Consider the following 54,380-nt stretch of genomic DNA (forward strand, 5'->3'; position numbering starts at 1 on the left):
GCGCCGGCGTCTCGGCGGCGCAGTCGCTCGCCAGCGCGGGCGTCCCCTTCGTCTGCGGGACGGCCTCTTCGGGCGTCAACGTCCCGGTCTCTCAGCAGGTGTTCATCCCCAACGAGATGATCGGTTGCTCGCCGTCGTCGACGGCGCTGTCGGTGTCGAACCTGGAGGACAACGACTTCATCTTCCGGACGGCGCCGTCGGACCGCCTGCAGGGCCGCGTGATGGCGCAGGTGATGTCCGAACGGCTGAACGCCTCCACGGTGTCGACGCTGTACGTCAACAACGACTACGGCCAGCAACTTTCGGAGCGCTTCACCAGCGTCTTCGAGAACAGTTTCGACGGGGAGGTGCTCACGCAGGTGGCGTTCAACATCGGCGAGTCCTCGTACTCCTCGGTCATCGAGTCGGCGCTGTCCGGTTCGAGCAACTGAGTCGACGACCCCGAATCCGCTTTCTTTCGATGCCGCGTCCCGAGCGACGGCGTCGCGTCGGCACAGCGTCTCCGTCAGAAAGAGTCCCGAGTCTGAGTCCGAATCCGCGCCGGGCTACCCGCCGAGGAAGTCCCGGCGGACCTGCTCGTCCTCTAAGAGCGCCCGCCCGGAGTCGACGTAGCGGTTCTCGCCGTTGGCGAGGACGTAGCCGCGGTCGCAGCGTCTGAGCGCCTCCTTGGCGTTCTGTTCGACCATCAGCACCGCGGTGCCNCGGTTCTCGCCGTTGGCGAGGACGTAGCCGCGGTCGCAGCGTCTGAGCGCCTCCTTGGCGTTCTGTTCGACCATCAGCACCGCGGTGCCTGCGTCGTTTATCTCGTCTATCTTGTCGAACATCTCCTCGACCAGGTCGGGCGCGAGGCCGGCGGACGGTTCGTCCAACAAGAGTAGCGACGGGTCCAACATGAGCGCGCGGCCCATCGCGAGCATCTGCTGTTGCCCGCCGGACATCGTGCCGGCCTTCTGGTCGTCTCGCTCTTCGAGGATGGGGAAGCGCTCGAACACCATCTCCAGGGCGTCCTGCGGCACCTCGTCGAGGATGTACGCGCCCATCTCCAGGTTCTCGCGGACCGTGAGCGAGGCGAACACGTTGTCGTTCTGCGGCACGTAGCCGATGCCCTCGTGGATGATGTCCTCCGGTTGCAGACCGGTGACGTCCTGGCCCTCGAACGTCACCGTGCCGCCCATGAGGTTGGTGAGACCGAAGACGGACTTCATCAGCGTCGATTTCCCCGCGCCGTTCGGGCCGACGATGGTGACGTACTCGCCGTCGTGGACGTCCATGTCCACGTCGGTGAGTATCTGTAAGTCGCCGTAGCCCGCATCGAGGTTCCGGACGCGCAGCAGTTCGGCACCCTCGCCCTCGGGCGTCGACTCGGCGGTGGCGGCGCCGGCCTCGGCCGACGAGTCGGCGGCCGCGTCGGCATCGGCGGTGTCCGCGCCCGGGGCGTCCGCGGCGTCGGAACTCATACGTTCCCCCCGAGATATGCCTCGATGACCTCCTCGTTCGATTTGATGTCGGCCGGCGTTCCCTCGGTGAGGATGCGGCCCTGGTGCAGGACGATGACGTGTTCGCAGTTCTCCATGATGAGGTCCATGTCGTGTTCGACCAGGAGGAAGGTGTAACCCTGCTCCTTGAGGCCGTGGATGTGTTTGAGCAGGCGCTTCTCCAAAGAGGGGTTGACGCCCGCGAACGGTTCGTCCAAGAGCAGCATGTCGGGATCCGTCAGGAGCGCCCGAGCCATCTCCAGCAGTTTCCGCTGCCCGCCGGAGAGGTTGCCCGCGTACTCGTCGGCGATGTGGTCGATGTCGAAGAACTCCAGGACGTCCCAGACCCGTTCGAGGAGTTCTTCCTCTTGGGCGATGACGTCGTCGCGGACGCCGGGCGTCACCGACCGCCAGAGCTTCTCGCCTCGCTGTCCCTTCGGCGCGAGCATCATGTTCTCCAGGACGGTCATGTCCTCGAGTTCGCGCGCTATCTGGAACGTCCGGACGAGCCCCTTGTTCGCGATGGCGTGCGGCTCCATCCCGGTGATGTCCTCGTCGTTGAACGCCACCGTCCCCTCGTCGGGCGAGAGCATGCCCGTGATGAGGTTGAACGTCGTCGACTTGCCCGCGCCGTTCGGGCCGATGAGCCCCGTCAGCGTGCCGCCCTCGACGTGGAACGACGCCCCGTCGACGGCGGTGATGCCGCCGAAGGACTTCCGGAGCCCCTCGACTTCGAGCGGGCGTTCGGCGGTCACGGTCGGCCCGCCCCCGCCCAAGATGGGCGCATCGGCGGGGTTCTCGGCCGCGTTCGGGTCGGTCTCGGTCGCGTCGGCGTCGTTCCCTGTTTTACTCATCGCGTTCACCTCCTTCGCCGCCCTCAGCGTCCGTCGGCCGTCCGCCCTCGTCGCCCCCGGTGCTGCCGTCCGTCGCGGCGGTCCGCGTGCGCGGCGACGTGAGCGGGATGCCCGCGGCCGTCTCCTTGCGGTGGCCGAGCATCCCCTCGGGGCGGTTGTGCATCAGCCAGATGAGCACCAGCCCCATCAAAACGAGCTGTAACTGCCGGATGCTGTCGACCGTGTAGTAGAACAGCGGCGCCGGGTTGAGATTCGAGAGCAACGGCGCCACGGCGGGACCGAAACTCGACGGCGCGTTGAACGACGGGAGCGCGGCGTCGACGAGGTTCTTGAAGTACCGCGGTCCTTGGTACAGCACCGCCGCGAAGACGGCGCCGCCGAGCACGCTCCCCGTGTTCGACCCCGCGCCGCCGATGATGAGCGCTATCCAGACGAAGAAGGTGATGCGCGGGCGGAACGTGTTCGGCGTCACCGCCCCCTGCGTCATGAACCAGAGGATGCCCGCCAGCCCCATCAGCGCGCATCCGAGCATGAACGATTTGATCTTGAACTGGTTGGTGTCCTTCCCGAGGGAGTTCGCCACGTCCTCGTCCTCGCGGATGGCCTTGAGGACGCGACCGAACGGCGACTCGCCGGTGCGCTTCAAGAGCCAGTAGTACGCCGCGACGAACAGGAGCAAGACCAGCCCGTACACCAGTCCGTCGACGACCGGTTTGGGGTTGGTTGGGACGATGGCGCCGAACGCGTCGACGAAGCCGAGGTAGGCGTTCCACAGTCCGAACGTCTCGAAGAACGCCTGCAGGGGGTCGGTGAAGTCGAGGATGAGCCCCGATCCGCCGCCGAAGCCGACGCGCCTGCCGAACAGGGTGAACCGCTGGAACTCCCCGGAGAGGAAGCTGAAGCGAACTATCTCCGACATCGCGATGGTGACGATGGCGAGGTAGTCGGCCCGCAACCTGAGCGCCGGCAGAGCGACGACGAGTCCGAGCAGCGCCGCGGCGACCATGCCGGCGACGATGCCGACGACGATAGGGAGGCCGAGACCACCCACCTGCGCCGCGCCGCCGGACTGATAGAGCGGCTTCGACACCAGCGCCATCACGTAGATGCCGATGGCCATGAAGCCGACGATGCCGATGTTGAACAGGCCGGTGTAGCCCCAGTGCAGGTTCAGCGCCAGCGCCAGCATGGCGAAGGCGCCGATGTAGAACGTCAACACCGCGACGGTGTTGAGTTGGCCGCGCAGCGAGTAGCCGAGGCCGACCCCGGCGAGGACGTACGCGACGTACAGCACGACCAGCACGGCGACGATGAGACCGGCGTCGCCGCCGGGCATCCGATTCCCGAGGTCCTCGCGGACGCTCATGCGGTCGACCTCCCGCTGAACAGCCCGGACGGTTTCACGAGCAGGATGATGATCATCACGAAGAACGCCGCCGCGCGGGCGAACGCCGAGGGGATCCAGATCACCGACAGCGACGCCGTCAGTCCGATGACGAGGCCGCCCGCGATGGCGCCGTACACGGAGCCGATACCGCCGAGGATGACGGCCGCGAAGATGAGCAGCAAGAGGAGCCACCCGTCGTTGAAGCCGAGCGTCCCCTTCCAGAGCACGAACATGTAGCCGGCGACGCCGGTGAGGCCGCCGCCGATTATCCACACCGACCGGACGACGCGTTCGGTCGGGATGCCCGTGATGCGCGCGAGGTCCTCGTTGTCCGCCATCGCGCGCATCGCCTTCCCCAGTTTCGTCCGCTGGAGCAGGAGATGCACGCCGAGCATCAGGCCGCCGGCGACGACGACGAGCGTCAGGTCGTGCATGTTGATGCGGACCGCCCCGTCGACGAAGTACAGCGAGACGGCCGGCGGCTGCGCCGTCGTCCCCCGCACGTCCGACCCGAAGACGAACTGCATCATGTAGCGGAGCGCGAACGCCACGCCGATGCTCGTGATGAGGAGCGTGATGCCGTCCTCGTCGCGGATCGGTCGGAAGATGAACCGGTCGACCGCCAGCGAGAGGACGATGGTGAACACGCCGGCGACGAGGAGACCGGCGACGACGGCTACCGGCGTCCCCGTGATGCCGATGCCGAGTGCTCCGCCGAACACCGACCCGCCCGCGCCGACGAGCAGCAGCGACCCGACGTCGGCGCGTCCGAGTCCCGCCAGCAGGTAGGTCGTCCCCCACCCGGAGAACGCCCCCGCGGTGATGTAATCACCGTGCGCGAAGTTCGCGAAGTTCAGGATGCTATACGTCATCGAGAGTCCGATACCCGCTAACCCGATTACCAGCCCACGCATAAGGCCGTCCCAGACCAGTGACCCCACGTCACTGAATGCAGTCCGCCCGGAGGCGAGACCGGTGAGGAGGTCTCCGACGAGGAGAACCCCGACGACGGCTAGGAGAAGCGCTCCCGGTCGGTCGACTGCGAACCGGCGACCGCGTGAGTAGGTCTCAGCAATACCCATTGATAACTATCCTCACGGTATTTGCGGACGTGAAACGATGATAAGTCTTTCTTCATTCACCGAACACTGCAGGCGATATTCACGGGCGGGCGACCAATCGTGCGCGAATCCGTCCACGGGCGTTCGCTCCCGCCGGCCGCGGGTCCGAGCGGGGAGTACTTCTTTCGCTTCGGGGAACGTACCGCAGTCGATGGACCACACCGACGAATGCGCGGTGCGCATTGGCCGGGCCGAGACGGACAGCGTCGACGTCCTCGCGGACCTCTGGGTCGAACTCGCCGCCGACCAGCGGTCCCACCGCTCGCACCTGCGGGCCGACGAGAACCGCGAGCAGATACGCGAGGCGATGGCCCGCCACGCCGTTACCGGCGGCCTCCGCGTCGCCCGCGACGGCGAGGAAATCGTCGGGTTCGTCATGTTCGGCCTCGAACGCGGTGACTTCGAGCAGGACGACGTCCGGGGGATCATCCGCAACCTGTACGTGACGCCGGCCCACCGAGGCCGCGGCGTCGGGTCTCGACTCCTCGAAACCGCCGAGACGACGCTCGCCGACGCCGGTGCGGCGCGCATCAGCCTCGAAGCGATGGCGCAAAACGAGCGCGCGCGGCGGTTCTACGAGCGACACGGCTACGCCGTCCACCGAGTCGAGTTGGAGAAAGCGGTCGAAAGCGATACACACTCAAAGGAGGACTGACTACTCGGAGTCGCGCCAGGAGAGCATGGGCGGTTCATGCACTCGACTTGTAATCGAGACTTCGTGGGTTCGAATCCCACTCCTGGCTTTCGATCGAAACCGTTCTCGCGACGAGAGGCGACGACTACCTCGAATGCTCCCACACGTGTCGCATCTCGGCTATCACTCCGTCCCGCTCGTCCCGTACCTCCGCGATGAGGCTGCGACCTGAATCGGAGAGCGTAATATCGACCGTGTGAGGGTTCGCGCCCGGCAGATGCGTCCGCTCGAGCACCGTCGCGGCGTCTCCGCCTTCGTGAACCAGTCGAAACCAGCCGTCGCGGAGTTCGGCGCGGTAGTTCAGGTACTCGTCGCTCGGCGGGGTTCGACCGATCTCTCCGGACCCCGTTTCCAGAACCCGCCCGATTCTCGTCCGCAGACCGTCGAAAGAGAACCGCCTTACGATCCCCATTATGTGATAGATTGAGTCACACCAGATGGAAAAATGGTTGTGACTGTATATTCAACCATTCCTATTACTCGGTACGGCGTTCCGTCTCCGCCGCGAACAGAGCGATTCGACGGCGCTCCACGTCCGAGGAGTCCGTCGCTCGGAATCGGGCGTGCGTTTACGATACCTTCGGCTCGACGGCGCCGCCGGCGGGTCTCCGGTTCAGCCGAACCGTGAACGCTCTCACGGGGAATGAGACCGTAAGGCGCGGCGGTGACGAATTACAACTGAACCGAAATTCACAACCGGGAGGTTCTTCTGCCTCGGCGTCGCCACTTTCGGACGAGCGATGGCACCCCAGGACCCACTCAGTATTCGGCTCGTGACCGAAATCTCACGACTGGAAGGTGTCGAACCGTTCGAACTTCCGCCGCTGGAAGACTGCATCGACACGGAGTCACTCGACGGTCTGTTCGGAGGGTCGGACACGCCGTTCTACGAGGGCGAGATCAGTTTCCGCTACGCGGGGTACGATGTGACGGTTACGCACACCGGCGAGTTCGAGGTTTCGTAGAAGCCGCCGTACGTCATAGGGTGACCCGGGCCTACTCTTCGGCCGCTTCCGCGGTGTTCCCGGCGCTCTCGGTGTTCTGTGTGGTCGTCAACTCGTCGTCCAGCAGGGACGCGAAGTCCACCGAGTCGTCGTCGTACATCTCCCGGTAGGTGACCGCGAGCCCCCCTCTCTCGGTGAGTTCGTACAGGCCGCCGTTCTCGCTCGGTCCGACGCGTCGGACGAGTTCGAGCGACGCGAGTTTCGAGAGTTGGTTGTTGACGTACCCTCGATTGCGGTCGAGTTCGAGCGCGAGGTTCGCACCAACGTTCCGGCCCTCGCGTAGCCGGTCGAGAATCATGAAATCAGTCGGGCGAAGTTCCACTTTGAATCACTCACTAGTCCAATTATCTTCCGAGTGGGAAATATCTTTCGTAGATTTGGACGTATGAAATTAATAGCGAGACGACGAGCGGACGTTGTTCAGATTCGGTGGTATCGGGGGAGGAACAGACCGTGCGCCGACATCGGCGCGGATGTGCGGCGGAACCGCCGGATGACGGCGGCCCCGGGAGGGCCGAACGACAGTGGGGTGCTCGACGGACCGCGGATTGAGGGGAGTCCGCGGTATCCGTCTCGCGCCGCGGACGGCGCGTTTTCCCCTACGGCGTCGATTCATATAACCACAGCGTATACTCAAAGAATCGTTTGACCGAACGCGGTGCGTCGGTTCGACGCGGCGACGTCAGCGCGAGGAGTCGTTCTCGCGCGGCGCGAGGAGGATGAGCGCGCCGGGAATAGAGAGCGCGACGAGTTTCAGCGGGTTCTGTCTGATGTTGACGTCGGGGTCCAGCGGTTCGCTCTGCACGTCGGTGATGCGGAGACACGAGTAGTAGACGGTGATGTGCGTGACGACGTAGCCGAACAGGAACGGGACGACGAGCGGGTAGGTCAACCCCACCTGCGTCGCCAGCAGATCGAACAGGATGGCCGTCGCGGAGGCGACGGCGACGAAGTCGCCGACCTGCAGAGTGACGCCGGTGAAGGCGGTGACGAGCGAATCGATCCGAGAGGACGTGTACGGCGTGTAGACGAAGGCGGTGAACACGCTCGCGGCGACGAGACCGACGCCGAGGAACAGTCCACCCACCGGGTACACGTACTCCATCTCGTTCTCGCGAACGACGGGGGAGAGTATAGCTCTATCTTTCCGACTATCAGAACTGAAGATAGGTAGAGCGGTGACGGACCGTTCGACGCGCTCGCGTGGCCGCTCAGATGACGTCCAACTCGGAGAGCAGCGCCAGCGTCCCGGTTGAACCGCCCGTGGTTTCGGCCGGGCTACTCGCATCGTTCTCCGAGTCGGCGGGGGCGTCCGATGGAGTCTCGGTTTGGGTTTCGGACTCGGAGTCGGAGTCCGGTCCGGCCTCGACGGACTCCTCGGGGGGGTCGTCGATGCCGTTCGAACCCTCGGAGGCGTTCCGCCCGTCGTCACCGGCCTCCGACGCCGATGCGGTCTCGGCGGGCGTTTCGGTCGGCGTGTCCGTCGATGTCGCCGTTTCCGTCTCCGTTCGTTCGGGTGAGACCGAGTCGTCGCCCGCGGCGGTGGGAACCGAACCGGTCGTCGACTGCGAGTCGGTCGGAGTCTCCGAATCGGTCGGGGTCCCGATGTCGGTCAGCGCTGTCGGATCCGTCGCATCCGGAGCCCCCGTCTCCGCGTCGGTGGTCGTTCCGGCGTTGGCGTCCGCGGTGACAGAGCGGTTCGCCCCGACCGCGTCGCCCCGACCGGAGGCGTTCTCGGAGTTACCCGGTGCCGAACTATCCGTATCGTCGGCGTCGGCGCTCCGGTCCGAGGCGTCGTCTTGACGGGAGTTCCCGGCGTTGTCGCGCGAATCAGCGTCTGCGGCGGGCGTCCGAGAGGCGTTCCCAGCGGTGGCGTTTCCGACAGTCGCGTTTCCGGCGGTCGAGTTCCCGACCGTCGTGTTATTCCGACCTGCGAGTCCCGGCGCCCCCGTCGCGTTTCCGGTCGCGTTCCCGCAGGTTCCGTTGCCGGTGGCGGCGTTCCGAGCGCCCGCCGAACCGTTTAATGAGTCGTTTCCGGCCGTCGCGGAGCCGTTTATGCTGCGGTTTCTACCGTCCGCGGCGACCGAGCAGACGTCGCCGCCGGTTATCTTCGTCTCGTTGACGGCGTCCCCGCCGGCCAGGCCGTTACCGGCGTCCGGTCCCGAGAGGTCGCGCGCCGCGGCGGCGCTCGACTCCGAGAGGTTCTCGACGTCGTTCTGAAGCCTTGACAGTCGCTTCTCGCCGATGTCGTTCGACCGCCGCGTCTCCGCGGGGAGGTCGGTGGCAGTCTCCTCGGTCTCGTTCAGCATCCTCCGAGCGGAACGTATCTCCGCGGAGAGACGCGCCGCCGTCGCCCGGTATCGCCCCTCCGAGATGTTCCCTTCGCGGCGCGCCTTCTCCAGTTCGTTCAACCGTTCGCGGAGGTCGGCCAACTGTCCGTCGACCAGGTTCAGTTGCCGCGAGACGACGTCCGCCTTCGACTCCTCGCTCTTCGACGTCGTGATCTGCACCTCGTAGGAGCGCTGTTCGAGTTCGCCGTCTATCTCGGCCTGCTGAACGGCGATGACGCCTGCGAGTTGCGCTCCCGGCGCGAGGCCGTCAGAGGCACCGGCCGCGGCGTCTCCGTTCGCGCTCCCGTCGCTCTCGTTCTCCGCCGACTCCCCGGTCGCGTTGTCCGGCGAGAAGGTCCCGGGGGCGTCCCGAGAGGCAACCGCGCCGGGACCCGTCGCCCCGTCGGTGGGTCCGGTCGCCGCCGCGGTCGCGACCCCGAGGGGAGTCGCGGCCACGACGAACAGTAGCACGGCGAGTACGGCGACACGTCTCATTCTATCTACTCCTTTCGAAGCCATCCACGTATAATCCGCCGACGCTCGCACCGGATTGGGCCGAATCAACGACGTTTTACGGTCGCCGCCGTCGGTCGATTCCGCGTCCCGTCGCCGGTCGGGTCGGGTGAACGGTCGAAACATATTTATTCGTCCTCCCGGCCGGCGTCCGCGTCGGGGAGCACGAGAACGTTCTCGCGGCCGAGGCGGAACGCGTCGAGTTCGTTCGCCTCGCGCATCCGGCGGACGACTTGACTCGTCTTCGCGTCGGTCCAATCGAGCGTCTGGGCGACCTCCTGTTGCTTCAGGCGGCCGCCCTCGTGTTCCATCAGCGCGAGAACGCGCTCCTCGTTGCTCAGGAGTTCGTCCTCCCACGGCGACGTCCCGTCGTCCGCTTCCGACGCGGCCGTCGACGCGCCCGTGTCGGGGTCCGACGCCGCACCCTCCGAACGTCCCGTCTCGGAGGCGTCGTGGGGATCGGCGGCCACCGCCGTCGATTCGGCGTCGCCCGTGCCGCCCGACCCGTCGTCCGGCGGCGCGGTGCCGGTCCCGTCAGTGGCGTCGGCGCCGGGAGGAACGCTCTTCTCACGCTTGCGGTAGAGCACCCATCCGCCGCCGACGACGGCCGCGGCGACCAATAACCCCGCGCCGCCGAGCCACAGGTTCGGCCCGTTCCCACCGTCGGACGACGACCCGCCGCCCTCTCCGCCAGCCGTCGCCGGTCCGCTCGTCGTCACTCCCGCGTCAGTCCCCGCGGACCCCCGCGCGGTGACGACCAGCGAGGGTTCGCCGGAGCCGAAGTCCAGCGGGCCGTTCCAGACGACGGTCCGCGTCCGCTTGTCGTCGGGCGCGGGCGCGGCGTCCTCGACGACGTACCCCTCCGGCCACGTCATCAGAAGCGACGTCTCCTCGTCGAGGAACAACCCGCGGAGGGCGTCGCCGGCGCGGATGCTGTCGCCCTCGACGACGGCGAAGTTCGTCCAGACGAACCGGTAGGTGAGAACGCCGTACTCCTGCGGGAGCTGCTGTCTGGAGGCGCTGACGCTCACGTTTTTGATGGCCATCTCGCGTCCGGTGGCGTTCTCGGCCGTCGCGGCCGTCGACTCCATCCGACCGCGGAACTCCGAGGAGTACTCCGACCCGTTGGCTTCCACGTCGCGTTTGACCGACTCGAACGCCGCCGTCGAGTTCTCGTCGTCGAGGAGGACGCGGTACTCCACCGCCCACTCGGCGGTGCCGTCTTCGCGGATGTCGATGCGGAGGGAGACGTCGTCGGGGGCGAGTTGCGTCCCGGCGATGGTGCGCGTCTGCTGGCCGGTGGCCGGCGCCGCCGCGCCGATGACGACGGCAAACAGGACCAACCAGAGGACGCAGATAGTACGGGGAACGAGACGACTCATTCGGCGATACCCACGACACCCTCGGACAAACAACTTCCGAGTGAGACCGGGAACTATCCGATTCGGCACAGCTTCGACCGGCCTCTCTCTCGCTCCGTCGCGTCGCCGCTTACCGCCGCTCCGAACCGTCTCGCGCGCTCGATTGGCGTTTCGGCCCTCGTCGGTCCGACGACAGACGGGGGAATCGGGAGTCGCCGCCGGAATCCCGTCACAACGTTTATCAGAGACAGCTCTCGTCACTTAGATGTCATGCCCGAATGTCAGAACTGCGGTTCCTTCGTCACGACGGCGTACGCCCGGGTTTTCGCCCCGGACGGCATGGACAACCCGCGCGTCTGTCCGAGCTGTGAGGATATGGTCCGCGACGGCGCAGAGGTGAGAAAAGCGCGCTCACCGCGGAACACGTGATGCGCCGCGGTCAGGCGACTCGGTAGCGTTCGGCGTCTTGGTGGACGAAGCCCCGGTCGCACAGCGTTCCCAGGATGCTGTACAGGGAGATCTTCTTCATCTCCAATCCGCTCTGGAGTTCGGTCACCGACGACTCTCCTCGGACCGACAGGAAGAGGTACACGAGCTTCGCGCGCGGCGATTTGAGCTCCGCGGGGACGGTGACGGAATCAGAGTCGGAGTCGGCTCCGGCGGCGGGTCGCGGTTGAACAGTGCCTTGCATTGTTGTTGTCGACTCGTTGGGTTCGACGATAATAAAACTCCTCCACGTCGATTGTCGAATGCCTCAGAATCCTATTCGGGCGGGAGCGGCGTCGAGGCGGTCGCACGGCGAAACTGTACGGATCGTTGATAGACGAGCGGGCTCGTTCGGCGGCCTCGATTTTCGACTTCTGACGAGAACCGGGGACGACCGACGCCGGCCGGCGGGACGGACTCGAGGACGGTCGGTCGGTTCTCGGTCGGGGAGTGGAAGGGGCGGGATTCGAACCACGCGAAGCCGTAAACCCGGGCGACCCGAGGGTCGCTGCCGGAAATTTATCGCTCTACCACTGAGCCACCCTTCCGGGCCGACGTACGCCGCGCCTCGGTAAATAGGCGACGGCGTGGAAAGAGGGAAAACGAACCGCGCGGCCGACGGACCGAATCAGTAACTGCGGACTTTCGGCTCGTACGTCTTGTTCTCGCCTTCGAGGACGACCGGTCGGTACCACAGGTCGGGGCGGCCATCCTCCCACGACAGCATCGTGTGCTTGAGCCACACCTCGTCGCGGCGTTCCTGGTTCTCCTTGCGCCAGTGGGCGCCGCGGAACTCGTCGCGGGCCAACGCGCCGAGCGTGATGGCCTCCGCGAGGTCGAGGACGTTCCGCGTCTCGATGGTCTGGATGAGGTCGGTGTTGAACGTGCTCGACTTGTCGGCGACGTACACGTCCTGATACTTCTCGCGCGCGTCGCGGATGTCTCGGAGCGCCTGCTTCAGTCCGGCCTCCTCGCGGAACACGTTCACGTTCCGCGTCATCGACTTCTGCACGTCGGCGCGAATCTCGGCGTGCTGTCGCCCCTCATCTTTCTCCAGCAGGGACTCGACGCGTTCGCGTTCGGTGTCGAGTGCTCGCTGGACGTACTTCTCAGGGGAGAGCGACCCGCCCGAGGAGGTGGTCGTACCGCCGCTACCGTCCGCGACGACGTCCTCGCCGGGGGCGGAGACGTCGCCGGGTTCGACGGGCGTGTCGACTTCGCCGGTCTCCCAGTCGCCGCGCTTGCCGGTCTCTATCTTCGCCGTCCCGAGGTCGCCGCCGGCGGCGTGCTGGCCGGCGCGCTTGCCGAAGACGGTGAGTTCCGGGAGGGCGTTGCCGCCGAGGCGGTTCGAGCCGTGGACGGACGCGCAGGCGCACTCGCCGGCCGCGTACAGGCCGCTGATGCACGTCTCACCGTTCTCGTCGGTCTCGATGCCGCCCATCGCGTAGTGCTGGCCGGGCTTGACCGGCATCGGCTGTTCGAGGGGGTCGACGCCCTCGAAGTCCTCCGCGAGGTGGACGATGTTCTCCAGTCGGTCAATGATGCGCTCCTCGCCGAGGTGGCGCATGTCGAGGTGGACGTACTCGTCCTCGATGCCGCGTCCCGCGTTCACCTCGGTGAGTTCGGCGCGCGAGACCACGTCGCGGGAGGCGAGTTCGCCGTCGTTGTTCGCGTAGCCGTACTCGAACATGAAGCGCTCGCCGTTCTCGTTGTAGAGGATGCCGCCCTCGCCGCGCACCCCCTCGGTGATGAGGACGCCCGTCGAGGGGAGCGTCGTCGGGTGGAACTGGATGAACTCCATGTCCTCCAACGGGACGCCCGCCCGGTAGGCCATCGCCGGTCCGTCGCCGGTGTTGGCGACGGCGTTCGTGGTGTGGTCGAACACCTGACCGGGGCCGCCGGTGGCGAGGATGACGCCGTCGCGCGCGCGGAAGGCGTCGAGACCGCCGGATTTGATGTCGTAGGCGACGACGCCGTGACACTCCCGGTCGGTCGGGTCCTCCTCGTCGGAGACGGCGAGGCGAGTGACGTACCACTCGTCGTACACCTGGATGCCCCGCTTGACCAACTGCTCGTACATCGTGTGCAGGAGCTGATGGCCCGTCTCCGCGCCTGCGTACGTCGTCCGCGGGAACGACATCCCGCCGAACGGACGCTGGCTCATCCGGCCGTCCTCGTCGCGGGAGAACGCCAGCCCCCAGTGTTCGAGTTGGATGACCTCCTCGGGACTGTCCTTACAGAGCGTCTCGATGGCCGGGGCGTCGCCGAGGTAGTCGGACCCCTTCATCGTGTCGTAGGCGTGCTTCTCCCAGGAGTCGCCCTCGCGGAGGGCGGCGTTGATGCCCCCTTCCGCCGCGCCCGTGTGACTGCGGACGGGGTGAAGCTTCGAGACGATGGCCACGTCGGCCCCCTCTTCTTGTGCCGCGATGGCCGCGCGGAGCCCCGCGCCGCCCGCGCCGACAACGATAACGTCGTGTTCGTGCATAGTGTGAGTGTTTGTCGTGGGTTAGAACTGGCTGAACTTATGCTCCCCGTTCACCAGAACTTCAGGTTGTTCTTGACCGCTTCGCGCTTTAGCTCCTGGATGTGCTCGGTGAGGGGGATATCCTTCGGGCACACCTCGGTGCAGGAGAACTGGGTCTGACAGCGCCAGACGCCGTGTTCCTGCTCCATGATCTTCATCCGGTGTTCCTTCATGTCCTCGCCCTCGCGTTCGTCCATCGTGAAGCGGTACGCCTTGTTGATGGCCGCGGGGCCGAGGTACTTGTTGTCCCCCGCCGCGATGTTACACGAGGACATGCAGGCGCCGCACCAGATACAGCGCGTGGACATCTTGATCTTCTCGCGGTTCTCGCGGGACTGGAGCTGTTCGCCCTCCGGGAGGTCGTTCGTCTGGAAGTACGGTTCGACCGCGTGCATCTGGTCGTAGAAGTGCTCCATGTCCACGACGAGGTCTTTGACGACCTCTTGGTGGGGGAGCGGTTCGATGCGGACGGGCTCTTCGAGGTCCGACAGTTGGGTCTTACAGCCGAGTCGTTGTCGACCGTTGACGAACAGCGCGTCGGACCCGCAGACCGCCTGCCGGCAGGAGTGCCGGAAGGTGAGACTGGAGTCGTACTCGTCGCGGGCGTACATCAGCGCGTCGAGAACGGTCATCCCGGTGTGGTACGGGACGTGGAACTCGTCGAACCGCGGCTCCTGTTTGCCCGCTATCTCGGGGTCGTAGCGGAACACCTTCAGGAGGTAGGTGCCGTCCTCGCTGAACTCCCTCTCGGCCTCCTCGGCTTCCCGCTGTTGGTCGCGCTGTGCGGCCCGGTCGCGCTTTTTCTCCATGCGCGCCTGCTGTGCGGCCGACTGCGACTGCGATTCGGTGTCGGCGGACGATTCTTCTTCGGTTTGCTCCGGAACTTGCGTGCTCATATTAGAAGGGGAGGAGTGTGATTCCCGCCCACGCGTTCGCCGTTCGGACGCCCTGTACGATCAGGAGGAGGCTGGCGGCGACCAGCGTCCACTTCACGGCCTTCTTCCGCGTCCCTTCGATACCTTGGTTCACCAAGGCGTTGAACACGCCGTTGACGCCGTGGAACGTCGCGGTGACCAAGAACAGTATCATCAGCGAGTAGTACGTCCACTGCTCCATTCGCGCCGACGACATGGCGAAGGTCACCTCGTCCGCGTGGTGGACGAAGTGGAGCAGGAAGAAGTGGAAGGCGAGCACTATCACGAGGAACGCCGCCGTGATGCGCTGCCAGAGCCACCGTCTCCCGCCGCGTTCGAACGAGGAGTAGTGTTCCGCCATCGTCAGAACACCCCCGCGAGGAACGTCGGTACGCTGGCGACGACGATAGCGCCCGTCAGCGCCAGCGACGCGTAGAAGCTCTTGTCCTGTGCGTGAAGCCCCACGCCGAGGTCGACGAGGAGCAGGCGGAGGCCGTTGAGGATGTGGAAGACGGCCACCGCGAGGAGGCCGACTTCGAGGATACGAACCACAAGCAGGCTCTCGAGGGTCTGGATGGTCTCCGTGTACGCCGCCGCGCCCGTCAGCGCCGTCGAGAGGACGGCGATGTGGGTGAAAAGATATCCCACCAGCACCCAGCCGGTGAACTTGTGGAAAATCCAGGCCCACATCCCCGCGGAGAACTCCTTCCATCGGCCGAAGTCCTCGATGAGGCCTCGATTGTAAGACTGACTCATGCTCTCTTGAGGGTCGGGAGCGCGGTAGTATAGAACTTACGTGTACGGCACGAGTCGCGAGAAAAGAATCGGCAGCCCGTGCCGCGAAGTCGACGGGGCGAACGGGGTTCGTTAATCGCCGAGCGAGTGCCAGATGCGACGGGGACGAGGGAGCGCCTCTCGGGGGGCGATTGCTCGTACGCCGCTCCGACTCAGGCCCTGAGAGAGTCGCCGTCGGGCGACTGCTCGCGTTCGACGACGCGGCGGACGCGCTCTTCGAGTTCGACGAGGTGGCACAGGGGGTTGCCGGGATACACCACGGGGTTCTCCAGGACGCCGACCATCAACCCGGTGAACGGCGCCTCGACGGTGATATTGTCGTCCTTGAACGGGTTGGTGATGGTGCAGATACGGTCGCCCTCGTGGACCAACGCGCCGCGGTCGTAGTGCATGTCGACGATGCCGCCCGCGTCGGCGCGAATCCACGTCTTCTCGTTCTCGTCGTCGATGACCGTCCGCCATCCGGGCCAGCGGACGGCGGTGTCGTCGTACAGGCCGTACTCCGCGAACACGCTCTCGACGCCGGCGAGCGCCTCGTCGATGAGTCCGCGCTGGAACCGGTGGGCCTCGCCCATCTCGACGGTGATGGCGGGGACGCCCGCCGCCGTCGCCTCCGTGCGGAGCATTCCGTCGCCGCCTCCGCTCGCGATGATGACGTGCGAACCGAACGCGTTGGCGAGGCGGGCGGTGCCCGCGTGCTCCATGTCGGCGCGGACGTGGAGCATGTTCGTCCGCCCGCGCGTCGACGTGTGGAAGTCGATGCCGAAGTCGCAGGGGAGGATGAAATTGTCGAAGATGCGGGCGGCCATCCGCTTGGCGCTGGTCGAGTCCTCCCGACCCGGGAACGAGCGGTTCAGGTCGCGGTCGTAGATGGGCAGATACCGCTGCTGGGCGAGGAATCCGGGGACGTTCAGCACGGGCATGCAGACGAGCGTTCCCGCGAGGTTCGAGAGGTCCCACTCGTGGGCCACCTCGCGGACCACTTCGATGCCGTTGAGTTCGTCGCCGTGCGCCGCGGCCGTCAGAAACGCCGTGGGCCCGTCGCGCTCCCCGTTGATTATCGTCACTGGGATTCGGACCGGGTCGCCGAGATAGGTTTCGCTGATGCCGTACCGGATATTCTGCGTCTCGCCGCGTGCGACCTTCCCGCCGTTGTACGTGAAGGCCCCGTCGTCGCGCATACCCGGGTCTGGGAGGGGAGCGTACATAAAGTCCCCATACCTCCTCGTCGCCGCCGAACTACCGCTCCGGCGAGGAGACACCGGCATACCTTTGAAACCCGCCTCTGTTAGGTTGCTGTATGTCTGGCGATGGCGATTCGGTTCGTGTCGGGGTGTTGTCACTGCATAACAGCAAGGAGACGAAGGCCATCTTGAACGCGGTCGACGATCTCGGACACGAGGGCGTCTGGCTCCGCCGAGAGAACACGGCAATCAGCATCGAGGACGGCGACGTCTCGGTCGAACCCGAGGTCGACATCATCGCCAACCGCCTGCTGCTTTCGAACACCGAAGAGCCCGCGGAACTGCTCGGTCTCGCCACCACGTTCGAGCGCATCCGACCGATGCTCAACGAACCGGCGTCGGTGCTCACCGCCGTCCACAAGTTCGCCACGGCGGCGACGCTCGCCAACTGGAACATCAAGGTTCCGGACGCGCTCCTCGCCCTCTCGAACGAGCGGCTGAACCAGGGTCGCGACCGCTTCGGCGACGTGGGCGTCTACAAATCCGCCATCGGGACGCACGGCGGCGGGACGTGGAAGGTCGACCTCACGAGTCCCGTCAACCCGAAGGTCGGCAACCGACAGGCGTTCCTGCAGGACCTCATCGAACGCGACGAGAACGAGCACCGCGACCTGCGCGTCTACATCGTCGACGGCGAAATCATCGGCGCGATGTACCGCTACGCCCCGGAGGGCGACTGGCGGACGAACGTCGCCCTCGGCGGCGACGTGGCCGACGCGACGGGCGAGATGCCAAAGGAGGCCAAGGAGACGGCGCTGTACGCCGCCGAGGTCATCGGCCTCGACTACGTCGGCGTCGACCTCATCGAGGGCGACGACGGCTGGTTCGTCCTCGAAGTGAACCCGACGGCCGGGTTCAAGGGGCTGTACAAGGCGACGAACCGGTCGCCCGCACCCTACATCGCCAAACTCGCGATCGAACAGGCCGGCGGGGACGTCGAGGAGGACCGCGTGGCCGAACTGGCGGCGACGCTCGACGACTCCGAACCGGCGAGCATGCCGCGCGTCGACCCCGGCCCCGAGGGGGAACTGCCGCTCATCGGTTACATCGAGGAAGTCGTCGTCTCGGGGACCAGCGGTTCGACGCAGGCCTTCGCCAAGTCCGACACGGGGGCGACGCGGACGAGCATCGACACGTCCCTGGCCGCGAAAATCGGCGCCGGGCCCATCAAGAGCATGACGCGCGTGAAGTCGGGGTCCGTGAAGTCCGGGAAGGCGCGCCCCGTCGTCGACCTCGTCATCGGTATCGGCGGTACCCAACACACCGTCACCGCCAGCGTCGAGGACCGCTCGCACATGGACTACCCGCTCCTCCTCGGCCGCGACATCCTCGAACACTACCGCGTCGACGTGCGCCGCCGCGTCGACGAGGGCGGCAAGGACGGCGACAGCGAGGAACGCCTCGAAGAGTAGCGCGACCGGGCGAGGGTTCGTCCGTCGGGAGCGACGCCCCTGTTCTCGGGCGTCTCGAACGACGCCCCTATCTTTCCGGCGACGCAGACGACGGACATGGACCCGATACGGAACGACGACCGACTCGCCGAACTCGTCGAGGAACACGGCGAACTCGCCGTCGAACCCGCCCAGGACGAGTTCGAGCGATTCGTCGTCTCCATCGTCAATCAGCAGTTGTCGACGCAGTCGGCGGCCGCCATCCGCGACCGCCTGTTCGAGCGGTTCGAGGTGACCCCGGAGGCGATGCTGGCCGCCGAGGAGGACGCGCTCCGCGACGTGGGACTCTCCTCGCAGAAGATATCGTACGTGCGGAGCGTGGCGACGGCGTTCCGAAAGGAGGACCTGACTCGGGAGGGCCTCGCGCACCTGACCGACGAGGAGGTGGTCGAGCGACTCACCGAGATTCGCGGCGTCGGGGACTGGACGGCGAAGATGTACCTGATGTTCGTCCTCGGCCGGGAGGACGTCTTCCCCGTCGAGGACCTCGGGATTCGGAAGGCGATGGCGGAACTGTACGGCATTGACGAGGACGACCGGGCGGCGATGGTCGAACGCGCGGAGACGTGGCGACCCCACCGGACGCTCGCCTCCCGGTACCTCTGGCGGTCGGTGGACTGACTCTTCTTACTCCTCGTCGGCCATGTAGTCGGCCCAGACGTACCGCGTCGCCAGCGACCGGTACGGTCGCCACCGTTCTGCGACCTCCCGCATCTCCGCCCGCGTCAGTTCGCCGTCCTCCCCGCTTCCCCGCCCGTCGCCGTACAGGTCCTCGATACCGCGCCGGACCGCTAGGTCGCCGAGAGGGAGGACGTCCTCCCGTTCCAGGACGAACAGGAGGAACATCTCGGCGGTCCACTCGCCGACGCCGCGAACCTCGGTGAGTCGCTCGACCACCTCCCCGTCCGAGTAGTCGGCCAGCGCCTCCCGCGAGAAGTCCGACTCCCGGAAGGCCCGCGCCGCGTTCCGGACGTACTCCACCTTTCGCTCGGAGAGACCCGCCTCTCGGAGCGCCGATTCGTCGGCGTCGAGCACGCGTTCGGGCGTCACCTCCCCGTCGAGCACCTCGAACACGCGCTCCGTGACCGCCGCCGCGCTGGCCGTCGAGATGCTCTGATAGGCGACGGCGACGACGATGCGTTCGAACTCGGACCACTCGCGTTCGGTGTAAGGGTCGCGCCGTTCCATCAGTCGCCGCATCACGGGGTCCGCTCGAAGGGCGGATTCTGCGTCGTCGGTCACGGTGGGTTCGTTCCGAACGCAGGGGGCCGGAGGGAATAGTCTCTCGGCCGACGGTCCGAGCGTACGTCACGAAGAACCGTTAATAAACTAGATAAAAGTTTCAACTGACTCCGAGGGAAACGTTGAAACGCCGCGCAACCGAGAATCGGGTATGGAGTTAGACGATATCAACACTATCACGGTTCTCGGTGCCGGTAACATGGGGCACGGTATCGCCGAAGTCGCGGCGCTGGCCGGGTACGAGGTGCACCTGCGCGACATCAACGAGGAGTTCGTGGAGAACGGCTACGACCAGATAGAGTGGTCGCTCGACAAACTCGCCGAGAAAGAGCAGATAACCGAGGCCGACGCCGAGGACGCCCTCGGACGGGTGGAGACGTACGTCGACCTCGCGGAGTCCGCCGCGGACGCCGACGTGGTGATAGAGGCCGTCCCCGAGAAGATGGACATCAAGAAGGACGTCTACACCGAGTTGGAGGCGGCCGCCCCCGACCGCGCCGTCTTCGCGACGAACACCTCCAGCCTCTCGGTCACCGAACTCGCCGAGGTGACGGAACGACCGGAGCGGTTCTGCGGGATGCACTTTTTCAACCCGCCCGTCCGGATGCAACTCGTCGAGGTCATCTCCGGGGCGGACACCTCCGCGGAGACGATGGACCTGATAACCGACCTCGCCGAGTCGATGGACAAGACGCCCGTGCGCGTCATGAAGGATAGCCCCGGGTTCGTCGCCAACCGCATTCTGGTTCCGCTGATGAACGAGGCGGCCTGGATCGTCGAGTCGGGCGACGCCACCATCGCGGAGGTGGACTCCACGACGAAGTACGAGATGGGCCTCCCGATGGGGAGTTTCGAACTCGCCGACCAGGTCGGCATCGACGTGGGCTACCACGTCCTCGAGTATATGCACGAGGTGCTGGGCGACGCCTACGAACCCTGTCCGCTCCTCGAACGGAAGGTCGAAGCGGAGAACCTCGGAAAGAAGACCGGCGAGGGCTTCTACGACTACGAGAACGGCGAGGGCGCGCAGATTCCCACCGACGAAGTCCGTGACGACATCGCCCGTCGCCTGACGGCCGTGATGGCCAACGAGGTGGCCGGCCTTCTCGGGAACGAGGTGGCCACCGTCTCCGACGTCGACCGCGCGTTGATGCTCGGCGGCGGGTTCCCCGACGGCCCGGCGAAGATGGCCGACGACGCGGGTCTGGAGACGCTGGTCGAGACGCTCGACGACCTGCACGAGGAGACGGGCGAGGAGCGCTACGAGGCGGTCGACTACCTCCGCGAACTGGCGGAGTCGGGCGAGAACTTCCACGGGAGCGCCGACGACGGCGACGATTCGGACCCCTACGACTTCGAGAACGTCGCCGTCGAGGTGCGCGAGGGCGTCGGCCACCTCGAACTGGACCGCCCCCACCGGCTGAACACCATCAGCGACGACCTCATCGCCGACCTCTCGGCGGCCGTCGACGCCCTCGCCGCAGACGAGGCGGTCCGCGCCATCCTCCTCACGGGGGCGGGCGACCGCGCGTTCTCCGCCGGCGCCGACATCCAGAGCGCCGCCGGAAGCGCCGGCGACCCGCATCTTGGAACCGAGCTCTCGCGGCGGGGACAGCGCGCGTTCGGTAAACTCGAAGACTGCGACAAGCCCGTCGTCGCCGCCATCGACGGCTACTGCCTCGGCGGCGGGATGGAACTGACCATGTGCGCGGACCTCCGCGTCGCCTCGAAGCGCTCGGAGTTCGGCCAACCCGAACACGACCTCGGTCTCCTGCCCGGGTGGGGCGGCAGCGTCCGCCTCCAGCGCATCGTCGGCACCGGCCGCGCGAAGGAGATCATCTTCACCGCCGACCGCTACGACCCGGAGACGATGGCCGACTACGGCTTCGTCAACGAGGTATACGAGAACGACGAGTTTGACGAGAAAGCCTTCGAGTACGCCAAGCGCTTCGCGCAAGGGCCGCCCATCGCGCAGAAGTACACCAAGCGCGCGATGCACAACGGATGGGAAGACACCGACGCCGGTCTCGAGGTCGAAGCGCAGTCGTTCGGCTTGCTCTTCGCGACTGACGACCTGATGGAGGGGATGACGGCGTTCATGGGCGACCGCGACCCCGAGTTCGAGGGCGAGTAAGAGACTCCCTCCCGCGGCTACTCCGTAACGGAATCTTTAAACAAATTAGCCTACCACGATAGAGTGCAGGCTCGGTTGGTGTAGTCCGGCCAATCATCTTGGCCTTTCGAGCCGAGGACCAGGGTTCAAATCCCTGACCGAGCATGCTTCTGAAGAACGTAGTGATGAAGAAACACGCGTAGCGTCGGGAATTTGAACCAGCGAACAACCCGTTGCGAGAGAAGTTCAAACCCCGCCAAGCACTCTCACGTGTTCTACGCGCCGATATCGACCGAGCGGTGACGGATCTCCGTCCACCGAAACGTCTTAGCCGACCGAGCGGCGTTCACCGGCGTGTTCCTCAACGAACTCGCACGCGCTAGAGCACCGTTCGCCGACCGAACTCGGGCGTTCTCGAACGCGCTCGCAGAGTTGACCGGGCGAGCGGGAATCGAGGCGCGCTCCTGAGATGGGGACGCTCGTTCTCGACATCGAAACCGCGAGTCCCTTCGGAGAACCGCCCGCGAACTCCAACGAGACGGAACACTACGAGTGGGTCGCCGTCAGCCTCGCCTACGTCGACGAACTCGACGAAACGCCGGAGGTCGAGGTGCTGTTCCGCCGCGGTGACTGGGCGGACGCTCACACGACCGACCTCTTCGAGCGACTGTTCGAATGGTGCGACGACCGGGCCGTCGACCGGGTGCTCACCTACAACGGCACGTGGTTCGACGGCAAGCATCTCCTCAACTGGGCCGAAGAGATCGACGCGTCTACCGACCACGAGTTCCAGCAACACCTCCAGACGCTCTTCGAGAACCACGTCGACGTCGCCCTCGCCGCGGCCGACGAGTACGCCGAGGAACTCTGGGAGGACCAGTACATCCTCCCCGACTGGAAGGCGTACGACCTCGCGGGTATCGACAACGCCAGCGTCTGGTACGACGATTACGATTTCCCGGACGTCTACCTCTCGGAGATAGACGGCCCCGCCGTGCAGGGTAAACACGTCGGGAAGGTGCTCGGAGCGCGGTACGTCGAAAACGTCAGTGTCGGTATCGAGACGACCAGCGTCCACCGAGAACTCACGCGACTCCTCGAAGACTACTGCAGGAGCGACGTCGCGGACCTGATCGAACTCTACGACACGCTCGGTGGTCCCGCCCTCGACGAGACGTATCGTCGCTCGGCCCGCGAGATCAGATAGGAGTTAGTTCTCGCACCTCGGTCGGTCGACGCGACCGAGATTCGACTCCCCCAAATGACATTTTTGTGTTATTTCACTATCAGCAGTATTTTATACACAAGAGGCGAGTCTGAGATATGAGCCGTCCACGAACGTTGCCTCGACGCGTCGCGCGTCGCGGGAGACTGTTTATACCCTCGCGCGGAGTACGTGGACGTGACCGGTGGGGGAGGTCAGCGAGGTGAGCGTACAACGCGTGTTCACAGACGACAAAGCCGAACGGTTGACGAAAGATGCCATCTACTCGATGCTGAGCAACCGCCGTCGGCGGTTGGTGCTCAACCACCTCCGCCGAACCGAGGCTGATATTTCGGTTCGCGACCTGTCCGAGGCGGTGGCGGCGTTAGAGAATGATATCGACGCGAGCGAGGTGACGTACAAGCAGCGAAAGCGCGTCTACACGTCGCTGCACCAGACGCACCTGCCGAAACTCGACGACGTGGGCGTTTTGGTGTACGACCGCGACCGCGGCATCATATCGCTGACGCCCCTCGCGACCGAACTCGACTCGTTTCTCGTGGACGCCGACGAACCGCCCCGCCCGACGTCGTGGTCGGTGTACTATCTGGGGCTGTCGGCGCTGTCGATAGTTCTCGTGAGCCTCGCGTGGACGCGGGTCTTCCCCTTCTCGTTGGTTCCGGACCTCGGGTACGGGCTCCTCATCGGAGTCGGGTTCGCCGTCTCTGCGGCCCTGCACGTCTACGCCGAACGACGAACCGAAGCGGGGGAGGTACCGCGCGTCGTCGCCCTGTTGACCGACTCTCGTCGGCGAAACGACGACTGACCGACTCCGACACGTTCAAGCCGTCCGCTCTCGGGGTCCGAACATGGCGCCCTCGACACGCGCTGTCCTCGCCCTCTCGACGCTCGTCGCCGCCGTCGCCACCGTGGGAAGCCTGTTTTTCAGCCTCGGTCTCGGCCTCGTCCCGTGCGAACTCTGCTGGTACCAGCGCATCCTGATGTACCCCTTGGTCGTCGTCCTCGGCGTGGCCGCCGCGGAGGAACGAGCCGACGTCTACCGGACGGTACTTCCGCTGTCGACGCTCGGAATCCTCGTCTCCTCGTACCACGTCTACATCCAACTGTTTCCGGTGTCGACGGGGTGTACGCTCGGCGGCGGATGTTCCTCGATACAGTACCCGATGCTGGGCGGTCTGTTGACCATCCCGCGACTCGCGCTGATCGCGTTCGTCCTGATCACGGTCCTCGTCGGCGTCGTCGCCCGCGGACGGAACGGCGCGTGGGCCGGTCGGTGAGGAGACGGCGCGTCGACCGGTCGAGAGACCCGACGCGTCAGAGCGACTCGCGCGGGCATACGATGAATTCGCGCGGGTCCGCGACGGACTCGCGGCGGAAACGGGAGCGGTGGCTCGCCGTCTCGCGGAATCGAAAAACCGCTCGCAATCGTACGCTCGCAGACCGTACTCGCGGCGGTCGAAACAGTACCGAACGAGGCGGTCTGCAGCCGCTGACGCCGCTCTCCCCCATTCAGTCCTCGTCGGCGGGCGTCGCCGTCTCGAACTCGGGGTCGTCGTCGGCGCCGAGTCGGTGGAGCACCGAACTCCGCTGATCCACCAGTTGGTACGTCGCCGAGACGACCAAGAGGAGGAAGAACACTCCGCTCAGGAGCGCCGGCCCCACCGACGAGAGCGTCGGCACGCCGATGCCGGACCCCAGTAGCGAGAGCAGACCGAGAAAGCCGAGGCCGAGGTAGTACTCCGCCCAGGAGATGCCGTACTTGGGGACGACCTCCATGTACACCGTCACCTCGTCGGCCGCCTCGGCCAACGCGACGGTCTTGGCGTCGCTGTCGTACGTCACGATACCTAGCTCGTCCAGTTTCGGCAGGTGCGTCTGATGAAGCGAGACGTAGACGCTCTGCCGGACGTTGCGCGGCGGGGGCGACTCCCCCGACTCGACCGCGCCGATGTACTCGGCGAGGTCCGCGACGGTCTCCGCCTCGTCGGACGACTGCAGTCGTTCGATGACGTGGCGTCGCCGCTCGTTGCGCAGGACGTCGTGGATGTCCGATTGGTCGAGGCTATCTTCGTCTCCGCGCCGAGATGTTCCCACCGTCCCGGCCCCTCCCGTGTGCATTACACTCCTCCTTTCGGCCGGAGGGATATCAACCTATCTGAGTATTATAATTTCTGATAAAGGGGACTGTGTGTCCAAAGGGACAGTTACGAGAGCCACTCTTCGGGTTTCGTGTCGTAATCGACGTCGGTGGCCTGAATGCGTTCTTCGATGTCGGCCTCCAGGTCGAACAGTTCGAACTCCTCGCCGTCGTAGCGGAGTCGCTTGCCCGTCTCGATGGGCGTCGGTTCGCGGTTGCGGCGGCGGGCCACCTCCACGTCGTGGTCGTCGTACTCCTTGACGATGGTCGCGATGTTCACCGGGCGGCCCCAGAGGTCGTAGATGCGTTCGAGAACCCCGCGCGCCTGCCCCATATTGAGCATGATGCCGTTGTACTGGTGGGCCAACAGCAGTTCGCCGCGGTTCTCGAAGTTGCCGTCGAAGACGACGATGGTCGGCTTGCCGAAGTTCGTGAACTGCAAGAGCAGTTTCTTCTTCACGTCCTCGTAGTCCACGGAGGCGACGCGGAACTCGCCCGTCGACTGCGTGAACTCGTAGGTGAAGTAGTGGTTGTCCTTGACGAACTCCTGGGTGAGGAACGCGTCGATGAACGTCACGTCGTTGTGGCTCTCGCGTATCTCGCGCATCCGGTCCCACCCCGCCGAGTAGTCGACGTCCGCGACGGCTTCCTCGACGGTGTCGTACATCTCGTCGTCGAACATGTATCGCGAGAGGCGTTCGAGTTCCGACCGACGGACGCGCCCGAGGAACCCGCGGTTCTGCGGTTTCACGAGCGAGAAGTGCCGTTCGACGAGTCCCTCGTAGGTGAGCACCTTCCAGGGGTAGGCGTCGACGTCCACCTCCTCGCCCGAGAGCGCCCGGTCCAGCGTCTCCCAGTCGACGCGCGGGTCGTCCTCGTCCAGTTCTGCGAGGAGGTCCAGCGTATCCGAGCGGACGCCGTCGATGGCCGGGTCCGGCGCGAGCAGTTCCTGCACCTCCTCAAAGTCGATGGCGTCGTGGAAGTTGCGCCACGAGACGCCCTTCACGCGCAGGAGTTTGTCGGCCACCTCCCGCCGGTTCGTCGTGTTCTCGATGTACTCCCAGAGTTCCTTGCCGAGTTTGTACGGGTTGAGGCCGGGAGAACCGAGGACGCGCGCCTGGTGGTCGGCGTAGGTGAGGAACTCGTCGGTGCCCGCGAAGCGCTCTTCGCCCATCATGAGCGACTCCCAGTAGGCCGCCCAGCCCTCGTTCATCACCTTCGTCATCTTCTGGGCGGCGAAGTAGTACGACTCCGTTCGGAGCATATCGAGGACGTCCTTCTGCCACTCCTCCATCTCGACGGCCTTGCCCTCCTCCTCGTCGTAGTAGGTGCCGTGGTCTCGGAGGTACGCGAGCACGTCCCGCCGCGGCGCGTCGAGTCTCGCCGCCTCGGCTTCCGTCTCGGCGAGTCGGTCCAACCACTCCTCGTCGAACACCTGCTGGCGCACGTCCTGGGAGATGTCCATGTCGTCCAACCGCTTGCGCAGGTCCTCCGGTTGAACCCGCTCGCGTCCGCTGGCCGCGTCCGTGATGGTGCGGTGTTGGTCGATGTTGTCTTCGAGACAGAGCACCGCGTCGATGAACCGTTCGACGTCCTCTCTGTCTATCTCCGGGTCGTCCGTGTACCCCTGGATGGTCTCGGCGTGCCGTTCGAGCATCGCCGCCGCGTCCAGGTCCGTCTCGCCCGCGAACATGCCGAACCACTCGTTGTTGGCGAAGAAGTCCGCGTGCGCTTCGACGTGCGTGATGACCGCCTTCTGGTCCGCCAGCGAGTTCGACTCCTGCAAGAACGCGTGCGAGGGATTGTCGTTGTTGACTATCTCGAACGCCTTGCCCATGCCGAACTGGTCTTGCTTCTGCTGGCGGTCGTACGACATTCCCCACCGCCAGTGCGGGTACCGACGCTGGAACCCGCCGTAGGCGATGAGTTGGTTCATATCCTCGTAGTCGACCACCCAGTAGTTCACCGGGTACGGGTCGAGGCCGAGTTTGCGGGCGAGGTTGCCCGCCTCGCGGACGGGTTCCTCCAGTTGCTCGGCCGCCTTCTGTGCGATCTGTCTGAATCGTCTCATGGTCATGTCACTCGGCCTCCGTGCTGAGGATGGTGTAGATCGCGTCTATCACGTCCTCGGGCGAGGAGACGTGCGCGACGACGACGTTGTCCTGGTCGTCGAGCGCCTTCTCCACCTCCTCGGCGTGCGTGGCGTTGATGGCGGTGCCGCCGGGTTGGGTCTCCACGTAGGCGTGGAGGTTCGCGTCTATCTCTCTCATCAGGGGGACGACGTTCTCCGTCGTGTCGTTCGAGGAGTTCTCCGAGTCGCCGGCGGCGAACACGTAGCGGTTCCACTCCGCCCACGGATACTGCTCGTCGAGAATCTCCTTGGCGAGGGCGTACGCGCTCGAGATGCGGGTGCCGCCGCCCGAGCGGATTCCGAAGAACTCGTCGCGGTCGACCTGCCACGCCTCGGCGTCGTGGGCGATGTAGACGAACTCGGCGTTGTCGTACTTGCCCGTGAGGTACCAATCCAGCGGCGTGAACGTCCGCTCGACCAGTTCGCGCTTCTTCTCGCGCATCGACCCCGAGACGTCGCGGATGTTCACCACGACGACGTTCTTCTCTTTCTCCTCGATTATCTCGGGGTGGCGGTAGCGCTCGTCCTCGCGGCGGAACGGCACGTCGCGCAGGCCGTCCCGGCGGATGCGCTGGAGCGTCGTCGACCGCTCGACGTTCTCCTCCATCTCCTCGAAGGAGGCCCATTTACCCCGCTCGTCGTCGGGAATTTTCGTCCACGCATCTTCGATCCACGGCAGCGACACGAGGATGTTCCGCTCGCGGCACCACCGGTAGACCGACTGGGCGTCCTGTCCCTCGACTTTCATCGCCTCGCGGACGAAGTCGTCGTCGAAGTCCATCGCGAGTTTCCGCTTCAGCCCCTCTTTGAACAGGCGCTCGAAGTCGAGGGTGCTGTGCGGACCCGACCGCGTCACGTCGGTGAAGTCGCCCTCTATCTCCTCGATGACCTCCTTTCCTTTGGGTTCGAGGTCGAGACCGAGTTCCTCGTCGAGTTCCTGGGCGAACTCCTCGGGGTCCATCTGGTAGTACTCGTGCTCGCCGCCCTCCTCGCCGGGGTCGCCGTCCTCGTCCCCGTCGCCGGGTTGCGGTTGGCCCACGGGTTGGCCCACGTCGGGCGTGCCGCCTTTGCCCTGTCCGACGCCGCCCTGGTCGAGGCGGTCGTACTCGAACTTTGGGAGGTCGACGACCTTGATGGGTATCTTGATGCTGTTCGGGCCGGACCCCCCGAGGTCGCCGTAACTGATGAACTCCGATAAGTCCTCGCGGCGGTCCTCGCCGACCTCGCGGAACCGCTCGATGTCCTCTCTCAGTCCCATCGGTGGCGCACCTCGTTCATGACCGCCCGCGAGGTGAGTTCCGCGGACGCCGGGGAGTAACCGTTCTCTACCATCTCCGCTATCGTTCGTTCTTTCACGCGTGCTGTCTCGGTGTTCGTCGGCGGGTCGTCCCACTGGGCGGGGTCGAAGTCCTCGAACAGGCGGCGGACGTCGTCCCACTCGTGGGTCTCGAGCACCGTTCGGATGACGGGTATCTCCGAGAGGTCCACGTCCGCGACGGTGAATCCCTCGTCTCTGTTCTCCCACGCGAAGCGGTTCAGCGCGGTGATGACCTTCTCGCGGCGGAAGCGTTCGACCGCCTCGGAGGGGTCGTTCCCGGCGTAGTCGCTCTCGGCGAACCGTCCGAGGTGTTCCACCTCGAACAGTTTCATCAACAGCGCGTCGGGGTCGACCGGGCCGCGGTCGGTCTCTATCTGGTCGCCCGCGTCCCACGCGTACACGTGCTCGACGTACTCCTCGACGGTCTCCTGTTCGACGTGCTTGTCTGCGAGGATGGCCGAGAGCACGTCCTCCTCCTGCTGGTCGAACACGCGGTCTTTCACGACGGCGACGCGGCCCTCGTACTCGGTGCGTTCGGCCCGCGAGAACACCGGCGCCTCGTGGAGGGTCTCGGCCATCGACTCCAGCAGGTCGCCCGGCATGATGACCGTGCCGACGTCCAACTCGGGGTGGTGTCTGTCGCGGTCCTCGTGCAGGAGGTCCGCGATGACGTCGCGGGTGAACGTGACCGGGATGCCGTGGATACCCTCGTTTTCGGCGTCGAAGTCGAACTCGTCGATGCCCTCGCGGGTGTCGCCGTCCTGCAGGTACCCCCGGTCGAACAGCGTCGCCTTGTCGACGAGGCTGTAGCCGTCGGGTACGTCGTCGCCGTCGAGTCGGGAGACGACCGAGTACAGCGCCGCCGCCTCGACGGCGTGCGGCGCGAGTTCGCGGCGCGTTATCTCGCCGGGACCGCTGCGCACGTCCACGAACAGCCCCTCGCGGATGCGCGTCTCGAGTTCTTTTCTGTCCTCGATGTCCCACACGTCCGTCTCGTTCGTCAGTTCGCGGCGGATGAGTTCGGTCTCAAGCGAGACGTTCGTCAGGTACCGGAACTCGTGTTTGTCGAGGCGGCGCTTCAGCGCCTTCAGCGGGTCGCGCCCGTTGCGGTCGGAGTACTTGTCGAGTTCCGCGTCCAGGTCGGGGTTCGAGATGATGAGCAGTTGCGTGTCGATGTCCATCCCGATGCCCTTGTCCAGTTTCACGTGGCTCTCGTCCGGCACGTTCAGGAGCTTCTGCAGCAGGTCCGCGTGCTGCGTCGCGTCCTCGACGATGGTGAGCAGGCCGTTACCCTGCGAGAGGACGCCGTCGTAGCTGAACGCCTGCGGATTCTTCCGCCCGCGCGAGTCGAGTTCGCGGAGCATGCTCGGCATCCACGATCCGACGAGTCGCTCCTTGGGCGTGCCGTCGTCCTCGGAGTGGAGGACGCCGATGCCGCGCCCCACGTCGACGACGTAGTTTTTCACCCGGAGGTGTTTCGGGTCGCTGACGGCGCTGAACAGGTCGCGCTTGCCGCTCCGGCGGTACTTCTCTTCGAGGTAGTCGTACGCCTCGCGGCAGAACGGGTCGAGTTCCTCGTCGAGGGAGGCGGGGATGTGGTCGGACGCGGCGGCGTTCAGGTCCTCTAAGAGGTCCCGGCGCACCTCCGGCGGAAACACCGACAGCGGGTGCGACTGCACGGGACTCTCGTACCAGTCGGACTCCTCCTCGGGGCCGTCCATCTCGCCGCCGTACGAGAGTCCCCTGCCGTCGGAGGCGGTGTTGACGTTCCACTCGACGGTGTATCGCCGCCCCGCCTCGGTCTTCGAGTACTCCCGCAGGCCGTTGATCAGACAGCGCTTCAGTTCCGATTTGCCCGTCGCCGTCGGCCCGTCGAACCAGATTATCTTCTCGCTCTTGCCGCGTTCGGCGGCGATGGTCCGCAGGTCGTCGACGAAGCGGTTCAGCACCTCGGTGTTGCCGAGAACCGCGTGCTCGCCGTCGTTTGACGGGTCGTCGAAAAAGCGGTAGCGCTCCCTCTCCTCGCCCTCCTCGATGACCGTGCGGGTCCCCGCGGCCTCGATGGCCGAGAGGAGGTACTTCGAGGCGTGCGAGGCGATGGCCGGCGACTCGAAGGCGGCGTCGACGTACTCCGCGAGGCTCATCGGCTCCTCGTAGGTGCCCCGGAGGCGCTCGTCCGCCCGACGGATGTAGTCTCTCGTTGGCTTCATGCTAGCCTTCCAACTCGGTCTTTGCCACCTCCGCGCCGGCGAACTCTAACACCTCTCTCGCGCCGTCGCGCGAGTAGCCCTGTTCGACGAGGGCGTCGACCCACGCGTTCCGTTCGTCGTCGTCCAGTTCGTTGGCGCTGACGAGCGCGGAGAAGTTGATGTTGTGCTTCTTGTCCTCCCAGAGTTTGCGTTCGAGGGCGCGGCGGAGTCTGTCGTTGTCCTGCGGGTCGAACGCCTGCCCCTCGCGGGCGCGGCGGGAGACCCAGTTGGACACCTCCTGTCTGAAGTCGTCCTTTCGGTCTTCGGGGATGTCGAGTTTCTCCTCGACGGAGCGCAGGAACTTCTCGTCGGGTTCCTGCTCGCGGCCGGTGAGTTCGTCCTGCACGGTGGCGTCGTCGATGTACGCCATCACGTGGTCCATGTACTTCTCGCCCTGCCGCTGTATCTCGTCTAAGTCGTAGGCGAGGGCGTGGCGCACGTCCTCGATGGCGCGCTCTTTGTACTCCTCGCGCACCATCTCTAGGTAGCGGTGGTAGCGTTCGAGGTTCTCCTCGGGGATGGAGCCGTGGTTCTCCAAGTTCTCCCCGAAGTGGGTGAACACCGACAGCGGCGAGATGTAGCCGCGGCCGCGGTGCGTCGAGTCCATGATGGCCTCGGCTATCTCGTCGCCGATGAAGCGGGCGGAGACGCCCTCCATCCCCTCGCCGATGTCCGCCTTCGACTCGGCCTCCTCGCGGAGTTTCTTCACGTCGATATCGTCGCCGTCGTCTATCTCGCCGTTGTACGCCTTCGCCTTCTGCGTCAGCGTGATGTTCCCGCCGTCGGGTTCGACGATGCGGGTGAGGACGCCGAACAACCCGGCCATCTCCAGGGTGTGCGGTTCGATGTGCATGTCCGGCACGTCGGCGTTCCGGAGCATCTTCCGGTAGATGTCGGACTCCTCGGAGTACTCGAGGACGTACGGGAAGTCGATGCGCTTGGTCCGGTCGTTGAACGCCTCCATCTTCTCGTCGCCCTTCTTCTCGCGGTACTCCGGCATGTTCGTCCGGCCGACGATGACCTGGTCGATGTCGATGCGCGGGTTGTTCTTCGGTTTGATCGTCTGCTCTTGGCTCGCGTGCAGGAAGTCGTACAGGAACTCCCGCTGGAGTTTCAGCAGTTCCTCCCCGGAGAACAGCCCCCGGTTGGCGTTGCAGAACGCGCCGGAGTAGTCGAACGCCCGCGGGTCGGACTCCCCGTAGACGGCCAGTTTCGAGTAGTTGACGTCGCCCGTCAGTTCCGTCTCGTCCTGGTTCTTCTTGTCCTTCGGTTCGAACGTCTCGACGCACTGGCGCTTGTTCTCGGAGGCGACCAGCCGGATTATCTCGATGTGGTTCTCGACGACTTCCTGTAAGTCGTCGTCGTAGTACGCCAGCAGTTTGTCCATGTAGAACTCCGAGGCGGGGTCGAGCGCCTGGTCGTTCCGGATGGTGTACGGCGCGTCCAGCGCCTCGTTCAGTTGCTCGATGACCATATCCCGTTGCTCCTGCGGGAGGAGCACGATGGGGTCTTGGTTCATCGGCGACAGGACCACGTCGTCGGAGGGGTCCTGGTCGCGGATGACGTCGGTGAGGTTGGTCCACCGGAACGTGTACATCCGGCCCTCGTCGCGCATCGTGTAGTCCTCGAAGTAGCGTCGGACCATCCAGTCGAAGTGGGACTTCCCGGAGCCCACCGGTCCGAGGAGGAGTTTGATACGCTTCTCGGGGCCGAGTCCGCGGGCGCCCGATTTGACCTTGTTGACGAACTCGTGGATGGATTCGTGGACCTCTCGGCCGTAGAACGTGTTCTCCCCGTCGTGGATGGGGTCCTCGGAGGCCATCTCGTACTCGACTATCCCGGCGTCCTCGTCGTAGTCGGTGCCGTAGTAGTCGAACATGTCGGCGACGCGTTGGTGCGCGTTGCGGGCAATTCTCGGTTCTTCGTAGACCTCGTCTAGGTACCACCCGAAGCTCTTCGCCTCGCGGAGGTCCGCAGGAACGGAGTCTTTGTAGTGCTTGCTCAGTCCTTCGAGGGTGTCGATATCGCCATTCATTGTTGGTGTACGGGTGTTGATAGAGCGACCACGTGCCCCCGTGCCTCGAGAGGGGGCGGACGGCCGAACCGCGCCGTTCGGACGCGGTCCGCGGTCGGTCGTATCGAACCGCCCGGTACGCGCGCGGGTCACGACCAACGGCGGCATAATCGGCGGCGAACGACGAGTCTTCGAGTGTTCGGCGGACGGTGCGCGGAGGGACGGTCGCTCGGTCCTGTCGACCGAGGCTGTCTGTGTGTGAGAGACACACACATATAAGTCTTCCTCGGATGTCTGACACCGTTATCGAACGACGGGACGGCGAAACGGCCGTTCTAGCGATACCGGACAGTACGGTGCTCTACACTGTACTTCGACACTGAAGGTAGGTAACACTCGACATATGTACTATTTGTGCGGGGTGGGCGTTCGGGTCGTCTCGTCGCCCGAACCGCGTCGGGCGGACCGAAGGTGATTCCTCGCTCGGACGGTACGTTCCACGCATGAGCGACGACGCGGCCGACGACCCGGAGGCGGCGGACTCGGAGTCGGCGCCGGCGGGGTGGACGGTGTGGAACGACGAACCCGGCGGCCGGCGCATCCTCGCGTACCGACCGGACGTGTTCAACGAGGGCAACTTCCATGCGGCGTACCTGCCGACCGTGTTCGTCTGGAACGGGTCCCGGGCGAACCGACCGGGATCCTCGCAGATCAGAACCGAGACGTGGCACGCCGTGCTCCGACTCGAACCGGACGTGGAGGGTCCCGTCGAGGAGTTCGACACGCGCGAGGCGGCCGTCGTCGGCGGGAACGAACTCGCGCGGCGATTCGCCGACGGCGAGGTAGAGTACCGGGACCTCTACCAGGTGCCGCCGGAGGCGTACCTGGATAAGTTGGACGAACTCACCGGTCGTGAGGCGGGTGAGAACGGGGCGCAGGGCGGACCGGGCGACGAGTAACGTTATCCGACCGCGCCGATTACGACTCTCACCATGACCACAGTCACCCTCATCGGCGACCGAATCGCGGAACCCGGCACGCAGTTCGTCTACCGCGGCCCCTCCTCGGCCTGTGAGGGCTGTCCCTACCGAAAGCAGTGTCTCAACCTCGAAGCGGGCGTGCGCTACGAGGTGACCGAGGTCCGCGAGAACGCGCAGTTGCTCGACTGCGCCGTCCACGACACCGGCGTCCGAGCGGTGGAGGTCGAACCCGTGCCCGTCGTCGCCAACGTCCCCGCGAAGGGCGCCTACGCGGGGAGCAAATCGAGCCTCGCGGGGCCGTGTCCGCACACCGAGTGCCCGAGCCACGAGTACTGCGTCCCCGAGGGCGCGGAGTTCGACCACGAGTACCGCATCTCCGAGGTTCGAGGGGACCCGCCGCACGAGTTCTGCTATCTCGACCGCGACCTGACGCTGGTGGAGTTCGCGCCCGAGAGCGAGTAGTCCCGGCTCAGTCGAGCGTGCCGATTCGGTCGGCGGCGTAGCCGAACACGTCGTCGTAGCCGTACGCGGAGAGCAGCACCGGATAGAACGGCCGGTCGGCGGTGAACGTCCGGTCGCCCGCGGCGGCGAAGCGGTCGCCCTCCTCGACGAGTTCGAAGTTGTTCACGAACACCTCGTACGTCTCGGCCGGTTCCTTCGGGATGCGTTCGAGCATCCGGTACACCGTCACCACGTCGTCCTCGCGCGTGCCCAGCGTGATCGGCGACTCCTCGTCCTCGACGGGCGCGGAGACGACGCCCGTGGCGGCGAGGAACGACCGAATCACCCAGTAGGCGTTCTCCTCGGCGTCCGCGGAGCCCTGCAGACCGCACTCGACTTCGATAGTGTGGGCGTGGTCGATGAGGCGGCCGCCGGCGAAGTCGCCCGTCTCGACGAGTTCGTCGATGGGGAGGTGGGGACAGATGGACCGCGAGACGGCGCCGACGTCGCCGACGAGGGCGAACGGCTTCGCGTACGACTGCGTGGAGTGGAGGGCGAGCGTCGTGCAGCCGCGGACTTCGCGGACCAAATCGGCCGCGAGGCGGCCCTCGTGAGTGTCCGCGTTCGCGTCACCCGGGAACGCGCGGTTGAGGTCCTCGTCGAGGTACCGGACGTCGGCGTCGAGAGCCTCCTCGTTGGCGACGATGAGCTTCACGGGGCGTTCGACCTCCGGTTCGCCGGCGACGAACCGCTCGACGGCGTGCGCACCGCAGGGCTCGTCGCCGTGGATCGAACCGATGACGGCGACTTCGGGGGTACCGTCCCCGAGTTCGTAGATTCGCATGACCAAGTTCACGGGGGCGAGAAGGAAAACGAGTTCGAATCGTCCCCCGACGGTCAGTGTTCGAGGTCCTCGGCGTACTCGTAGTCGGCGGGGTAGGCCGCCGTGCGCTCGCCGTCGAGCGCTATCTGCCAGCCGTGCAGCACCGTGGGGTCGTCGAGCGCCGCCCGAAGCGTCTCGCGGATGTCGTCGACGTCGACGCCGTAGAAGTCCGAGGGCGTCCCCCTCAGGTAGTTCAACGCCGTCTCGAACAGCGAGCGCATGCCGCCGTCGTCCTCGAAGTCGAAGTGCTTGTACGCGCCGGCCGCCACCTGTACCATCCCGTGGAGGAACGCGGACTCGACGCTGCCGCGGCCGTAGTTGTACCACTCGTCCTCGAAGCAGTCGTGCGACTCGTGGTACTCGGCGGCGTTGAACAGGCGCACGCCGTGTTCGGTGGCGCGGCGGAGCGTCGCGTGCTCCCACTCGCGGCGCTCGGCCCGCCACCCGGACGGGTCGCCGAGCGGGGGTGCGACGCTCGGGTCGCGGGTGTGGTCGTCCATACGGACAGTCTCACGACGGAGCAACCTAACGGCATCGCCGGTCCACCCTCCCGCGCCGCGGACGGCCGTACCTATATGCCCGACGCCGTCGTCCGTACGCCCATGAGCAACGGACTCAGCGAACTGCCGGGGGCGCTCGCCGCCTACGCGACGGGCGTCGGCGCGGCGGCCGGACGGGGGGCGTTCTACGCCTTCGTCTTCGTCGCCGCCTACGTCGGGATGGGCCTGTCACCGCTCGGGATGGGACTGGTTCTCGTCGTCCTCTGCGTCGCCCTGCCGGCCATCGGCGTCGCCGTCGTTCTCGAGGTACCGCCGCGGCTGAAATCGAGGTTCGGGTCGTCGTAGCGGACTGCCGCGGCGCAGTTCGGAACGTTTTAGCGGCGCGGTGTTCGAGCGTGTAACGCGCGAGGGTGGCCGAGTCTGGAAAAGGCGGCGGACTCAAGATCCGCTCTCGTAGGAGTCCGTGGGTTCAAATCCCTCCCCTCGCATCGCTTCTGCGAACGTCAGTGAGCAGAGCGATGGCTACGGAGAGTTTGAACCCGACCAGTCGCGCGCAGCGAACGAAGTGAGCGAGCACGTCTGGTCTCGGTTCAAATCCCTCCCCTCGAATTTTCGTCGACTCGAACGAACGTGAGAGTCGTGAAAATCGTACGAAGGGGTTCGAATCAGCGAGCAAATCTCTGATTTGCGAGTGCGGTTCAACTCCCTCCCCTCGCATGCGACATCGCCGAGCGACGGCAAGCGGTAGCTATCGCTCTGGTTCTGCACACGGCGTCCGAAAGAGAAGTCACCGTACGGACGGCGGATTCCGAATCCGTCCGTTCGCCGAAACGGATCAGCTGTCAGCGTCGCGGCCCGCGAGAACGGAGAGAGACCGCGTCAGTCGTCTTCGGCGTCCGGGCCGCCGTCGGTCATCATTCGCCCGTTCTGAGTGAGTATGTCGTCCGCGACGACGCGTGCGCGTTCGACGGACGGACAGGACTCCTCGGTGAACTCGCTGCCGAGCGTTTCGACGACGGCCATCACGTCGTCGAGTTCGCCGCGTTCCACGACGTCGGCGAACACGTCGTTGTAGGCGGTGGCTTCCCAGTGTTTTACCTGGTAATCGTCGGCTTGCGAGGCGACCGCGTACTGAAGCTGTTTTGCGGCGTCAGTGGGGTTCATATTCCACACGATGAGCCGTGAATACTAAAATGTACTCCGACTCGGAATTGAGTTAATCCAGCGGGTCGTCACGCCCCGTTCCCGAGAGGTAGGCGTCGAGGAGAGGAAGGAAGTCCCGGCCGCGGAGGTACCGAAGGCCGAAGTCCTCCGCCCAGTCGACGATGCCGGTGTCCTCGGTGACGATGCCGGCGTCGAGTTCCCGTGCGAGGATGAGGAGGTCGAAGTCCTCCCCGGAGTCGAGGACGCCCTGCCGGAGTTCCGTGCGGTACTCGGTACGCAGGTCCGAGACGACCCGTTCGGGGTCCTCGTCCCCCTCGCCCGCGCGCCTGACCGCCTCCTCGGAGACGCGCAGACCGCGGTTCACCCGGTCGGACATCTCGTGGACGAAGTCGTGGACGACGGCCGCTGGGACCATCACCTCGTAGCGCGCGGGATGTTTCTTGATGACCCACGTGTTCAACTGCGTCTCTATCTCCTCGTCGACGCCCCGGTCGTGGAGGATGCCGACGAGTTCCGCGTGCACCGACGGCGCCATGTAGCAGGAGACGCCCAAGGCGAGTTTCGCCCGCGCGATGGCGTCGAGCAGTCGGTACAGGGCGGCCTCCAGCGTCTCCCCCTCGATCCGTATCTCCTCGGAGAGGAACAGCGAGGTGTCGAGGACGAACCGCTGTTTCAGCGAGTACTCGGCCATTGGGCCGCCCTACGGCGGCATCCTATATGAGGAGTCGCACGGACGCGGTCGGTCCGACCCGCGACCCGGCCGCGACAGGAATATCATGAAAGTTTAAGATAGATTTATCTCCACCGGAGGCATCTATTGGGTTGCTGGTGCGCGAGGGCGTACCGGGCGACCGAACCGAACCTTCGGAAGGAGGGGAGGAACGGCGTCGACGCAAACACCGAACTGTCCGTCACAGGAACGTGAGGTCAACGCGTCGAAGGAAGACCGCGACGACCCGTCGCCGTCCCGAGAGGACGGGGCGAAGTCCAAGTACCGGACCACGCGAAAGCGGAGTTCGGGAAATCGGAAGACCCCCTAAGAAGGGAGCCCCGAAAGAGACGTGCGGGTCGAGGAAAACGCATCCCGCCCGGGCCTTAATCGCGCCTCAGTCTTCGATCCGTTTTCATCGCAGAGCCACGCGACCCGTCGCGAATCCGTCTCGTTTTCGATTCCGTCAGTATCACATCTACCCCGAGTCCGGAACTCACTCGCCGTCGACGACCCGTCGCATCGCCTCGAAGTATGCCGCCGCGACCAGGGGTTCCGACTCCCGCGTCGCCGCGATGCGTCGACAACCGTGCAGCAGCACCGCTCGCGTCTCCTCGTCGGCGACGTCGTGGTGGGCGAGCGTCTCGACGGAGTCGACGACGCCCTCGACGGCCCGTTCGTCGCGCAGACGGGCCGCGTCGGACCCGCGGTCCAGCAGGTCCGAGAGGTTTTCGCGCGCGTCGTCGGGAAGTTCGTCCGACACGTTCCGACCCAGTAGCGGGACGGATAAAACGTGTCGGAAACGCGTCCGGCGGCCTGGACGTGGTTCGGAGGCCGTGTGGACGACGGCCGCCGACGATGACTCGCAAAATCGACGGACGTGACGGCTGTGGTGACACCGACACCATCCGCAAGCGAAAAGAGGCCCGTTTCCCACCCTCCTGCATGGAACTCGACGAGACCGACCGCGCCATCCTTCGAATCCTACAGGAGGACGCCCGGACGCCCTTTAGCGAGATAGCGAGGCGCATCGACATGTCGAGCGCGACGGTCCACGACCGGGTCGGTCGGTTGGAGGACGCGGGGGTCATTCAGGGGTACCACGCGAAGGTGGACCCGCGGAAGGTCGGCTACGGCACGTCCGCGCTCGTCGGACTCCGCGTCGAACAGGGCCGCGAGGAGAACGCCCTCGAACGCCTGCGAGAGATAGACGGCGTCAAGGAGGTCCACCTCACGACCGGCGAGTGGGACGTGATGCTCCGCGTGTACGCCGAGGACACCGACGCCCTCCGCGACCTCATGTTCGACGAAATCGCCGAGATGGAGGGGTTCGCCCGGTCGCAGACGATGGTCATCCTCGGGACGGACTTCGAGGACCCGTCCCTGCCGGTGTAGCCCGGCGCGGGTCGACCCGCCGCCCGCGTGCGGGAGACCGGAATCCTCAACACCCGTCACGCCGGGGATTCGGGTATGGCTACGGTTGCAGAGCGCGTCGGCGCGGACCCCGAGCGACTGTGGGGCGGCACGGCGCTCGTCGCCCTCGTCGCCCTCGTCGGCGGCTCTATCGCCTTCCCCGAACTCGTCTACGACCGATTCATCTGGCACTACTTCTGGGGGCCGGTACAGGCGGACGCCAACTCGGCCGTCTGCGCCGTCCGCCCCGGCGGCGTCACGGAGTATCTGAGCAGTGCGAGCGCCTGCGCCGCGGCGGCCGAACCCGTCGCCTACCCCGGGTACACGCTCGTCTCCGAGGTGGGCTACATGCTGACGCTGCTGTTCGCCCTGACGGGCGTCGTCTTCCTCATGCGCCGTCTCGACATCGGCAGGAAGCGAAGCTTCTTCTACGCCCTCCTGCCGTTCATGTTCTTCGGGGGCGCGCTCCGCGTCGTCGAGGACGCGAACGACACGCCCGGGGCGGCGGAGGCGCTCATCTCCTATCCGTGGAACGCGCTCGTCATCAGCCCGGTCATCTACTTCACGGTCTTTCTCATCACGCTCGGCGCCGTCGTCGCCGCCGTCGCCCTCGAACGGACGGGGACGGTGGCCGACTACGAGCGACCGCTGTTCGGGTTCGGCGTCGCCGTCCTCGCCCTCACGCTCGGCTACCTGTTCTGGCTCGCCGCCTCCGGCGCGGAGGGCGTGGAGTTCTACCCGCAGGTGCTCGTCGTGATGCTCCTCGGCGCGACGCTCGCCGCCGGGGCGACGTGGTGGCTCATCGAGCGATTCGCCCCCGAGATAAACTCGGGCACCGAAACCATCGGCTTCGTCATCCTCTGGGGCCACGCCGTCGACGGCGTGGCCAACGTCGTCGGCCTCGACTGGATGACGGCCCTCGGCGCGGGGCCGAACCTCGTGCCCAAGCACCCGGTCAATCAGTTCGTGGTCGACTTCACGGCGAGCACGCTGCCCGCCTCAGTTCTCGCGGTGACGGGCGACGCGTGGCCGTTCCTCCTCGTGAAACTCGTCGCCGCGACGTTCGTCGTCTGGGTGTTCGAGGAGGGCATCTTCGAGGAGAGCCCGCGCTACACGATGTTGCTGCTCGTCGCCGTCCTCGCCGTCGGCCTCGGCCCCGGGACGCGCGATATGCTCCGCGCGACGTTCGGCGTCTGAAAAAGCGGGGCGCGGGGCCGCGCCGTCCAACCCTACTGCACCTTCTTCGCCGTCGAACGACCGCAGTCGGGGCACCGATACACCACGTGCGGTCGGCGCGAGAACTTCTCGTTTTCTCCTCGGACGTCGACTCGCGTCGTTCCTTCCCGTATCGAGATCGACACCTCGTGCGGCTTCGCCTCGCCGCAGCGAGCGCACTCCATGACGAGGGTCTCGGTGGGATGCCTGTCAGAGTCTTGCATAGGTTCCCCCTCACTAATTCCAGATATGGGCGCCGTAAGTAGTTTTTTCAGCTCTCAAATACTGTGTCGGGAGTTAGATAGTTCCGGACGGAACGCACCGTCAAACCGTCGTTTTCCTCGTTCACAGCCACCTCTTCGCCGAGCGTTCGGCGACCGGCGGACCGCGCCGCGAGCCGTTCCCACCTACGGGAACGGATGGTACGCCCGGTCTAACTCCGCCTCGAATCCCAGTTCGGCGGGCACCGTCTCCGCCCGCGTCCCGAAGAACGGGTCGCCCTGGAACAGTGGTTGCGCCTCGGGAATCAGAACGCGGACGGCCTCGAACCCGAGTTCGGCCACGTCCTCGGTAGTCGTCCGGACCGCGTAGGCGTCGAGTTCGGCGTCGCCGACGCGTTCGAGGACGGCCGCGAGTTCGTCCGCCCCCGCCGGCACCTCCTCGGGTCCCACGCTGGCGGCCGGCACCGCCGTCCCCGCGTCCACGAGTCGCCGGGCCTCCGCCGGGAAGTCGGCGTACTCGCCTATCGCGCCCTCCTCGGCGGCCGATTGGTCGGGGCCCATCGCCCTGAGTTCCATCCAGTTCTGCAGCGCCTCCGCGAGGGCCGAACGCGCGGCGCCAGCCGGGTCGAGCGACGCGTCGGACCCCGCCGCGAACCGCGGCCACTCGCCCTCCCGGTGGACCGTCGCGGCGACGACGGGCACGTCCACGTCCTGCGTGACCAACAGCGCCGTCGCCGTCAGGTCCTCCGCGCGGGCGCGCTTGCGGAGTCGGCGATACCCCTCGTCGGCCACCTCGAGCGCCAACGGGTCGAACGAGGAGTACCACGACAGCATCGTCGCGTCCCGCTCTATCACCTCGTACAGCCCCGAGAGCAGCGCCTCCGCGCCGGAGTTCCCGAGGCCCAACCCGGTCGTGATGGGCGGTTTGTGCCGCGCGTCCGGCGGCGGGTAGTGGACGAACTCGGCGGGCACGGAGACGGCGTCGCCGGTGAGGAGTTCCTCGCCGTCGACCCACGGAATCGGCTCCTCGGGGTCGGGCGCCCGGTGGGAGTCCGGGCGGACGAACCGCGACGGGGAGACGGCCCGGGCGCGGGTTCGCTCGGGGGCGACGGTGAACTCCGAGGACCGGTAGACCCCCGCGCAGTAGCGTTCGAGCGCCTCTCCCAGCGCCTTCATGAACGAGGCGTCCCAGTCGGCGTCGACGCCGGCGGCGAACTCGGCCGCCCGGGCGTCGCTGAAACCGCGCGTGTCGGTCGTCTGTGCGAGGTAGTACGGCAGGGGGAACGACTCGCGCTCGCCAACCTGCGCGACGAGGCCCGTCCGGTCGTCGAGGGCGCGTTCGGCGCGAGCGAGTGCGTCGTCGACGCCGACGTCCCGGTAGTCGCGTCCGACGGTTCGGTCCCGGTCGGTCGGGTCGGGAACCGGGAGGACGGGTCGCTCGGCGGCGACGCCGGTGCCGGCCACCTCCGCGACGGTCCCGGCGACGGAGTCGTCGCCGGTCAGGAGGGCGACGGCCCGGCGGCCCGCGAGGGCCCCGGCGAACCGGATCGCGCTCCGGTCGCCCGACGGCGACCCCTCGCCCTCCGTCGTGGCGGCGACTCTCGTTCGCAGGTCGGCGTAGCGGGTCGACCCCGCGAAGACGGAGACGGCGGCGTCGAGGGCGGGGACGGGGACGCCGCCGACGCCGCCGAGTTCGACGACGACGAGGCGGTCTACGTTTTCGTCGACCGTTCGCGGCGCGGCGGCGCCGGCGGGGGCGACGACCACCGCGAGGGTGCTCTCGCCGTCGACACCGTCGGGCGTCAGTTCGGTCGCGGCGGCGTCGCAGTCCGCGAGGGCCGCGCGGACCGCCTCGGCGGCCGGACCGCTCCCGACGAGTGCGATGTCGTGCGTTGTCACGGTCGAACGGACGAAAGAACGAGGGAAAAATCGAGGGGATACGGGGCGGCGCGCGCCGACACGCGGCGCACGAGTCGAAGGCGGGGTGTCGCTACGCCAGGAGGCTTCGTGCGACGCCCGCGAGTTGGTCGGGGCCGGAGTTGACGAGTCGGTCGTCGCCGAGTTTGAGGCGGAGACGCGGCCGACCCACGTCGATGGGCACCTTCTCGGTGTCGATGAGGCCCATCTCTTCGAGTTTGGTCTTCGTGCGGGAGAACGTCGCCTTCGAGGCGATGCCGACGTCCTCGCCCCACTTCGAGATGTCGTAGAGCAGGACGTCGTTCTTCGCGGCGACGAGGAGGCTGATAGTGACCTCGTCGAGGCCGTCGTCGTCGCCGCGCGCGGTCTGCAGCGACGAGAGGACGGCGTCGAAGTCCGTCCGGGCGTCGGGGCTGATCTCCTGTTCGAGGCTGGAACGCACCCGCGTGATGGGGGGGGTCCGGAGTTTGTACTCCGGCGCTTCCTCCCACACCGTGGTGTGGGTGCCGCGGGCGGCCTCGACGAACTCCTCGTCGGTCGTCACCAGACCGGCCACGTGGTCGCCGGCGGTGACGAGGGAGACGACGGCCTCCTCGGTGACGAGGAGGGCGTTCTCCGTTCGGTCGCCGGAGGTTCGCATCGACAGCGACCCCTCGTCGACGAGGTCCGCCGCGTTGCTCGCGACGATGAAGTCGTCCATGACGGCCTTCAGGGTCGATTCGTCGGCGACCAGCCTCATCTCCGGGAGGTCGCCGTCGTGTTCGGAGGCGACGGTGACCAGCGTGTCGATGACGTTCGGCGTCGGATCCACCACTAGCACTTCGCCCGTCCCCGAATCGAGCACCGTCCGCAGGATGCTCTCGACCCCCTCTGTGAGCATATTCGAACTGATGGTCATACGTTACAATATGACTGCGAGAATATTTAATATTAACGCAAACCGACTATCAGAATCAACGGGTAGTTCCTTATATCAAGCCGTCTGAGCGGGGAATTTCGACTGTCATCCCAGAATTTATACTAACTTCATCTGATTGAATAAACGCCGAGTATAGCCGTATCAACTGTCACGCACGCATAACGAACGCCGTCGTTCGTCCCGGTCGGGTCGGAATTAGGTCAGTTCTCGGTAGAGGTCCCCCGACCAGTGGATGTCGCCGTCGTAGATGACGGGGATCTCGGTTCGGTCGAGGAAATCCGAGAGGTCCTCCGCCGTGAGATTCGTGCGCTGGGAGGTGCCAAGCAGGTGCAAACGTTCGTCCTCGGGGAACGGCGGGGTGTAGCTATCGCCCGCGACGCGCGGGGAGTTCGTGTCGTACCTCAGGCGGTAGGTTCCGTCGTCGTTCTCGTCGATGGTCGCCACCGCGGGCGCCGGGATGCCCGGTTCCGCGAGCACGTGCGTTCCGTCGCCGACGACGGTGTAATCCTTCCCCATGATGATGCGACGGCGCGCGAACGCCAACGCGCGTTCGAGGCTGAATCCGTTGATGAGCAGGCGGACGAACGTCGTTCCGACGCGGGCGGCGTGACCGTCCAGCACCTTGTCGAACGTTACCGCTCCCGCGACGCTGCCCTTCTCGACGAGTTCGAGACCCTCGTAGTAGGAGCCACAGGCGTTGAGGAAGAACGTCTCGACGTTCGACTCCTCGATGTTCTCGGCGGCGAGGTTGCCGTCGACGCATCGGAGGCCGGACTCCTCGCAGTGGCCGATGTAGTGGACCAGGTCGTGCGGGGACTCGAACACCTCTGCGAGTTCCGCCCGCGTGGTCCGCTCTTTCACCTCAACCTCGATGTCCAACCCCGCCGGCCCGGACTCGTAGATGCGGGCGGCGTCGTTGTACTCGTCTATCATCCGCTTGTCGTTGAGGACGGCGACCACCGACAGCGACTTGCGATTCTCGGGGTACCGAGAACGGTGTTCGTACGCCGCCGAAACCGATTTGAACACGTCGATTGGGACTCCCTCGGCCAACCAACCGTGGACGCGTCCCGCCCCGAGGACGGGTTTCACCGGGTTCACGTCGGGGGCGTCGCCGGACTCGGACCGTTCCCGGTCGTCGGGACCGCCGGCGCGGTAGAAGTCGTCCAGCGACCGCGAGAGCCGTTCGTCGGTCCCGAGCGGTTTCGCCTCCGGGAGGAACAGGTTCGGCAGGTTCGACAGCAGGTACGGGAGCGTCCGAACGTGGTCGTAGGTCGGCGAGACGTACATCGACAGATGCCAGTCGGGCAGTCGGGTCGACACCTCCTCGAACGGCGCGTCGAGGTAGGCCTCCAGTCGAGTGCCGGCGTCAGCGCGGTACAGCGACTCGGCGTCGAGGTCCACCTCCGATAGGAGGTCGGCTTCGGCCACGTTTCGCCCATTCGGCCCCGCCCCGCGGACGAGACAGTCGAGGAGGAACGACCGGCGGAGGATGCGCGCGACCTCCGATTGGTAACCGGGGTTCGGGTCGAACTCGCGTTCGAGGTTCGCCGTCCGGAGCGTCGGCCACGCGTCCTCGTCGTCCGCGATTCGCACGTCGGCGCCGAGGTAGTGTACGAGCGAGGACGCCGGGACGAGGTAGTCGAGACTGGGCGGCAGTTCCAGCACGACCGACGGGTCCGGGCGGCGGGCGACGACGCTGTCCGGAATCGAGAGCGTCTCGCCGTACTCGATTCGCGGCGGGGGCGCCCGCATCTCGGGGAGCGACCGGTCGGGCGTCGCGGTCAGGTGGCCGGCGGGCATCACCGACAGTGCCGTCGCCACCCCCGCGGGCGACCGGGGGACGGTGACCGTCTCCGGTCGGTCGGAACGGTCGCCGACGCCGACGGTGACGGCCCGTCGGTCCGAGAACGAGAGGGTAGGTGCGCCACCGGCGTCGGTCAGCGTCGCGGCGCCGTCGAAGCGGACGAAGATGACCGCCGCCCCCTTGACGCGGAGGAGGTGGGGGGCGTCCGGTAACTGTACGGTGCCCTCCGCGGGTGCCGTCGGCTCTCGCTCCGTCTCCGAGTCGACGCGGCGGAGTCGGAGCAGTCCGGGCGGGAGTCTGAGCGCGGTCGCCTCGCCGCCGACCGAGTCGACGACGGCCCGCGGGAGGTCGTGCTGTGGGTCGCCTGCCGTCCATCCTTCGGCGGTGACGACCGCAGAAGCGCCGCCGGGACCTACCGCCTGGACCCCGGCATCAGTCGCCTTCACCTTGACCATCAGGTATACTCGAAGAGTGGGTTTGACAGGTATATGTCTATCGCCGGAATAACCCGAGTAAACGGCTGAACTGCCCTAAACTTGGATTTGAATGTTCTGGCCGAAGGCGCGAGCGGTGCGCACGAGCGTGCACAGAGACGGCGGCCATGACTGCCAAAGTGGACACATTTATTGGGAGGACGGACGCCGGTTGAGACATGGACCACAGCCACGTCCGCGGCGTCGACCCCGCGGTTGCTGACGCGCTGGAGGGCGAAGTGGATCGACAGCGAAACACGCTTGCCATGATCGCCAGCGAGAACCACGTGAGCGAGGCCGTCCTCCAGGCGCAGGGGAGCGCCCTCACGAACAAGTACGCCGAGGGCTACCCCGGCTCTCGGTACTACGCGGGCTGTGAGTACGCCGACGAGGTGGAGGAACTCGCTATCGACCGCGCGAAGGAACTGTGGGGCGCCGAGCACGTCAACGTCCAGCCTCACTCGGGCACGCAGGCCAACATGGGCGTCTACCTCGCCGTGCTCGACCCCGGCGACAAGATTCTCTCGCTCGAACTCAGCCACGGCGGCCACCTGAGTCACGGCCACCCGGCGAACTTCGCGGGGCAGACCTACGAGGTCGAACAGTACCACGTCGACCCCGACACCGGCTACATCGACTACAACGCCCTCGCCGACCAGGCCGAGGAGTTCGAACCGGACATCATCGTCTCGGGCTACTCCGCGTACCCGCGCGTCGTCGAGTGGGAGACGATTCAGGAGGTCGCCGACGACGTGGACGCCTACCACCTCGCGGACATCGCCCACATCACCGGCCTCGTCGCCGCGGACGTCCACCCCTCGCCGGTCGGCGTCGCGGACTTCGTGACGGGGTCGACGCACAAGACCATCCGCGCGGGCCGCGGCGGCATCATCATGACCTCCGAGGAGCACGCCGACGCCGTCGACCAAGCCATCTTCCCCGGCGCGCAGGGGGGACCCCTCATGCACAACATCGCCGGCAAGGCCGTCGGCTTCAAAGAGGCGCTGGAACCCGAGTTCGAGGAGTACGCCGAACGGACCGTCGCCAACGCGCGCGCCCTCGCTGAGACGTTCGAGAACGAGGGCGTCGAAGTCGTCTCCGGCGGCACCGACAACCACCTCGTCCTCGCCGACCTGCGTCCCTCGCACCCCGACACGACCGGCAAGGACGTCGAGGCCGCTCTCGAAGAGGCGGGCATCGTCCTCAACGCCAACACCGTCCCCGGCGAGACCCGGTCGGCGTTCAACCCCAGCGGTATCCGCGCCGGGACGCCCGGCCTGACGACGCGCGCGTTCGACGAGGACGCCGTCCGCGAGGTGGGCGAACTCATCGTCCGCGTCATCGACGACTACGACGACGAGGAGACGGTCGACACCGTCTCCGACCGCGTCGGGGAACTCTGCGAGGAGCACCCCCTCTACGACTGAGGCCGCGGTTCTCTCTTCTCTCCTCTCCGCCGCGTTCGGTCTCCGACCCCGATACGCGCCGATGATATGCACTCTTGTGCGTATTCTCCCGGGTTGTTTGCCCCGAGTATACACGAATCCGCACCATTGAAGTGCGGCGGCCGCGGCGTTGGAGGTATGACGGATATCATCGACGGCAACGCCGTGGCTGCCGAGGTTCGAACCGGTCTCGCCGACGCGATGGACGCCCTCGCCGACGCGGGCACGACGCCCTGTCTCGCCACCGTTCTGATGAGCGACGACCCCGCCAGCGAGACGTACGTCTCGATGAAGCACAACGACTGCGAGGAGGTGGGCATCGAGGCGCGCGACTACGAGATAGACCCCGAGGCACCCGCCGACGAACTGTACGCCACCATCGACGAACTGAACGCCGACCCGTCGGTCCACGGCATCCTCGTGCAGATGCCCCTCCCCGACCACGTCGACGAGCGAGAGGTGCTCCGGCGCGTCGACCCCGCGAAGGACGTCGACGGCTTCCACCCGGAGAACGTGGGTCGCCTCGTCGCGGGCCACCCCCGGTTCAAGCCCTGCACGCCCCACGGCATCCAGAAGCTCCTCGCCTCGGCGGACGTCGACACCGAGGGGGCGGACGCCGTCGTCGTCGGCCGGTCGAACATCGTCGGCAAACCGATGGCGAACCTCCTCCTCCAGAAGTCCGAGACGGGCAACGCGACGGTGACAGTGTGTCACTCCCGCACCGAGAACCTCGCGGAGAAGACGCGCGCCGCCGACATCGTCGTCGCCGCCGCGGGCGTCCCCGAGATGATAGACGGCGAGATGCTCTCCGAAGGCTGTACCGTCATCGACGTGGGCATCAACCGCGTCGAGGCGGACACCGAGAAGGGCTACGAACTCGTCGGCGACGTGGCGTACGAGTCGGCGAAGGAGAAGGCGGGCGCCATCACGCCGGTCCCCGGCGGCGTCGGCCCGATGACGCGGGCGATGCTCCTGTGGAACACCGTGAAGGCCGCGGGCGACGCCGAGGGCGTCAGCGTGGACCTGCCGTAGCCGCGCCGCGGGCGTCCGCCGCTATCGGTGCGTGCAGACCACCAGTCGTTCGTCCTCGTGGGCGACGCAGAACCGCTCGTTGTCGGCCACGTCGAAGGAGTGCGCTCCGCGCCGGGTGAGGAGGAGACGGTCGAACGAGTCGCCGCAGGCCGGACACGGCACGCCGTCGCGGTTCTCGTACAGCGTCACGTCGCCGTCGTCCCGGAGGAGTTTCATCCGGTGGCGGACGGCGTGTTGGTCGAATCGGTCGGCCATCGGCGGTGAAGGGTCGGCAGGGAGGAAAGGCGTTACCCCACTTATCCGAGGCGGGACAGTCGGTCCCGGGCGTTCGACAACGACGATTCGTCGCCCTCTCTCGCGTAGGCCGCGAGTTCGCGCGCGGCGCGGACGAGCGACTCCGACTGCTCGACGGGCACGTCGCCCTGAAGCGCCTCGACGCGCTTGAGATGCTCTCCGAGCGTCGAGAGCGTCCGCCGCGCCTTGGGGTTCGGGTCTTCCTCCAGCCACGTCGAGAAGTCGCGACGGAAGGCGTTCAGCGACTCCGCGTAGGCGAGTCCGCGCGCGGCCGACATCGCCGCGGGGACCGCCTCGGGCGCGGGGCGGTCCCCGCGTTCGACGCCGTTCAACAGTGAGAGGACGTACAACTCCATCGCCTCGTCGGGGTCGCGGCGGCGGACGAACACGTCCACCCCGTGTAGCAGTTCGCGCGCCGCGAGGTAGGTGTCGTCGGGGTCGCGGAGTTCGCCGCCGCTGATGAACCCGCGCGCTCGGAGGTACGTTCGCAGGTCGGTCTTCAGGTCGTCGGCGACGGCCGCTATCGACTCCTCCGCCGCGGCGCGGTGCGCGGAGAGGTCCAGTTCGTCGGCGCTGTCGGTGTGGCGCGCGCGTTCGCCGACGCCGACGCTCTGCATGCTGCCGCAGGCCGGACAGGCGACTTCGCCCGTCTCGTAGTACGACCACTCGTGCTCGCAGGATTTGCACCGGCGGCGGCCCCGAATCTCCATGTGCGGACGTGCGCGGTCCCCGGACAAAAGCCCGACGCCCCGGTCGGCGGCGTTCGACCCACACTAGGTTGATGGGTCCGACGGTCCTATCGACGCTATGCGCTCAGAGGAGGAGATCAGAGAGCAGTACGAGTTCCTCGCCGAGGAGTTGGCGTCCGAGGAGATGCGCCACAGCGGCGTTCGGGAACTGTTCACACATTACAAACGAGCGCTCGGCTGGGTTCTCGAGGAAGAGCACATGTGAGGGGGGCGCTCACGATAAGGGGCAATCCTCACATGTGCCGGCACATTTAATATATACCAGCGGATAGGTACGGGTGACGCTTCGCTTTGGAGGGCCGAAGCGTCAGCGGGGACCAATTCAGGGCGGCAAGCATCCACGCGATTTTCGCGTGGCTTGCTTCCTTTTCAGAAACTCACGCTCGAGAGCGACTGTTCTGTTTCGTACTCGTACCGAGCATCCCGCACGCCCCGAGCCCCGGAGAGAAGCGGTTCGGCGGGCGATAGAGACTGGCGGCCAGAACGGCCGGATTTCGTGCGTACACGCGCGGTGACGGTCGTTCCGCTCCGATATACTTATTCCAGCCAGACAATAAAGAACCAATTGAAATTACCGATGTACGACTTGACTGGGTTTCAGCGTGACCTACTGTACGTTATCGCCGGTCTCGACGAACCGCACGGCCTCGCCATCAAGGACGAACTCGAAGAGTACTACGAGAAAGAGATCCACCACGGTCGGCTCTATCCCAACCTCGACACCCTGGTCGAGAAGGGCCTCGTCGAGAAGGGACAGCGCGACCGGCGGACGAACTTCTACACGCTGACGCGCCGCGGCCGCCGGGAACTGAAAGCGCGCAAGGAGTGGGAAGCCAACTACGTCGACGTCGAGTACGACGGCGTCCACGTCTGAACCGGCGCCCTTCTCGAACGGTATAGTAGCGCGTCCGCAAGTCGTCACCCACTCGACCGTAGGGCGTCGTACGGTCGGATGCGTGCTCAGTTGCGGACGCTACTATCGGTCCCTCAGGAGGGTGTCGACCCGTCTTCGTTCCCGGACCCCGCTTCCGCGTCCGTCGAGCCGTTCGTATCCGCGTTCCTGTTCGCGGCCGGTTCTCCCTCCGTCTCGCCCGACCGATTCTCCACAGACGCATCCTCCGCCGGGGCCGGCGGTCCGGCGTCTTCGGCTTCGGTCTCCGTCTCCGCCGCGGGGTCGACGGCGTACGGCCGAATCGGCGATCCGGTCACCAGTTCGGGCAGGACGTACCGGGCGAAGTTGACGACGAGGACGAGTATCATCGGCGCGAAGAAGATTCCGTACCACCCGAACAGCAGGGGGCCGAACGTGTACGCGATCATCACCGCGCCGACGTGGAGGCTCCGCCCCGTGACGTACGGTCTCAGGACGAGGTCGGGAATCGTGTCCACGACGACGAACGAGAGGGCGACGAAGGCGAGGACGAACCAGAGCGTGGCGGGGTCCGTGAAGTACGACACCGCGAGGAGGTAGGCTGCGACGGGGACGTAGACGAGTTTCATCCCGACGACGGGGATGAGACTCGCCACTCCGGCGAGGAGGCCGACGAGGGCGGGCGCGGGAATCTTCACCCCGGGCGGCGCCACCGCGTTCAGCGCCGAGTAGGCGATGACGCCGATGGTGCCCGTGAGGACGGCGTTGAGGATGTTCCCGAAGAAGATGTTCTGGAAGTCACGGTCGACGGCGCTGAAGTACGCCTCCATCACCCCGCGGTCGTCCGCGAACTGCGTCCGGAACCAGCGGGCGAAGCGGTGGTCGTCGCGCAGGAGGTAGAACGCCAGCGCGATCATGACGAACAGGTGGATGGCGCCGATGCCGAAGAACGCGAGCGTGTCGGCCGCGGAGCCGAGCGACCGGAGTATCTGCGACACCTGCGTCTCCGTGATATCCGAGAGGTCGAACGCCAACAGCGCGTTCAGGTCGGTGAGTCGGGCGAGCTGTTCGCTCGTGATGGGGTACCGCGAGAGGTCGAAGAAGCCGTCGCTCGTCAGTTTCACCAGTTCGTTGGTGACGATGGCGAACGCGTAGGCGACGAGGGCCAGCGCCGGGAGCGCGAGGGCGAACAGGGCGATGGCGGCCGCGAGACTCGACGGACGGACGCGGCGGTTGAGGCGGCGGTAGATGGGGCGCGTCGAGTAGTAGATGAAGACCCCGAAGACGAAGGTGCCGACGAACGAGTAGAAGACGAAGACGAGCGCCACCGCGAGGACGGCGCCGACCGCCCACCACGCCAGCCGGGCGCGGTTCATATCGAGGAGGGGCATACCTGAGAACGGACTCCCGGACGGCAAAAGTCTGTCGTGAATTCTAACGTGTTTCGGCGGGAGCTACGACGGAACTAAAGTCGTCGCCCCACGAACGAGCATCCAATGTCGTCTCTCCCGGCTCTCGCTTTGCAGTCCGGCGGTCTGTTGTCCGCGCCGCTGTCGAACGACGTCGTCCGCCTCGTGCTGGCGGCCCTCCTCGGGATGTTTCTCGGGTTGGAGCGCGAGTGGTCCGAGAAGACCGCGGGGATTCGGACATTCAGTCTGACCAGCCTCGTCGGCGCGGTGTTCACGCTCATAGCCGTCAAGTCGGACCTCGGTGTCTCGTTGCTCGCCATCGGGGGAGCGCTCGTCATCGTGCAGGGGGTGCTCCTCGCCGTCAGCGGTCTGCTCGGCAAGGACGGAACCGGCCTCTCTCTCACCACCTCCATGTCGCTCATGGCGGCCTACGGCGTGGGGGTCCTCGTCGCACTCGGCTACGCCCTTCAGGGCGTCAGCGTGGCCGTCGTCTCGTCGCTGCTGTTGGTGCTGAAGCGCGAACTCCACGGGCTGGCCGGGCGGTTGGACCGACAGGAACTGCGCTCGATGACCGAGTTCGCCATCCTCGCGTTCGTCGCCTACCCCATCCTGCCGGCGGAGTCCTACACCGTCTACGGCGTCACCGTCGACAGCCCGCGCGTGGCGTGGCTCATGGTCGTCACCGTCGCCGGTATCGGTATCGTCAACTACGTCATCGTCCAGCAGTACGGCGGCCGCGGCATCGCAGTCACGGGTTTCTTCGGCGGTCTCGCCTCCTCGTCGGCCGTCGTCGGGACGATGCTCGACCACGTCCGCCAACACCCCGACGCCTACCGCTACGGCGTCGCCGCCGTCCTCCTCGCCGACGCCGCCATGGCCGTCCGCAACCTCGTCATCGCGCTTACGTTCACCGCCACGAACCGCGCGTTGCTCGGCGTGGCGCTCCCCCTCGGCTGTCTCGTCGTCGGGAGCGTCGTCGCCGCGTGGTTCTCCGCCGACTGGAGCGAACGCGTCGACATCCCCCTCGAGAGCCCGTTCTCGCTACGGAACGCGCTCGGGTTCGGCGCCGTCTTCCTCGCCATCCTCGTCGTCGGCACCGTCGCGCAGAGCGAGTTGGGGACGCTCGGCCTCTACGTCAGTTCGTTCGTCTCGGGGTTCGTCTCCTCGGCGGGCGCGACGACCACCGCCATCCTGCTGTACCGCGGGGGGAGCATCGACTCGACGGCCGCCACGCTGGCCATCCTCCTCGCCACGGCGTCGAGCGTCATCGTGAAGGCGCTGCTCTCGTTGGCCGGCCCCCGGCAGTTCACCCGCGCCGTCGCGCTCTGGTCTACGGCGCTCCTCGTCGGCGTCGGCGCCCTCACCGGCGCGTTCGTCTGGTTGGGCGTCCTGTGAGATTCGGAGTACGTCGCCGACGAACGAACTTCTTATCGTGTGGGTTACCGTAGGGCGGTCATGAACCGAGAGACGGCTACGCCGCGAGTCGACACCCTCCCGGGCGAGAAGGCGCGCGAGTGGGTGGACTACCACCGCTCGAACGCCGCCCCCAGCACCTACGTCTACGACTTCGTGTGGGACATCTCCGCCGGCGCGGAGGGGCCGTTCTGCACCGACGTGGACGGCAACGTCCTCCTCGATTTCACGAGTCACGTCGCCGCCGCCCCCCTCGGCTACAACAACCCGAAGATACTCGACCGCCTCCGCGAGTTCGACCTCGTCGACCCCCTAAAGATAGCGGGACAGGACTTCTACGTCTCCGACGGCCAGCGTCCGGGCGAGGAGCGGTTCCCCGGCCCGGCCGGCCTGATGGATCGGCTGGTCGAAGCGACCGAGCACTACGGCATGGACACCGTCTTCCTCTCGAACTCCGGCGCGGAGGCGGTGGAGAACGCCATCAAGATAGCCTACGACGAGTCCGGCGGCGCGAAGTACGGCGTCACCTTCGAGGGCGCCTTCCACGGCCGGACGCTCGGCGCCCTCTCGCTCAACCGTTCGAAGCCGGTCTACCGCCGCGACTTCCCCGAGATAGCGGGCATCGTCGACATTCCCTACTGCGACTCGCGGACGTGCTCGGCCGACACCTGCGACTGCGGCTTCTTCCCCGACGACTCCGGCGCCTCCCGCCTTCGGCGGAAACTCGACCCCGACAGGGGGAACGTCCACCCCGACGACGTGGCGTTCGTCGTCCTCGAACCGATTCAGGGCGAGGGGGGCTACCGCATCCCCTCCGAGGCGTTCATGGACGAGGTGGCGTCGCTCTGCCAAGAGCACGACATCACGCTCATCGCCGACGAGATTCAGACGGGGGTGGGCCGGACGGGGAAGATGTGGGGGTCGGACCACTACGCCATCGAACCCGACGTCATCTCCTCCGCGAAGGCGCTTCGGGTGGGGGCGACCGTCTCCCGCCGGGACGTGTTCCCCGAGGAGAAGGCGCGCATCTCCTCGACGTGGGGCGCCGGCGACATCATCTCCTCGCTGCAGGGGGCGCTGACCATCGACGCCATCCGCGACTACGACCTGATGGACAACGCCGTCGAACGCGGCCGACAGTTCCAGGAGTCCGTCCGCGACGCCGACCTCGCGCCGGTCACCGACGTGCGCGGGAAGGGGCTGCTGCTCGCGGTCCAGTTCGACTCGAAGGAGCGGCGCAACGACGTGCAGGAGGCGTGTCTGCAGAAGGGGCTTCTCACCCTCGCCTGCGGCTACGACGTGATCCGAATCCTCCCGCCGCTGGACGTGACCGAGCGCGAAATCGAACTGGGCGCGTCGCTGTTCAGCGAGGCCGTCGAGGAGTGCGCCTGAGTTAGTCCGCCGACGCCGGCCGTCCGCGCCTCACCCGTCTCATCCGCCGAAGTCGCACAGCACGGTCGTCGAGCGCACCGCGGCGTCGACGCCGCCTCCCGACCGGACGGCGACGACCGTCTCCGACCCGTCGCAGTCGACGAACGACCGCGGGATGCCGAGGCGTCGCGTCCCCTCTCCCGCGGCCCCGACGACGAGGACGTAGTCCGCCGGGTCGAAGAGGCGCATCTCGAAGGCCTGGTACGCCGGGAAGCGCACCTCGGCGTCGACGACGGTCCGGCCGGCGTCGACGTCGCGGAGTCTGATCGTCACCTCCCGCTTCTCGGGGGCGGCGTTCCAGACGACGACGCGGTGGTGGTACTCCTCCGCCGCGCCGACCGACACGCGCTCGAAGACGCTCGCGGGGTCGAACTGCGAGACGGTCCCCACACTCGACGGCGGGAGGCCGACGCGGGCGCGTTCGGTCCCGCTCGCGGCCGTTCCGCTCGCTCCGAGGGCGCCTTCCTCGTCCGACTCGGCGCCCGTCGATCCGTTCGTCGAGGTGGCCCCCG

55 protein-coding genes and 4 tRNA genes (2 of these 59 only partly in view) are annotated in these 54,380 nt (G+C 66.3%); 24 read left to right on the forward strand and 35 right to left on the reverse strand.

Features of this window, described 5'->3' with window-relative positions:
* Positions 1-431 carry the end of an ABC transporter substrate-binding protein gene (locus C474_RS01175; RefSeq protein ID WP_049916620.1) on the forward strand. Its footprint begins 982 nt before the window's first position, so the window shows 431 of its 1,413 coding nt (coding positions 983-1,413); its start codon lies off the left edge, out of view; the stop codon is at positions 429-431.
* A 114-nt stretch (positions 432-545) separates the two neighbouring features.
* Here the strand turns inward: C474_RS01175 and C474_RS01180 are convergent, their stop codons facing one another.
* The 4 genes from C474_RS01180 to C474_RS01195 are packed head-to-tail and all read right to left on the reverse strand — an operon-like array spanning position 546 to position 4,798.
* Positions 546-1,457: an ABC transporter ATP-binding protein gene (locus C474_RS01180; protein WP_008383144.1), complete on the reverse strand. Its 912-nt coding sequence runs from the start codon at positions 1,455-1,457 to the stop codon at positions 546-548.
* Positions 1,454-2,329 (reverse strand): ABC transporter ATP-binding protein, encoded by an 876-nt coding sequence (locus C474_RS01185; protein ID WP_008383145.1) that lies wholly within the window; start codon positions 2,327-2,329, stop codon positions 1,454-1,456. The genes C474_RS01180 and C474_RS01185 overlap by 4 nt, the downstream gene beginning before the upstream one ends.
* A complete protein-coding gene (locus C474_RS01190) occupies positions 2,322-3,695 on the reverse strand; it encodes a branched-chain amino acid ABC transporter permease (RefSeq protein ID WP_008383147.1) in 1,374 nt (457 codons plus the stop codon). The genes C474_RS01185 and C474_RS01190 overlap by 8 nt, the downstream gene beginning before the upstream one ends.
* A complete protein-coding gene (locus C474_RS01195) occupies positions 3,692-4,798 on the reverse strand; it encodes a branched-chain amino acid ABC transporter permease (RefSeq protein WP_049916621.1) in 1,107 nt (368 codons plus the stop codon). The genes C474_RS01190 and C474_RS01195 overlap by 4 nt, the downstream gene beginning before the upstream one ends.
* Before the next feature lie 190 nt (positions 4,799-4,988).
* On the opposite strand from C474_RS01195, the gene C474_RS01200 reads away from it, so the two are divergent.
* Together C474_RS01200 and C474_RS01205 are read left to right on the forward strand one after the other, a co-directional pair.
* The gene (locus tag C474_RS01200; protein WP_008383150.1) at positions 4,989-5,492 is read left to right on the forward strand and encodes a GNAT family N-acetyltransferase; all 504 of its coding nucleotides are present in this window, start codon (positions 4,989-4,991) and stop codon (positions 5,490-5,492) included.
* A gap of 14 nt (positions 5,493-5,506) precedes the next feature.
* A tRNA-Thr gene (locus C474_RS01205) sits at positions 5,507-5,580 on the forward strand.
* A 36-nt stretch (positions 5,581-5,616) separates the two neighbouring features.
* Here C474_RS01205 and C474_RS01210 read toward each other — a convergent pair.
* Positions 5,617-5,943: a hypothetical protein gene (locus C474_RS01210; RefSeq protein WP_008383151.1), complete on the reverse strand. Its 327-nt coding sequence runs from the start codon at positions 5,941-5,943 to the stop codon at positions 5,617-5,619.
* 328 nt (positions 5,944-6,271) lie between these two features.
* On the opposite strand from C474_RS01210, the gene C474_RS01215 reads away from it, so the two are divergent.
* A complete protein-coding gene (locus tag C474_RS01215) occupies positions 6,272-6,496 on the forward strand; it encodes a HalOD1 output domain-containing protein (RefSeq protein ID WP_008383153.1) in 225 nt (74 codons plus the stop codon).
* 31 nt (positions 6,497-6,527) lie between these two features.
* Here C474_RS01215 and C474_RS01220 read toward each other — a convergent pair whose 3' ends face one another.
* From C474_RS01220 to C474_RS01235, 4 genes are all read right to left on the reverse strand, one after another.
* Positions 6,528-6,833, reverse strand: coding sequence for a helix-turn-helix domain-containing protein (locus C474_RS01220; protein WP_008383155.1), 306 nt, complete (start codon positions 6,831-6,833; stop codon positions 6,528-6,530).
* Positions 6,834-7,217: 384 nt separating this feature from the next.
* Entirely contained in the window at positions 7,218-7,640 is a 423-nt protein-coding gene (locus tag C474_RS01225; protein ID WP_008383157.1) for a hypothetical protein, read from the reverse strand.
* 106 nt (positions 7,641-7,746) lie between these two features.
* Positions 7,747-9,360 (reverse strand): hypothetical protein, encoded by a 1,614-nt coding sequence (locus C474_RS22275; protein WP_008383159.1) that lies wholly within the window; start codon positions 9,358-9,360, stop codon positions 7,747-7,749.
* Positions 9,361-9,506: 146 nt separating this feature from the next.
* Entirely contained in the window at positions 9,507-10,760 is a 1,254-nt protein-coding gene (locus C474_RS01235) for a helix-turn-helix transcriptional regulator (RefSeq protein ID WP_049916622.1), read from the reverse strand.
* A 249-nt stretch (positions 10,761-11,009) separates the two neighbouring features.
* On the opposite strand from C474_RS01235, the gene C474_RS22470 reads away from it, so the two are divergent.
* A complete protein-coding gene (locus C474_RS22470) occupies positions 11,010-11,168 on the forward strand; it encodes a DUF7563 family protein (RefSeq protein WP_169330558.1) in 159 nt (52 codons plus the stop codon).
* 10 nt (positions 11,169-11,178) lie between these two features.
* Here the strand turns inward: C474_RS22470 and C474_RS01240 are convergent, their stop codons facing one another.
* The 7 genes from C474_RS01240 to C474_RS01270 form a co-directional block, all read right to left on the reverse strand.
* Positions 11,179-11,430 carry a sugar-specific transcriptional regulator trmb gene (locus C474_RS01240; RefSeq protein WP_008383163.1) on the reverse strand — a complete coding sequence of 84 codons (252 nt, stop codon included), beginning with the start codon at positions 11,428-11,430 and terminating at the stop codon, positions 11,179-11,181.
* 246 nt (positions 11,431-11,676) lie between these two features.
* A tRNA-OTHER gene (locus C474_RS01245) sits at positions 11,677-11,773 on the reverse strand.
* Between the two features lie 80 nt (positions 11,774-11,853).
* A complete protein-coding gene (locus tag C474_RS01250) occupies positions 11,854-13,710 on the reverse strand; it encodes an FAD-binding protein (RefSeq protein WP_008383165.1) in 1,857 nt (618 codons plus the stop codon).
* A gap of 50 nt (positions 13,711-13,760) precedes the next feature.
* Positions 13,761-14,645 (reverse strand): succinate dehydrogenase/fumarate reductase iron-sulfur subunit, encoded by an 885-nt coding sequence (locus C474_RS01255; RefSeq protein ID WP_008383167.1) that lies wholly within the window; start codon positions 14,643-14,645, stop codon positions 13,761-13,763.
* Between the two features lies 1 nt (position 14,646).
* Entirely contained in the window at positions 14,647-15,024 is a 378-nt protein-coding gene (locus tag C474_RS01260) for a succinate dehydrogenase hydrophobic membrane anchor subunit (protein WP_008383169.1), read from the reverse strand.
* Positions 15,025-15,026: 2 nt separating this feature from the next.
* On the reverse strand, positions 15,027-15,419 hold the full coding sequence (sdhC, locus tag C474_RS01265) for a succinate dehydrogenase, cytochrome b556 subunit (RefSeq protein ID WP_008383170.1): 393 nt from the start codon (positions 15,417-15,419) through the stop codon (positions 15,027-15,029).
* A gap of 191 nt (positions 15,420-15,610) precedes the next feature.
* The gene (locus tag C474_RS01270) at positions 15,611-16,639 is read right to left on the reverse strand and encodes a succinylglutamate desuccinylase/aspartoacylase family protein (protein ID WP_008383172.1); all 1,029 of its coding nucleotides are present in this window, start codon (positions 16,637-16,639) and stop codon (positions 15,611-15,613) included.
* A 119-nt stretch (positions 16,640-16,758) separates the two neighbouring features.
* Here C474_RS01270 and C474_RS01275 point away from each other — a divergent pair, with 119 nt between their 5' ends.
* Positions 16,759-18,114, forward strand: coding sequence for a putative ATP-dependent zinc protease (locus C474_RS01275; RefSeq protein ID WP_049916623.1), 1,356 nt, complete (start codon positions 16,759-16,761; stop codon positions 18,112-18,114).
* Between the two features lie 96 nt (positions 18,115-18,210).
* Positions 18,211-18,774 carry a DNA-3-methyladenine glycosylase family protein gene (locus C474_RS01280; RefSeq protein WP_008383175.1) on the forward strand — a complete coding sequence of 188 codons (564 nt, stop codon included), beginning with the start codon at positions 18,211-18,213 and terminating at the stop codon, positions 18,772-18,774.
* Between the two features lie 6 nt (positions 18,775-18,780).
* Here C474_RS01280 and C474_RS01285 read toward each other — a convergent pair whose 3' ends face one another.
* Complete coding sequence (locus C474_RS01285) at positions 18,781-19,395, reverse strand: DNA-3-methyladenine glycosylase family protein (RefSeq protein ID WP_008383178.1); 615 nt, start codon at positions 19,393-19,395, stop codon at positions 18,781-18,783.
* Positions 19,396-19,546: 151 nt separating this feature from the next.
* On the opposite strand from C474_RS01285, the gene C474_RS01290 reads away from it, so the two are divergent.
* From C474_RS01290 to C474_RS01310, 5 genes are all read left to right on the forward strand, one after another.
* Positions 19,547-21,529, forward strand: coding sequence for a 3-hydroxyacyl-CoA dehydrogenase/enoyl-CoA hydratase family protein (locus tag C474_RS01290; RefSeq protein ID WP_008383180.1), 1,983 nt, complete (start codon positions 19,547-19,549; stop codon positions 21,527-21,529).
* A gap of 69 nt (positions 21,530-21,598) precedes the next feature.
* Positions 21,599-21,673 (forward strand) — tRNA-Glu (locus tag C474_RS01295).
* Positions 21,674-21,977: 304 nt separating this feature from the next.
* On the forward strand, positions 21,978-22,715 hold the full coding sequence (locus C474_RS01300; RefSeq protein WP_008383181.1) for a hypothetical protein: 738 nt from the start codon (positions 21,978-21,980) through the stop codon (positions 22,713-22,715).
* A 220-nt stretch (positions 22,716-22,935) separates the two neighbouring features.
* The gene (locus C474_RS01305; protein ID WP_239640357.1) at positions 22,936-23,538 is read left to right on the forward strand and encodes a DUF7344 domain-containing protein; all 603 of its coding nucleotides are present in this window, start codon (positions 22,936-22,938) and stop codon (positions 23,536-23,538) included.
* A gap of 43 nt (positions 23,539-23,581) precedes the next feature.
* Positions 23,582-24,010: a disulfide bond formation protein B gene (locus C474_RS01310; protein ID WP_008383185.1), complete on the forward strand. Its 429-nt coding sequence runs from the start codon at positions 23,582-23,584 to the stop codon at positions 24,008-24,010.
* Positions 24,011-24,242: 232 nt separating this feature from the next.
* Here C474_RS01310 and C474_RS01315 read toward each other — a convergent pair whose 3' ends face one another.
* The 5 genes from C474_RS01315 to C474_RS01335 form a co-directional block, all read right to left on the reverse strand.
* On the reverse strand, positions 24,243-24,851 hold the full coding sequence (locus tag C474_RS01315; RefSeq protein WP_008383186.1) for a DUF7344 domain-containing protein: 609 nt from the start codon (positions 24,849-24,851) through the stop codon (positions 24,243-24,245).
* 86 nt (positions 24,852-24,937) lie between these two features.
* Positions 24,938-26,947 (reverse strand): SpoVR family protein, encoded by a 2,010-nt coding sequence (locus C474_RS01320; protein ID WP_008383188.1) that lies wholly within the window; start codon positions 26,945-26,947, stop codon positions 24,938-24,940.
* 1 nt (position 26,948) lies between these two features.
* Complete coding sequence (locus C474_RS01325) at positions 26,949-28,259, reverse strand: YeaH/YhbH family protein (protein WP_008383190.1); 1,311 nt, start codon at positions 28,257-28,259, stop codon at positions 26,949-26,951.
* Complete coding sequence (locus C474_RS01330; RefSeq protein ID WP_008383193.1) at positions 28,250-30,529, reverse strand: PrkA family serine protein kinase; 2,280 nt, start codon at positions 30,527-30,529, stop codon at positions 28,250-28,252. Before C474_RS01330 ends, C474_RS01325 begins: the two co-directional genes overlap by 10 nt.
* A gap of 1 nt (position 30,530) precedes the next feature.
* Positions 30,531-32,603 (reverse strand): PrkA family serine protein kinase, encoded by a 2,073-nt coding sequence (locus tag C474_RS01335; RefSeq protein WP_008383194.1) that lies wholly within the window; start codon positions 32,601-32,603, stop codon positions 30,531-30,533.
* Positions 32,604-33,085: 482 nt separating this feature from the next.
* Here C474_RS01335 and C474_RS01340 point away from each other — a divergent pair, with 482 nt between their 5' ends.
* Complete coding sequence (locus tag C474_RS01340) at positions 33,086-33,541, forward strand: DUF5820 family protein (RefSeq protein ID WP_008383198.1); 456 nt, start codon at positions 33,086-33,088, stop codon at positions 33,539-33,541.
* A gap of 33 nt (positions 33,542-33,574) precedes the next feature.
* Positions 33,575-34,024: a UPF0179 family protein gene (locus C474_RS01345; protein WP_008383200.1), complete on the forward strand. Its 450-nt coding sequence runs from the start codon at positions 33,575-33,577 to the stop codon at positions 34,022-34,024.
* A gap of 7 nt (positions 34,025-34,031) precedes the next feature.
* On the opposite strand, the gene C474_RS01350 is transcribed toward C474_RS01345, so the two are convergent.
* Complete coding sequence (locus C474_RS01350; protein WP_049916624.1) at positions 34,032-34,847, reverse strand: M14 family metallopeptidase; 816 nt, start codon at positions 34,845-34,847, stop codon at positions 34,032-34,034.
* A gap of 53 nt (positions 34,848-34,900) precedes the next feature.
* Positions 34,901-35,386 carry a DUF309 domain-containing protein gene (locus C474_RS01355; protein WP_008383204.1) on the reverse strand — a complete coding sequence of 162 codons (486 nt, stop codon included), beginning with the start codon at positions 35,384-35,386 and terminating at the stop codon, positions 34,901-34,903.
* Positions 35,387-35,488: 102 nt separating this feature from the next.
* On the opposite strand from C474_RS01355, the gene C474_RS01360 reads away from it, so the two are divergent.
* Together C474_RS01360 and C474_RS01365 are read left to right on the forward strand one after the other, a co-directional pair.
* A complete protein-coding gene (locus tag C474_RS01360; RefSeq protein WP_049916625.1) occupies positions 35,489-35,731 on the forward strand; it encodes a hypothetical protein in 243 nt (80 codons plus the stop codon).
* 59 nt (positions 35,732-35,790) lie between these two features.
* Positions 35,791-35,874: transfer RNA gene (locus tag C474_RS01365), tRNA-Leu, on the forward strand.
* A 391-nt stretch (positions 35,875-36,265) separates the two neighbouring features.
* On the opposite strand, the gene C474_RS01370 is transcribed toward C474_RS01365, so the two are convergent.
* The 3 genes from C474_RS01370 to C474_RS01380 form a co-directional block, all read right to left on the reverse strand.
* Positions 36,266-36,550 carry a hypothetical protein gene (locus C474_RS01370; protein ID WP_008383207.1) on the reverse strand — a complete coding sequence of 95 codons (285 nt, stop codon included), beginning with the start codon at positions 36,548-36,550 and terminating at the stop codon, positions 36,266-36,268.
* A 52-nt stretch (positions 36,551-36,602) separates the two neighbouring features.
* On the reverse strand, positions 36,603-37,241 hold the full coding sequence (locus tag C474_RS01375; protein ID WP_008383209.1) for an RNA ligase partner protein: 639 nt from the start codon (positions 37,239-37,241) through the stop codon (positions 36,603-36,605).
* Positions 37,242-37,755: 514 nt separating this feature from the next.
* The gene (locus C474_RS01380) at positions 37,756-38,022 is read right to left on the reverse strand and encodes a hypothetical protein (protein WP_008383210.1); all 267 of its coding nucleotides are present in this window, start codon (positions 38,020-38,022) and stop codon (positions 37,756-37,758) included.
* A gap of 182 nt (positions 38,023-38,204) precedes the next feature.
* On the opposite strand from C474_RS01380, the gene C474_RS01385 reads away from it, so the two are divergent.
* Complete coding sequence (locus C474_RS01385) at positions 38,205-38,654, forward strand: Lrp/AsnC family transcriptional regulator (RefSeq protein ID WP_008383212.1); 450 nt, start codon at positions 38,205-38,207, stop codon at positions 38,652-38,654.
* Between the two features lie 75 nt (positions 38,655-38,729).
* Positions 38,730-39,869: a DUF63 family protein gene (locus C474_RS01390; RefSeq protein ID WP_049916626.1), complete on the forward strand. Its 1,140-nt coding sequence runs from the start codon at positions 38,730-38,732 to the stop codon at positions 39,867-39,869.
* Positions 39,870-39,901: 32 nt separating this feature from the next.
* Here the strand turns inward: C474_RS01390 and C474_RS21925 are convergent, their stop codons facing one another.
* From C474_RS21925 to C474_RS01405, 4 genes are all read right to left on the reverse strand, one after another.
* Positions 39,902-40,111, reverse strand: coding sequence for a DUF7835 family putative zinc beta-ribbon protein (locus tag C474_RS21925; protein ID WP_152421575.1), 210 nt, complete (start codon positions 40,109-40,111; stop codon positions 39,902-39,904).
* 183 nt (positions 40,112-40,294) lie between these two features.
* Complete coding sequence (locus tag C474_RS01395; RefSeq protein ID WP_008383215.1) at positions 40,295-42,007, reverse strand: YcaO-like family protein; 1,713 nt, start codon at positions 42,005-42,007, stop codon at positions 40,295-40,297.
* Between the two features lie 91 nt (positions 42,008-42,098).
* On the reverse strand, positions 42,099-42,923 hold the full coding sequence (tbsP, locus tag C474_RS01400) for a transcriptional regulator TbsP (protein ID WP_049916628.1): 825 nt from the start codon (positions 42,921-42,923) through the stop codon (positions 42,099-42,101).
* Positions 42,924-43,139: 216 nt separating this feature from the next.
* A complete protein-coding gene (locus C474_RS01405) occupies positions 43,140-45,206 on the reverse strand; it encodes a hypothetical protein (RefSeq protein WP_008383218.1) in 2,067 nt (688 codons plus the stop codon).
* Positions 45,207-45,403: 197 nt separating this feature from the next.
* On the opposite strand from C474_RS01405, the gene glyA reads away from it, so the two are divergent.
* Positions 45,404-46,651, forward strand: coding sequence for a serine hydroxymethyltransferase (gene glyA, locus C474_RS01410; protein WP_008383220.1), 1,248 nt, complete (start codon positions 45,404-45,406; stop codon positions 46,649-46,651).
* A gap of 156 nt (positions 46,652-46,807) precedes the next feature.
* On the forward strand, positions 46,808-47,701 hold the full coding sequence (locus C474_RS01415; protein WP_008383223.1) for a bifunctional methylenetetrahydrofolate dehydrogenase/methenyltetrahydrofolate cyclohydrolase: 894 nt from the start codon (positions 46,808-46,810) through the stop codon (positions 47,699-47,701).
* A gap of 21 nt (positions 47,702-47,722) precedes the next feature.
* Here the strand turns inward: C474_RS01415 and C474_RS01420 are convergent, their stop codons facing one another.
* Both C474_RS01420 and C474_RS01425 read right to left on the reverse strand, forming a co-directional pair.
* Complete coding sequence (locus C474_RS01420) at positions 47,723-47,956, reverse strand: DUF7385 family protein (protein ID WP_008383225.1); 234 nt, start codon at positions 47,954-47,956, stop codon at positions 47,723-47,725.
* Positions 47,957-47,997: 41 nt separating this feature from the next.
* Positions 47,998-48,705 carry a DUF7117 family protein gene (locus tag C474_RS01425; protein WP_008383226.1) on the reverse strand — a complete coding sequence of 236 codons (708 nt, stop codon included), beginning with the start codon at positions 48,703-48,705 and terminating at the stop codon, positions 47,998-48,000.
* A 97-nt stretch (positions 48,706-48,802) separates the two neighbouring features.
* On the opposite strand from C474_RS01425, the gene C474_RS22475 reads away from it, so the two are divergent.
* Positions 48,803-48,949, forward strand: a complete 147-nt coding sequence (locus C474_RS22475; RefSeq protein ID WP_008383228.1) for a hypothetical protein — start codon at positions 48,803-48,805, stop codon at positions 48,947-48,949.
* A 372-nt stretch (positions 48,950-49,321) separates the two neighbouring features.
* Positions 49,322-49,618 (forward strand): PadR family transcriptional regulator, encoded by a 297-nt coding sequence (locus C474_RS01430; RefSeq protein WP_008383229.1) that lies wholly within the window; start codon positions 49,322-49,324, stop codon positions 49,616-49,618.
* A 113-nt stretch (positions 49,619-49,731) separates the two neighbouring features.
* Here the strand turns inward: C474_RS01430 and C474_RS01435 are convergent, their stop codons facing one another.
* Complete coding sequence (locus C474_RS01435) at positions 49,732-51,006, reverse strand: AI-2E family transporter (protein ID WP_008383231.1); 1,275 nt, start codon at positions 51,004-51,006, stop codon at positions 49,732-49,734.
* A 105-nt stretch (positions 51,007-51,111) separates the two neighbouring features.
* On the opposite strand from C474_RS01435, the gene C474_RS01440 reads away from it, so the two are divergent.
* Together C474_RS01440 and C474_RS01445 are read left to right on the forward strand one after the other, a co-directional pair.
* A complete protein-coding gene (locus tag C474_RS01440) occupies positions 51,112-52,419 on the forward strand; it encodes an MgtC/SapB family protein (RefSeq protein ID WP_008383232.1) in 1,308 nt (435 codons plus the stop codon).
* A gap of 60 nt (positions 52,420-52,479) precedes the next feature.
* Entirely contained in the window at positions 52,480-53,829 is a 1,350-nt protein-coding gene (locus C474_RS01445; protein ID WP_008383234.1) for a class-III pyridoxal-phosphate-dependent aminotransferase, read from the forward strand.
* Positions 53,830-53,868: 39 nt separating this feature from the next.
* On the opposite strand, the gene C474_RS01450 is transcribed toward C474_RS01445, so the two are convergent.
* Positions 53,869-54,380: the 3' portion of a hypothetical protein gene (locus C474_RS01450; protein ID WP_008383236.1), read on the reverse strand. It continues 88 nt past the right edge of the window; only the last 512 of its 600 coding nucleotides appear in the window; its start codon lies off the right edge, out of view — the gene reads right to left on this strand; the stop codon is at positions 53,869-53,871.

The organism is Halogeometricum pallidum JCM 14848, assembly GCF_000337095.1.
GTDB classification, from domain to species: Archaea; Halobacteriota; Halobacteria; order Halobacteriales; family Haloferacaceae; genus Halogeometricum; species Halogeometricum pallidum.

Bases quoted from the DNA above. Each gene is read 5' to 3' on its own strand.
- C474_RS01185 (WP_008383145.1), bottom strand. From the start codon at position 2,329: ATGAGTAAAACAGGGAACGACGCCGACGCGACCGAGACCGACCCGAAC.
- C474_RS01190 (WP_008383147.1), bottom strand. From the start codon at position 3,695: ATGAGCGTCCGCGAGGACCTCGGGAATCGGATGCCCGGCGGCGACGCC.
- C474_RS01195 (WP_049916621.1), bottom strand. From the start codon at position 4,798: ATGGGTATTGCTGAGACCTACTCACGCGGTCGCCGGTTCGCAGTCGAC.
- C474_RS01200 (WP_008383150.1), top strand. From the start codon at position 4,989: ATGGACCACACCGACGAATGCGCGGTGCGCATTGGCCGGGCCGAGACG.
- C474_RS01210 (WP_008383151.1), bottom strand. From the start codon at position 5,943: ATGGGGATCGTAAGGCGGTTCTCTTTCGACGGTCTGCGGACGAGAATC.
- C474_RS01215 (WP_008383153.1), top strand. From the start codon at position 6,272: ATGGCACCCCAGGACCCACTCAGTATTCGGCTCGTGACCGAAATCTCA.
- C474_RS01220 (WP_008383155.1), bottom strand. From the start codon at position 6,833: ATGATTCTCGACCGGCTACGCGAGGGCCGGAACGTTGGTGCGAACCTC.
- C474_RS01225 (WP_008383157.1), bottom strand. From the start codon at position 7,640: ATGGAGTACGTGTACCCGGTGGGTGGACTGTTCCTCGGCGTCGGTCTC.
- C474_RS22275 (WP_008383159.1), bottom strand. From the start codon at position 9,360: ATGAGACGTGTCGCCGTACTCGCCGTGCTACTGTTCGTCGTGGCCGCG.
- C474_RS01235 (WP_049916622.1), bottom strand. From the start codon at position 10,760: ATGAGTCGTCTCGTTCCCCGTACTATCTGCGTCCTCTGGTTGGTCCTG.
- C474_RS22470 (WP_169330558.1), top strand. From the start codon at position 11,010: ATGCCCGAATGTCAGAACTGCGGTTCCTTCGTCACGACGGCGTACGCC.
- C474_RS01240 (WP_008383163.1), bottom strand. From the start codon at position 11,430: ATGCAAGGCACTGTTCAACCGCGACCCGCCGCCGGAGCCGACTCCGAC.
- C474_RS01250 (WP_008383165.1), bottom strand. From the start codon at position 13,710: ATGCACGAACACGACGTTATCGTTGTCGGCGCGGGCGGCGCGGGGCTC.
- C474_RS01255 (WP_008383167.1), bottom strand. From the start codon at position 14,645: ATGAGCACGCAAGTTCCGGAGCAAACCGAAGAAGAATCGTCCGCCGAC.
- C474_RS01260 (WP_008383169.1), bottom strand. From the start codon at position 15,024: ATGGCGGAACACTACTCCTCGTTCGAACGCGGCGGGAGACGGTGGCTC.
- sdhC (WP_008383170.1), bottom strand. From the start codon at position 15,419: ATGAGTCAGTCTTACAATCGAGGCCTCATCGAGGACTTCGGCCGATGG.
- C474_RS01270 (WP_008383172.1), bottom strand. From the start codon at position 16,639: ATGCGCGACGACGGGGCCTTCACGTACAACGGCGGGAAGGTCGCACGC.
- C474_RS01275 (WP_049916623.1), top strand. From the start codon at position 16,759: ATGTCTGGCGATGGCGATTCGGTTCGTGTCGGGGTGTTGTCACTGCAT.
- C474_RS01280 (WP_008383175.1), top strand. From the start codon at position 18,211: ATGGACCCGATACGGAACGACGACCGACTCGCCGAACTCGTCGAGGAA.
- C474_RS01290 (WP_008383180.1), top strand. From the start codon at position 19,547: ATGGAGTTAGACGATATCAACACTATCACGGTTCTCGGTGCCGGTAAC.
- C474_RS01300 (WP_008383181.1), top strand. From the start codon at position 21,978: ATGGGGACGCTCGTTCTCGACATCGAAACCGCGAGTCCCTTCGGAGAA.
- C474_RS01310 (WP_008383185.1), top strand. From the start codon at position 23,582: ATGGCGCCCTCGACACGCGCTGTCCTCGCCCTCTCGACGCTCGTCGCC.
- C474_RS01315 (WP_008383186.1), bottom strand. From the start codon at position 24,851: ATGCACACGGGAGGGGCCGGGACGGTGGGAACATCTCGGCGCGGAGAC.
- C474_RS01320 (WP_008383188.1), bottom strand. From the start codon at position 26,947: ATGACCATGAGACGATTCAGACAGATCGCACAGAAGGCGGCCGAGCAA.
- C474_RS01325 (WP_008383190.1), bottom strand. From the start codon at position 28,259: ATGGGACTGAGAGAGGACATCGAGCGGTTCCGCGAGGTCGGCGAGGAC.
- C474_RS01330 (WP_008383193.1), bottom strand. From the start codon at position 30,529: ATGAAGCCAACGAGAGACTACATCCGTCGGGCGGACGAGCGCCTCCGG.
- C474_RS01335 (WP_008383194.1), bottom strand. From the start codon at position 32,603: ATGAATGGCGATATCGACACCCTCGAAGGACTGAGCAAGCACTACAAA.
- C474_RS01340 (WP_008383198.1), top strand. From the start codon at position 33,086: ATGAGCGACGACGCGGCCGACGACCCGGAGGCGGCGGACTCGGAGTCG.
- C474_RS01345 (WP_008383200.1), top strand. From the start codon at position 33,575: ATGACCACAGTCACCCTCATCGGCGACCGAATCGCGGAACCCGGCACG.
- C474_RS01350 (WP_049916624.1), bottom strand. From the start codon at position 34,847: ATGCGAATCTACGAACTCGGGGACGGTACCCCCGAAGTCGCCGTCATC.
- C474_RS01355 (WP_008383204.1), bottom strand. From the start codon at position 35,386: ATGGACGACCACACCCGCGACCCGAGCGTCGCACCCCCGCTCGGCGAC.
- C474_RS01360 (WP_049916625.1), top strand. From the start codon at position 35,489: ATGAGCAACGGACTCAGCGAACTGCCGGGGGCGCTCGCCGCCTACGCG.
- C474_RS01370 (WP_008383207.1), bottom strand. From the start codon at position 36,550: ATGAACCCCACTGACGCCGCAAAACAGCTTCAGTACGCGGTCGCCTCG.
- C474_RS01375 (WP_008383209.1), bottom strand. From the start codon at position 37,241: ATGGCCGAGTACTCGCTGAAACAGCGGTTCGTCCTCGACACCTCGCTG.
- C474_RS01385 (WP_008383212.1), top strand. From the start codon at position 38,205: ATGGAACTCGACGAGACCGACCGCGCCATCCTTCGAATCCTACAGGAG.
- C474_RS01390 (WP_049916626.1), top strand. From the start codon at position 38,730: ATGGCTACGGTTGCAGAGCGCGTCGGCGCGGACCCCGAGCGACTGTGG.
- C474_RS21925 (WP_152421575.1), bottom strand. From the start codon at position 40,111: ATGCAAGACTCTGACAGGCATCCCACCGAGACCCTCGTCATGGAGTGC.
- tbsP (WP_049916628.1), bottom strand. From the start codon at position 42,923: ATGACCATCAGTTCGAATATGCTCACAGAGGGGGTCGAGAGCATCCTG.
- C474_RS01405 (WP_008383218.1), bottom strand. From the start codon at position 45,206: ATGGTCAAGGTGAAGGCGACTGATGCCGGGGTCCAGGCGGTAGGTCCC.
- glyA (WP_008383220.1), top strand. From the start codon at position 45,404: ATGGACCACAGCCACGTCCGCGGCGTCGACCCCGCGGTTGCTGACGCG.
- C474_RS01415 (WP_008383223.1), top strand. From the start codon at position 46,808: ATGACGGATATCATCGACGGCAACGCCGTGGCTGCCGAGGTTCGAACC.
- C474_RS01420 (WP_008383225.1), bottom strand. From the start codon at position 47,956: ATGGCCGACCGATTCGACCAACACGCCGTCCGCCACCGGATGAAACTC.
- C474_RS01425 (WP_008383226.1), bottom strand. From the start codon at position 48,705: ATGGAGATTCGGGGCCGCCGCCGGTGCAAATCCTGCGAGCACGAGTGG.
- C474_RS22475 (WP_008383228.1), top strand. From the start codon at position 48,803: ATGCGCTCAGAGGAGGAGATCAGAGAGCAGTACGAGTTCCTCGCCGAG.
- C474_RS01430 (WP_008383229.1), top strand. From the start codon at position 49,322: ATGTACGACTTGACTGGGTTTCAGCGTGACCTACTGTACGTTATCGCC.
- C474_RS01435 (WP_008383231.1), bottom strand. From the start codon at position 51,006: ATGCCCCTCCTCGATATGAACCGCGCCCGGCTGGCGTGGTGGGCGGTC.
- C474_RS01440 (WP_008383232.1), top strand. From the start codon at position 51,112: ATGTCGTCTCTCCCGGCTCTCGCTTTGCAGTCCGGCGGTCTGTTGTCC.
- C474_RS01445 (WP_008383234.1), top strand. From the start codon at position 52,480: ATGAACCGAGAGACGGCTACGCCGCGAGTCGACACCCTCCCGGGCGAG.